Here is a 57671-nt window from a genome sequence, read left to right on the forward strand (position 1 = left end):
AAGGATTTATGTCCTCGATTGGGGAACTGGATTTTTAAATGATTTCCCGGTTCCAAAAGGTAGTCTAGATCTAAAAAGCCCTGTTTCTTTTGGATTCAGGGCTTTTATTTTATTTATTGCCCCTTACCCAGTAGCCTTTTTTTATTTTCTCACCTTAATCATTGATTGATGAACTCGCATATTTATGACTCTGGGCTAATCGGAAACTGTTCCTACATCGCCCATATTCAAAAGGACACGAATGTTTCCTGGCTTTGCTTTCCCCGTTTTGATTCGGATTTTGTGTTTGGCAGTATGCTGGATAAAGACCGGGGTGGGGAATTCACCATTTTGCCAGAGGAGGACTTTGAATCTACTCAGAGCTATCTGGAAAACACCAATATTCTCGAGACCACCATCAAAAGCAAACAAGGAAGCTACAGGGTAACCGATTTTGCTCCCCGATTCAAGAATTTTGACAGATACTTTAAACCCCTGATGCTAATCCGGAAGCTCGAGCCTATCGAAGGTGCTCCCAAAGTGAAAATCACCTGCCAGCCTGTATGGGAAAGAGGAGCGAAGCAACTTACTCCAAGTATGGGCAGCAATCATATCCGCTATATGGGCCAGGATCAGGAAATCCGCCTGACTACGAATGCACCTTTGAGTTATATCTGCGAGGGAAAAGCCTTTGTCTTGCAGCGTCCTGTTTACTTGGTATTTACTTATGGGAGACCTTTAGAAGCGCCAGTGGAATCCACCAGTGAGCGGTTTCTCCAGGCTACGACCGAGTACTGGCAGTCTTGGGTCAAGTCCACCAGTATTTCCACTTTTCACCAAAGATTGGTATTGAGATCTGCCTTAATTCTGAAAATTCATCAATACGAGGATACGGGAGCGATTATCGCAGCTTCTACCACCTCTCTGCCTGAATCTCCGGGTTCGACCCGCAATTGGGATTATCGCTACTGTTGGATTAGGGACAGCTACTATACCCTTACTTCATTTAACAGCGTGGGGCACTTCGAGGAGTTGGAGAAATATTTCGAATACATCCAGAATCTTCCAACCGGGTCTGATGGACGGTATCAGCCCTTGTATTCGATTACTGGAGACAGCTTGCTTACGGAGGAGATTTCTGATCTTCAGGGGTATCTCGGCAATCAGCCGGTGAGATTTGGCAATCAGGCCTATACCCATATCCAAAACGACCTCTATGGTCAGGTCTTGGTTTCCCTCTTGCCTTTGTATTCCGATCAGCGGTTTACGGCCAAGGAAAAGAGCTATTCGGAACCGATGATCATGAACCTTCTGGATAAGATCGACAAGACTATGCATGAGAAAGATGCCGGGCTGTGGGAATTCAGAAATCTTGCCCAAGAGCACTGTTACACTTTCTTGTTTCATTGGGCAGGGGCCTGTGCAGCAGCCAAAATCGGCACCCGATTGAAAAACCAGCGTATGTACGACAAGGCCATTCAGCTGAGAGATGAGGCAGTGAAAAAAATCGAGGCCTGCTATCTGCCTGACCGCAAAGCCTATGCTCAAGCGATCGGTTCACGGCATATGGATGCTTCCACGCTCCAATTGATCACCATGGGATATTTTGGCAGGGACCTTGAGCGCGCCAACGACCATCTGAAAGCTTTGGAAGAGGATCTTCTGGCTAAAGATTATCTTTTCTATCGATACAAGCACATGGATGACTTCGGAGTTCCGGAGACTACTTTCTTGATCTGTGCATTTTGGTATATAGAAGCTTTGGCTTGTGTGAATAGGCTGGATGAGGCCATCGAGGGCTTTGAAACCTTGACCAAATACTGCAACCATCTCCATCTTTTTTCGGAAGATGTGGATCAGGCCACAGGGAGTCAGTGGGGTAATTTTCCTCAAGCTTATTCTCATGTAGGGCTAATGAATGCCGCTTTCCGGATTGGGAAAAAATTGGATCGCCCGAATTTTCTTTAAAGCTTCCAATAATTGGTTTTTAAAGCAAGAAAAGGCCTTTTTAGGCCTTTTCTTGCTTTATCTCACTGAGTCAGCTTGGCCAAAAGGCTCCTTACTTCCCGGAAAGACTTGATGTTATAATTGGCTTGGGTATAGGCATAGCCCACTCGGATGGTAAAGGCATTTTTCGGCATGGCTTTGAACGTGTCCTCATCCGTCCAATCATCACCTATAGCGAGGATGAAGTCGTAGGTTTCTCCTTTCATAAGGGCACTAGCTGCTCTCCCTTTGTTGATGTCCGGGCGCTTGATTTCCAGGACCATGTTGCCTTCCAATACTTGGAGGTTGTGTCCGCGTGCCATGTATTTCAAGTGGGAAAAAAGCTCTCTCATTCTCAAATCCCCGAGTCCACTTTCCACTTTTCGATAGTGCCAAACGAGAGAGTGGTGCTTTTCTTCGATAAATGCCCCCGGGGTCCGCTGCACGTAGTAGTCCATCACTTTTCGGATATCCTCTTTCCAGAAGTCATCCACTTCGGCGTAGAGTTCCCACTGAGCGGGGTCTTCTTTTCTCCTCACCCATACTCCATGCTCGGCAATGAGATCTACGTTTTGACTATCAAACCATTTACCCAAGGTGTCCTTGTCTCTTCCTGAGATGATCACCACCTGAGCCTTTTGGCTGAGTTTTTTGACCAAATTTCGCAGTTCGGTGTCCGGTTTGGCATCTTGGGGATTTCCCACAAATCCAGTCAAGGTACCATCGTAATCCAAGAACAGGACAGGGTTTTTGGCAGCCTTAAACTTTTCCGTTATTTCCCCTTCTACTTTGGAATCTACCTCTTTGGAGGTTAGCTCATTCTGCTTTGCCTTCACATGAGTGAGCCGGTCCATAAACACTTTGACCCACTGAAAAATATCATATCGCTGCAGGACTTCCTGCATGGAAGCCATCCGGGTTTTCTGCTCTGCCTCATCCATGGTCAAGCCCTGATAGATGGCTGAAATGACACCTTCCCGATCGTTGGGATTGACTAGAATGGCATCGCGAAGCTCTTTGGAGGCACCAGCCATTTCTGAAAGGATCAAAACCCCAGTCTGATCGGTGCGGCTAGCCACATATTCCTTGCATACCAGGTTCATACCATCTCTGAGCGGGGTGACCAAAGCAATGTCAGACATGCTGTAAAATGCGCTCAACTCTTCGAAAGGGAAACTCCGATAGAAGTAATGGACTGGAACCCAATTCAAGGTGGAATACTCCGCATTGATCCTTCCCACCAAAAGGTCGATTTCCTCCCGCAGCTCTTTGTAGGATTTGACCTTGTCCCGGCTGGGGACCACGATCATGATCATGGATACTTTGCCGTGGAGTTCCTTATGGTCCTTGAGCAAATCATGAAATGCATGAATGCGCTGGGGGATCCCTTTGGAATAATCCAGCCGGTCAATAGTCAAAATGAGCTTCTGATCGCCGACTTGATTCCGGAAGTTTTTGACGATGTTTTGGGTCTTTTTGCTTTTTGCCTGCTTGACAAATTTTCCATAGTCGATTCCCATAGGAAAAGAATCCACATTGATGATCCGGTTTTCAGCCTGAATGTATCCGCTTTCGCTGGAAAGTCCGGTGATTCTTCCCACAGCGCTCAGAAAGTGGCGCATGTCGTCGTAGGTATGGAACCCGATCAAATCTGCCCCGCATACCCCTTCGAGGAGTTCTTTCCTCCAGGGAATCATTCGCATGATCTCGTAGGATGGGAAGGGGATATGTTGGAAAAAGGCAATGGTAGCATTTGGCAGGGCTTCCCGAAGCATTTGCGGTAGCAAAAGCAGCTGGTAATCATGCACCCAAATGGTGTCATCCGGATCGGCTTTTTTTTGAATGGCATCACAAAACTTGCGATTGACTTCTCGATAAGATTCCCAATGTTCCGGGTTGTATTCAATGTATTGGGTGAAGTAGTGGAAGGCAGGCCAGAGTGTTTCGTTGCTGAAGCCTTCGTAAAACTTGGTTACGTCCTCTTTGGAGAGGAAGACCGGAGCCATTTTTAGCTCGTGAAGCTCAAGAATAATCTCGGCTCGCTGCTCGGGGTCTTCTATGGTGTTGCCCGGCCATCCTATCCAGATATTTTCTCCGGATTTGTAGATGGAGCCAAGGCCGGTTGCCAATCCTCCCGCTGAAGGTTTGAATTCAAATTTTCCATTTCGGTGACGGAGTGAAATAGGAAGTCTGTTGGAGACGATGATGGTTTTTGCCATAAGGGAATAGATAAAAAACAGAAATGCAGCATGCAAGCTGCTTTGTATTAAAAGGTGATCAACTAATATACATCAAAAAGCCTAAAATTGCAGGATTTTAGGCCTTTTTGTAACCCATTCTTTTTCAGATGGAAGGTTGAGCCCTTAGAAGAGCTTTGGTTTTTTCAGAAAAAAATAGCTTTAGTCCGACATAAAAAAGGTCAAAGGGAGGACTTTTAACTGGCACAGACTTACCGGATTTGGATATGAAACGAAAAAATAGGTTGTTGAGGAATTGAATTTTCTTCGAAATAAAGAGATGGACGATTGGGAGTCAAACCAAAATTATAGCTGTCGACTGCCTCTCTTGCCAGATTTCTGGCTTCCCTTCGGAAAAACCCCGAAGTGATGCCCACAGCCAAGCTTCCCACTAAGAAAGGCCAGAATAAGTTGCTCACCTGAGAGGATTGCTGCTGAGGAGCAAAGGCCAAAACAGTAGTGCCTACAAAAAGACCTAAATCCACGAAGGATAAAATATTGTTAATCCTCTGCTTGTTTAAAGATTTTTCATAGAGGTAAAGGGCTTCGGAATTGGTCTGAAGGATGGTTCGGATTTCGGGTTGGGTAAGCATTTTAGGACCATCCAGAATATCAATTTTTTGGGTAAATAGATTCTGTCGCACATCGACCCGCAATAGGGGTGTTTCCTGTGCTTGAATAGTCAGCAAACTGAAGAAAAATGCGAAAATTGAAAAGATGATCCTCATATCCTAGAAGTTTAGCGTGAACCCTATCCCGTTTCCAGTTAAGCTCAATTCAACCGAGCTTGGTGGAGAAGTTTTTTGATAATTGTATCGATAAATGGAAGAATTGATCCGGTTATATCCTTTTTTTCGGAGAGATAATCCGGTAAATCCCAATCCAACAGAAGCAAAGGAAGTAATCAGGGGTATTCTCCAGGCATAGGGATCATCTGCATTGGCAAATAGGACTCCCAATCCTACAGCAAGAGTGGCAAATGAAGCTATCTTCAATCCCGAGCCCGTTTTCATTTGCTTGATTCCTTCATCAAAATCCCGCTTTTCTTGAGCGAATGGAACGAGCATTTCCGAAACCTGTGCTGATGAAAGCTCTTGTCCTCGGCTGAAAAATTTAGGGTTGTTGAAAAAGTTTTCCCTTATCTGAATGGGGTTTTGACCTTGGGCGCTGGCGCAAACAGCTAAGAGGAAAAGGAGAGTAAAAACTGTTTTGCCCATAAACTCTTTTTAATTCAATTTTTACGGGATGAACTTGAGATAAGTTTAAGATGACTAAAGTTTTTCTAAAAAGAAATTCCAAGACCAATGCCCGCAGCGGTGATATTCAAGTATACTTCTGATTTTTTCCTCTTCAAATCAATCTGGGAGTCATTAAATGTAGAGATGGCAAAATCTATTTTGGATCTACCACTTACCCGGAATTGCCTGCCTATCAGGAAGAAGGGCAGTCCGGCAGCTATTCCCATAGGTATAAATAGTCCTTCCAGCCCAAAATCCGGATAGGAATAGATCCAGACTATTGCACTCGTGGCTACTATTCCCCCGGAGATCATAAACCACATGCCCGAATTGAGTTTTTTATTCCCTTTGATGTACTCTTCCTGCAATTTGGGGTAATCCTTCATCACATCGGCAACCTCCGTTTTGGACAGAGGTATTCCTTGGGAATAGTATTTTCTGAAATTGATCCAATTTTCCTTAACCAAAATTGATTGTTGAGCAAAGCCATTAAAAGCCAGAACAAGGAAGAAACTGAAAAGAAAAAGATGTTTCATGTCCAAGAGCTAAATCGTAAGTCCAAAAGGTTAAAGTAAAAAAGCAAAAAACCCGGCAAAAAGCCAGGTTTTTTAAGTCATTTGAGAATCGCTTAGATTCCGAATGCAGCCTTGATTTTGTCTACATAATCCAGCTTTTCCCAAGTGAAAAGTTCAACTTTCTTGGTGACAGCTTCCCGATAGGGTGAGTAGAAGGTTTTTTCCACGATCTCATTTTTTCTACCCATATGCCCATAGGCAGCGGTTTCTTCGTAGATCGGGTTTCTCAACTTCAGTCGCTGCTCGATGGCGTAAGGTCGCATATCGAAAATAGCTTCCACTTTTCTGGCGATTTCTCCGTCACTCATTCCTACTTTGGCAGTGCCGTAGGTGTTGACATAGATACCCATAGGGGCTGCCACTCCGATAGCATAAGATACCTGCACGAGCATTTCATCAGCAATACCTGCCGCAACCATATTTTTTGCGATGTGGCGAGTGGCATAGGCAGCAGAGCGGTCTACTTTGGAAGGATCTTTTCCGGAGAAAGCTCCCCCTCCGTGAGCGCCTTTTCCTCCGTAAGTGTCCACGATGATTTTTCTTCCGGTCAAACCGGTATCCCCATGAGGCCCTCCGATGACAAACTTCCCGGTGGGATTGATATGATATTTGATCTCGGATGTAAACAGCTTCTGCAACTCTGGCTTGAGCTTAGCCTTTACTCTAGGGATGAGAATATTGATGATGTCAGCTTTGATTTTGGCCAGCATGGCTTCTTCGGTGTCGAAGTCGTCGTGCTGGGTAGAAACCACGATCGCGTCGATTCGCTGAGGCTCATTGTCATCGCTGTATTCGATGGTTACCTGAGACTTGGAGTCAGGTCTGAGGTAAGTGATTTCTTTGTTTTCTCTTCGGAGAGCAGCCAGTTCGCGAAGAATCATGTGGGACAGATCCAATGCCAAAGGCATGTAGTTTTCCGTCTCGTTGGTGGCATAGCCAAACATCATTCCCTGATCACCGGCGCCCTGCTCCTCTGGATTTTTGCGTTCTACTCCCTGATTGATGTCAGCGGACTGCTCGTGGATGGCTGAGAGCACCCCGCAGGAGTTACCCTCAAACATGTATTCACTCTTGGTATAGCCAATTCGGTTGATGACATCCCGTGCGATCTTCTGTACGTCCAGATAAATGTCAGATTTCACTTCTCCGGCCAAAAAAACCTGACCTGTGGTCACCAAGGTTTCGCAGGCTACTTTGGAATTGGGATCGAAAGCCAAAAAATTATCGATCAGCGCGTCAGAGATTTGGTCAGCGATTTTGTCAGGATGCCCCTCAGATACTGATTCTGAGGTAAATAAATATGCCATAAACTAGATAATTGAGTCAATTTTTTAGGAAGCCCAAAAATACAGGAACTCAGGGAAATAAAAAACCTGAATTCTACCCTGAAGGGGTTTTATGAGGAAATGGATCTACATGTTTTTTCAAAGTGAATTTGATAGGTTGCATCCTGAAAATTCAGGGTTTATCTTTCCCATTCCCAATTTCCACTAATCTATGCGAACCCTTTCCTTTCTTGCCCTTTTCCTTTTTTCCCTGCTTTTGTTCAGTTGCGAAGAAAAAAACAACACTGTAAGCGCTGATATCAAATCTCCCGCGACCTATACGGACTTAGAAGCTCTTTTTTCAGAATGGCGGGCGTTTGAAAATCCTCCTAAGCTTGAAGGAGCGCCGGATTATCGAAAATCTACCTTTGAGCAACGCATGCCTGAATTTGAAGAACTGCAAACCAGGCTTTTACAAATGGATACTTCCGGCTGGAGGATTCCCGAGCAGGTAGATTGGAGGATCGTTTGGGCTGAAATGAATGGCTTTGATTTCAATTATCGGATCTTGAAACCTTGGGAGCGAGACCCTGCCTTTTATAAATCTATTTGGATGGAGCGAAGCGATGTGCCCGCTCATGAAGGCCCGACCCATCATGGTGTAGTGGAAGTTTGGCAGTATTCTTTTCCTTTGGAAGCAGCGAAAGGGGAAGAGTTTTTGGAAAAAATAAGGGCGGTATCCTCCCTGAATACCCAAGCCAAGGAAAACCTGACTGGAAATGCAAAAGAACTTTGGGCTGCCGGAATTCCCACGATCAGTCAGCAAGTCCAGGACTTAAAGGAGATTTTGGAATTCCCTGGAGTAAAAGATAACCCGGAATTAGTACAGGCTATCCAAGATGCCATGGGATCTACCGAGGACTTGGTCAAATGGCTGGAGGAAGAGGCTCCAAAAAAAGACGGACCATCTGGGATAGGAAAAGAGAATTATACTTGGTATCTCCAAAATGTGCATTTGGTGCCTTTAACTTGGGAAGATGAGATGATGATCTTGAAAAGGGAATTGGCAAGAGCCTGGAGTTCGCTGAAACTCGAAGAACACCAAAACCGAGGCCTCCCTTCACTGGAGGCCGCAAATACTCCGGAGGAATTTGAGCAACTGACCGAAAAGTCCATTCAAAAGATGATGAATTTTCTGGAAAAGGAAGAGATTTTGACCGTGAAGGACTACTTTGAGCCAGCCTTGCGCGAGCATCGAGGGAGCTTTGTGCCAAAAGAAAAGCGGAACTTCTTTTACATCGGAATGCACATCGATCCACTGCCACTTTATTCCCATTTTTATCATTGGTTTGAGTTGGCTATTATGGACAACGAACCTCACAAAAGTCCCATTCGAAGAGGGCCGCTTTTGTATAATATTTTCGATAGCAGAAATGAGGGAACTGCCACAGCTGTGGAAGAGATGTTTATGGATGCAGGATTGTATGCAGATTCACCCAGATCACGGGAGATTGTGTACATCATGATAGCTCAGCGTGCGGCAAGGGGACTGGGATCATTGTATGCTCAAGCCAATGAAATGACCATGGTGGAAGCAGGAGGAATTCACTCGAATTACACACCGAGAGGTTGGATGAAGACAGAGAAAGAACTTCTGCTTTTTGAGCAACATCTCTACATGCGGCAGCCTGGCTACGGATCAAGCTACATTACCGGAAAATATCTTTTGGAAAATGCTTTGGCTGACTTTGCGAGAATCAAAGAAGAAAAAAAAGAGGAGTTTCGGCTTCGGGACTTCTTCGATCAGCTAAACGGGATTGGAAGCATTCCGATTGCCTTGGGGCATTGGCAAATGACTGGATTGGACCCGATGCAAACGAAATAGGATTTCAAAGGGTCAACAGGGTAAAATCACATTTTATCTTCCGAAAAAGTGTAAAGAATCACATAATCGGAACTTAAGATGTGATTTTATACCAATTCGACCAGAAGTGAAGAGGTGACAAAACATCAAACCCACCTATAAATCACCACTTCCAAAGATCTTGATACCAGCTACTTGATACCAAAATCTTGTATCTAATGTCTTGTGTCTAACATCTCTTTCTTCACCAATCCCTCCGTCACCTCATTCATGGCCTTGACCTTGTACTCAAAATCCCCTTTGAGCGTAGCCCGGTATGCATTCAGATTTTCCAATAAATCATCAATTTCCTCAGGGAGTACTTCTTCCAGCAATTGACGAAGCCGTTTGGCTGTGGTAGGGGATTTTCCATTGGTAGAAATAGCAATTTTGAGGTTTCCCTTGGTCACTATGCCACCTAAGTAAAAATCACATAGTTCGGGTGTATCTGCTACATTGACTAAAAGAAAGCGCTCTTTTGCCTCATTCCTGATTTGTCGATTCACTGCCTTATCATCCGTGGCAGCGATGACAATATGCTTTCCGCCCAAGTATTTTTCATGGTAGGCATCTTCGATGAGCGTAACGCTTTCTTTTCCTTCCGCCAATTCCAAAAACTCGGGGCGGTAAAATTTGGAAACCACGGTCACCTGTGCTTCCGGACTGGATTTAAGTAGAAACTCCAGCTTTTCAGTTGCCACAAAACCTCCCCCGATTAAAAGGACATTGAGCTTATGGACTTTGAGGAAAATGGGGTAGAGATGATTCATTTTTTAGAGATTTAAGATAGAAATACGGTTGAAATACATTAGAAATAAGCTCGACTTCGTCGAGCGAAATAATTAAATAACTGGTCTACGTTATATATTGTGACCCCAGGGAGCATATTTCACTGAGCGAAGCGAAGTGTATTTCTACGGTATTTCGCCAAAGGCATATTTCGTGAAGCGAAGCCGAACTCATTTCAACGAACGAAGTGAGTTATATTTCGCAACAGGCCTATTTCGAGACCGAAGGAAGCCTGTTTCACCAAGCACCTCGAGGTATATTTCTATGGTATTTCACAATGTGTGTTTCTACCGTATTTCCATTTTCACAAATTCACGATACACCTCTGCCAATCTCATACTTTCCCGCACTACTTCACCCAAAATGATCACCGCGGGAGCTTCGACTTTGTTTTCCTGGGCTTTTTGTTCGATGTCGTAGATAAATCCTGCGGTTATTTTCTCTTCTTGAGTGGTTCCACTTTGAATGATAGCTACCGGTAAATGGGATTTTCCAGCCTTTTGATAAGTTTCCACGATTTCTCCTAATTTTTTGGTTCCCATCAAGATTACTACCGTGGCTGTGGACTGGGCAGCTAATGCTAAGTCTCTGGAAATCTCTCCCGCTGTAGTCGTGCCTGTCACCACCCAGAAACTCTCAGAAACACCCCGTTTGGTTACGGGAATTCCGGCAGCTGCTGGAACAGCCACAGCGGAAGTGATTCCAGGAATGACAGATGTTGAAATTCCAAAGGCCTCGATGTATTCGATTTCCTCTCCTCCCCGACCAAAGACGAAGGGATCACCACCTTTCAATCGAACTACATGACCATATTTTTTTGCCATGTTCACACAGAGTTGGTTGGTATCTTCCTGAGGCTTCGAATGCTTGCCTACACGCTTACCAACAAAGATTTTAATGGCAGACTTTGGCGCATGCTTCAGCAAAACCGGATCAATCAGTGCATCATACAAAACCACATCAGCGGTATTCAGCGCCAAAATACCCTTCAAAGTCATCAATTCCGGGTCTCCTGGACCTGCACCGACAAGGGTTACCTTTGGATTTATGATGGTTCTCATGCTTCCACCTCCTCTTCCCGATAGGTTTTGAGCAGGCTATAGATCTCCATGGCCTCTTTAGCGTAAGCTTTGGAAAACTCCTCAGTCGGCTCGTTCCGATTGATCTGATAGACTTTCTCTGCGAAAGTGCCATTCAACTGGATTTTGCCGGTTTGGACAAACTTCTCATCAAACAAGCTGATGATATTCGCATAGCTATTTGTGTTCACATCCTCACCGAGCAATAGTGCTTTTGCAGCATTGATCAGCCCGGCATAGTGGTGGTAAATGCTGTCTGACCAGCGACCTTGTTCCAAAGCCTCCTGACCCAAATCGAGCTTTTCCAAAGCCTCCAAAAGTAAGGTCGCCACCAAGTCAATCACCACACCTGCACATTCACCGACTCCAACAGCCACTTCGTAAGCTTCCTGATGTCCCCAATCCACAGAGTCCGACTCTGTAACCGTGGAGGCATCGCTGAGTTCCTTCAGCAAGTCGTAGAAGTACATTTGGCCTTGCTGATCGTAGTAGCTTAGGAAGTCTTTTCCTCCGGCATTTCTCTCAAAATCATCCAGCAAAACCCGCAAAGCCTGAGGGCCTCTACGGCTCGGAACTTTGGTCACCTTGTCTGCAAATCGACCGTTTCCATCCCCGAGATTTCCCCCGCCCAAAAGTACCTGAAGGGCTGGAATCACGGTTTTGCCTGCTTTCATGGACATGCCTTGAAAGCCGATATGAGCCATGTTATGCTGCCCGCAGGCATTCATGCAGCCGGAAATTTTGATCACCAAGTCCTGGTTCTTCAAAAACTGAGGATATTCCTGTTCGATGACCTTTTCCAGCTCTTTGGCAATCCCTGTCGAGCTAGCGATGCCCAAATTACAGGTATCTGTTCCCGGGCAGGCGGTAATGTCGCCAAGGGAATTGTATCCCCTCTGGGCAAGGTTGTTTTTTTTCAACTCCTGATAAAAGAAAGGAACTAAATCCTCCCGTACATCGCGGATCAGGATATTTTGACGAAGGGTAAAGCGGATTTCCCCGGCAGCATACTGCTCAACCAAATCTGCCAAAGGCCTAGCTTGATCCAAGTAAAAATCTCCCAAAGGCACTCGGACCCCAATGGAAACGTAGCCTTCCTGCTTTTGCGGAAGCACATTGGTCAGCTTCCAAAGTTCAAAATCCAAACCCAATTCAGAAGAACTGACTTTGACTTTTTGGGGGTTAGGTAGCGGTTTTTCTTCTTGATTTTCAATGGAAAGCGGATGGGATTGAAAAGGCAGGGCTTTTTTCTCTTTTTCTACCAAATCCAAAAAGGTCTCAATTCCCAAATCCTTAATCAAAAACTTCATCCGGGCCTTATTTCTTCGGGCCCTTTCCCCATGCCTATCAAAAATGCGTAAAACAGCTTCGATAAAGGGAATCAATTGATCTGTCTCCAAAAACTCCGTGATCAGATCTCCGTGCCGTGGCTGGGAACCCAAGCCTCCGCCCAGCAAGACTTTGAATCCTCGAACCTGATGGCCGTCGACTTCTTTGATTTTTGGGATAAATCCCAAGTCGTGCATATAAGCCAAGCCAGTGTCTTCGTCTGAAGAAGAAAACGCCATCTTGAATTTTCGACCCATCTCCTGACAAATCGGATTTCTCAGGAAATACCGGAAGGTGGCATCCGCATAGGGAGTGACATCAAACGGCTCCTTTGGATCGATACCGGCAGTTTCTGAGGCGGTGACATTTCGAACTGTATTTCCGCAAGCCTCCCGAAGCGTGACATCATCCTTCTCCAACTCAGCCCAAAGCTGAGGCGTGCGATCCAAGCTCACATAGTGAATCTGAATATCTTGTCGGGTAGTAATGTGCAATCTTCCTGTCGAATACTCTTCCGAAACCTTGCAAATCCGTCTCAACTGAGCTGAGGTAGCTCTTCCATAGGGAAGCTTAATCCGAACCATCTGCACGCCCTGTTGACGCTGCCCATAGACCCCGCGGGCGAGGCGAAGACTTCGGAATTTTTCCTCATCGATTTTTCCTTCCCGAAAAAGGGCGATTTTTCGCTCCAGTTCGATGATGTCCCGTTCTACTAGCGGGTTTTCCAGTTCGGTTCGAAAACTTTGCATAACTGATAGTGCTTTAACCCTATAGGTAAAATAGGGATTAGGTTATTAGAAAAAGCCAAGACCAAGGTCTGGGCTGGTTTTTTTTAGTTTGATGTTCGAAGTTCAGCGTTCGACATTCTAACCATGAAAACATCGAATGTTGAATATCGAAGTCTTATGTCTAGCGTCTTGTGCCTAGTATCTAATCTCTTTCTGCTACTCAATAAATCCCACCGAAACTGTATCAAAAGTTCCCTCATCGATCAGGATAAAGGCTCCATTTGACTTATTTCTATGGTAGGAATCAAAGTGAACGGGTTTACTCAGTCTCAGCTGAACTTTGCCGATATCATTCAGTTTCAACTGCTCAGTTTCTTCCGTGCCGGAAAAATCCGCATGGATTTTAGCTTTGATTTGCTCCACCTTGGCCAAAACCCGATTCACTCCGTGCTGAAGGATGTACTTTTGGCCTACACGAAGATTTTTGGAATTTACTTGACAAAGGGTAGCGGAGATGGACTTTTCACTGCTCGGTTCTTCTCCGACTTTCACTATCATATCTCCTCTACTGCAGTCAACTTCGTCCGAAAGAGTTAGTACCACAGAAGCTCCCGGAGCTACACTTTCAAGTTCCTGATCAAAAAAGTGGATGCTTTTGATCGTGGATTCATTCCCGGAAGGAAGCACGGCCACTCGGTCACCGACTTGAAGAGAATTTCCGTAGAGTTTTCCGGAAAAGCCTCTGAAGTCATGATAAGCTTCTGTTTTCGGGCGAATCACCAATTGAACAGGAAATCTTGCTGCCGTACTTTCCTGCAAGTCCTCGGGTTCTAATACTTCCAAGTGATCCAAAAGTGTATTGCCTACATACCAAGGCATGTGTTCAGACTTTCGGGTTACATTTTCTCCTTTCAAAGCAGAAAGGGGGATAAAAGTGATTTGCTCTTCTGCGAAATGGCTTTTCTCCACCAAAGCATCAAAATCAGACTTGATTTTCAAAAAGACATCCTCGCTATAATCCACCAAGTCCATTTTATTGATCGACACGACCACATGGCTCATGCGCAGGAGATTAGCGATAAAGAAATGCCGATAGGTCTGCTCGATGACACCTTTGCGAGCATCAATCAGGATGATGGCGACTTGGGAAGTGGAGGCACCGGTCACCATGTTTCGGGTATATTCCACATGCCCAGGAGTATCAGCTACGATGAAATTGGTCTTATCCGTATTGAAATAAATATGTGCCACATCGATAGTGATTCCCTGTTCCCGCTCGGCTACTAGTCCGTCAGTGGCTAGGGAAAAGTCCAAATAATCATATCCACGCTGCTTTGAGCTTCGCTCGATGGCTTCGATCTTATCCGTGGTCAGGGAATGCGTATCGTACAGCAAACGCCCAATCAGCGTGCTTTTGCCATCATCCACAGAGCCTGCGGTAGCGATTTTGATTAATTTTCTGCCTTGTATGTCCATTTTATATTCTTTTTGAAATATGGTGGAAATAGTTTGAAATAAGCCTCACTGCGTTCGGCGAAATAACCTCCTAATAAGTCTTCTATTTCGTCTCGCTTACGGGACCTATTTCTAGGGTATTTCTACTTGTATTTCTTTTTTCTACCTCTTGTTACTGGATACCAGATACTTGATACTAAAAATACCCTACCTTCTTCCTCGTCTCCATCGCTGCCTCTGATCGCTTGTCGTCAATGCGGGCTCCACGTTCGGAGATGGTAGATTCCCGGATTTCAGCGACCACATCATCCAATGTTTTTGCCTCAGATAATACAGCCGCCGTACAAGTCATATCCCCAACGGTTCGAAAGCGAACCCATTTTTCGGTAACCTCTTCATGGGCTTCTCGGTACACGTGCTCGTTGGCTGTCCAAATCAATCCATCCCGGAAGAAAACCTCTCGCTTGTGAGCGAAATAGATGCTTGGAATTTGGATGTTTTCGGTTCGGATATATTCCCAGACATCCAATTCGGTCCAGTTGGAAATCGGGAATACACGAACGTTTTGACCTACATGAATTTTACCATTGAGCATATCAAAGAGCTCGGGGCGTTGATTTTTCTCATCCCACTGCCCGAAGTCGTCTCGGACAGAAAACACCCGCTCTTTGGCTCGGGCTTTTTCTTCGTCTCGTCTAGCACCACCGATACAAGCGTCAAACTTGAATTCCTCGATGGCATCCAAAAGGGTCGTAGTCTGTAGGGTATTCCGGCTGGCGTAACGGCCTTTTTCCTCACGAACTTTCCCCTGATCTATGGAGTCTTGTACCTTTCGAACAATCAGTTCCAAGCCGAGTTCGGCAACCAACTGATCCCGAAACTCGATGGTCTCGGGGAAGTTATGCCCGGTATCCACATGCAAGAGTGGAAAAGGGATTTTTGCCGGGAAAAAGGCCTTTTGAGCCAATCTGACCAAGGTGATCGAGTCTTTTCCCCCTGAAAAAAGCAGAACCGGACGCTCAAACTGCGCCGCCACTTCCCTCAGGATGTGGATGGATTCTGCTTCTTTGGGGTTAGGTATAAATAGGTTCATAGGATTTACGAATTATGAAGTACGATGCTTCGACTACGCTCAGCACAGGTTTACGAGCTTGTGAGGAGCAGCTAAACCTTGTTTCAAATAGTTACTGTATTTTATGATTCTGGTAATATTTCAATTTTTCAATAAAGAATGTTGAACATCAAATATTGAATGCCGAAGGTTCATCGGACATCCGACATCTGGCATCGGTCACTTGCTGTGCAACCCACACTCCTTTTTTGAGTCTTCCCACCACCATCTGCCGGCACGGGCGTCTTCTCCGGGAAGGATTGCTCGTGTGCAGGGAGCACAGCCAATGCTGATAAAACCCTGATCGTGGAGCGTATTGTAGGGGATCTTATGCCCGTCGATGTAGGCGATCATTTCGTCAAAAGACCAATCCAATAAGGGATTGTATTTGATGATCTGATTGGATTCATCCCATTCGATTTTTTTCATCCCGCTTCGGTTGGCGCTTTGCTCGGCTCGAAGTCCGGTGACCCATATTTCATTACCGGCTAAGGCTCTTTTCAGAGGCTCTACTTTTCGGACATAGCAGCAGGATTTCCTGTTTTCTACCGATTCATAGAACCCGTTGATACCGTTTTTGGCAACCCAAGTTTCGACTGAGTCACGTTCGGGGTAATATACTTTGATCCGGGTCTTGTATTTGGCTTCTGTTCGGGCCAAGAGTTCCAAGGTCTCGGGGAATAACCTTCCCGTATCCAGGGAAAAGATCCGGATCGGTAGGTTTTGCGAAGCGATCAACTGAGTGATCACCTGATCTTCCTGACCTAAAGAGGTAGAAAAGACTACCTTTCCCGGAAAAAGATCAGCCAAAAAGGCCAGCCCTTCAGAGGGGCTGAGGTCTCTTACCCGAATTTCAAGATCGGACCAATTCTGCTTCAGGCTCATCTTTCTTTGTTTTGGTGACATTTTCCCATACACGCTCGTGCACGTAGTAGAGCAAAATCTTGGTGACTACCTCAACAGAGCCAATCGAAACGGCCATCACGAGCTGCCCAGTGATGATGTAAGAAATAACCATGGTGTCAAGCGTCCCTACTATTCTCCAGGAAATGGACTTGGCTATGCTTTTCAGATTGGAGTCGGTCCCTTTTTTGGAAGCGAACCATTTTTTGAGAGGCTGGTCTAGAATCATGCAACTACAACGGTATAGGAAAGCAAAAGTATATAAACCCTATAAAAATTATAGACTTTATGAGGAAAAAATTTTATTCTCCTTCCAAAATATCCTGTAAAGTTTTGTTTTCCAGTATTTTAAGCGTTTCATCCCGGACCTGAGCCATGACCTTATTGATCCCGCAGATGGCCTCATTCTTGCATTCGGCGCAGGGTTCGTAGTAGTTGAGGCTGACGCAGGGGAGCAAAGCGATGGGTCCATCGAGCAGACGAATCACTCGGGAAAGGGGGATGTCTTTGGGTTCTTTGATGAGGTAGTAGCCCCCGCCTTTGCCTTTTTTGCTGCCGAGGTAGCCGGCTTTGCGCAGCTCAAGGAGGATGTTTTCCAAAAACTTATGGGAAATGCCGTGCTCCTCGGCGATGTCGTGAATCAGGACTGTTCCTTCGGCTTTGTGCTTGCCCAGGTAGGTGAGGGCGTGGAGGGCGTACTTGGTCTTTTTGGAAAGCATAGACAAAAATAACCCAATTCCCGAAATAGCCTAGTTGGGTACTGGGGAAATAAACCCTCCAAGAGTTTGAAGCCATTATGGGGGTTGAAAGTACTCAAATTAATTTGGTGCCGTATCGAATTGGATCAAATCTCCTTTGATCCAATTCTCGTCATCTTGGTTTTTTGAGTTGTAGCTGATCCAAAGGCCCTCTGAGGTCACAAAGGAGAATCCCACGTTATACACATTTTCTTTAGGGAGAAAATGATGATCCAGTACCTGGAAATCTTGGTCTAATACCGTCAAGCAGATTGTGTTGTAATTGACATAATGAAAGTCCAGCTCTGAAGCATTTGGCCTCGGGGGGCTACTCAGTCGGTAGTACAGATTTCGATACGGATCAAAATAGATTTTATAGTAAAATGGATTCTTCTTCATAAAGTCCTGTTTTTGTTCTGAGCTCATCGGGCCAAAAGGAATGTCATCTGCCTTTACTTTTTCCCAAGGAGGATTAACTTCAGCTGAAGTTATTTTTTGGGTTTGGAAATCGTATCGGAAAACAAGCGGACTACCAGAGAAGAGGTAAGCAAATCCCGATTTATCTACCGTGCCGGAGGTCAAAAACAGCTTACTCAGATCCAATTTTTTACCCAAATACTGCTCAGGTAGGTGAATAGGTAAGGATTTGGATTCTCGGCTCTCCAAAGAATAGGCAGCAAAGATCCGCTTCTTTTCCGGCTAATCGAAGGGCATAAAGTAGAGCAAAATTTCCTTGTGACCAGGATCATACAGCATTTGGGAAGCAAACCGCAAGGAAGGGCTATTGGAATAAACCTTTTCTTTTTCATCCGGAGGAAATCCTGACAGTAAGTCACTATATCTGTTTTTCAATTCACCTTTGGAGTTAACCAGAGCAACAGAAAAATTTTCCTCTGATAGAAAAATGGAGTCCCGATTATGAAAATAAAAGGAGCTGATGTCATTCACCGCATTGGGGCCATTCAATTCAAACTTTATCCGGTTTACTACCGAATCTGATTTTAAATCAACGAGATCAAGGGAGTGAATAAATGAATTGTACAGAAGCAATGAATCATTTCGGACTTGATTGAAAAAGTAAAACTGAGCAAGGGAATTGCCAGTAGATATGAATTTGGGTTGAGTGGAAATTTCCAGTTTTCTGCCGGAATAATCATTTATCCGGGAAGTGCAGGAAGAAAGGATCAAATAAAGCCAAAATATTGAGCGCAAATAGTTCCTTTTCTTTTTGTATTTCATTCGATCAAGATCTGAAATATAATCACCCTATAAGGGAATGCCATCTATAGGGAAAGACTAATAGTTGTGATATATGGAATTCTTTAAAATCTTCCAAAAGGACAAAATTCCTAAAATTTTAATGATAGGTCCATAAGAAGTTATTTTTCAAGAAACAGATAAGCCTAAAAATCCCTATAAGTCTTATTCCAAATCAAATTTATAGAGGTTGGCTTTACCGTCATCATAGTAACCAATCAAATATTCGTCATTTTCATGTACGGCAATATGACTTAGCTCTTGATCTAGTTCATATATTTTTATTGAAGATCCTGCCCAATCATAAACTAGTATCTTTTTGCTTTTTTGAGGGAATTGATAATTCCATGGTTCATCGTTATATAGTACATATATAAACCTTTTTGAAACAGTGGTACTCAGGTTCCCGAACCTATTCTCTGAAGTAATAGGAGCAGCGAACTCTCCTGCAGTTTCTTCATACAAGAATTCGGTTGGCCAAAAATGCAAACTCTTATAAATTTCCAAATTCCCAGAATTGTCCCAACTCAAAAAATCCATATTGAAAGAAAAACGCGAAGTGGAAATTAGTTTAGATTCTGTTGGATGCTTGATCAATCTATTCTGATAAGCCATTGCTAGTACTTCCCTAGGGACTTTCGGAAATTCGTCTTGGAAGGGGAAGCTACCTAATTTATTGACCGATTTCCCATCAGTAATCAAAGAATAAGGTTGATCATCCAAAGCATAGCCAATTGCAAGCTTTGATCGGATCTTTGCGATAGATAAATGATATTTTTCTAAGTTAAACTTAGTTTCAATGCAATCTAGGTCTCCATTCAAATCGATTATATCTTGGAATAAAAATTCTAAATAAGTTCGGGAAGAACCATTATATATACCTAAAAATTGGCCTTCGGGCCCAAAACGGTTAATGAAAGAAAGTGGGCCCAACTCGCATGGTCCCTCGCCCCGCCTTCCAAAAGAAAAAAGAAATTCATCCTTTGAAACGTCAATGATTTTAAAAATATATTGGAGATCTGGATCATGCACAATCAAATACTTACCTGTCATCAACAAGTCGTTGGTTTTGAAAATAGAATCGGAAGCAACCATTCTTTTTGACCTGAGTAGTTCTTGCCTTTCAAAGTCTTTTAATGGGTCAAATTGGGAATTTTCAGTGTTTACAGCACATGAAAAAAACGAAAACAAAACTGCAATTTGTAAATACCTCATTTTACTAAAGGGATAATTCTTTTGGGATGTGACCGAAGTATTTAATACTTCGGTCATTAAAAATCATTTCTAGGGGATTCTAGGACAGTCAACTCTTATTCCTCCAAAAGGAAAACTTTCTCCTGTACCGGGACCAGTTGGACCTGGATAAATCACTACAACACAATACTCCATTGGAGCTTCAATACAGCATACCCTATCAGGTTATGCAATCGCAGGATTATAACCCAATGTACCCAAGCTAAGTGCTATCAGTGTAATTTTTAACTTTTTCATTTTTTTATGTTTTTGAGGTTTAGAAATTGATTAAAAAGCTCGCCGCGCATTGAACTTGAACTAAATTTAATCCCCCCCCCCCCTTGATTTTGTCAAGAAAAAACGAATAATTCTTTTTCAAAAAATCATAACTAGTTGAAAATCAATCCAATTATTTTTAGTTTACGGAAAAGTTCAATTTTTAACTCGTTGAAATACAATTTGTTGATATGTAATCAGTCCTTAGGTATCAATTCCGATTTATTGTAAATCAACCGTAATAAAAGAAAATCCCCGGCTACTTTCCGGGGATTTAAAAAACCTTTGGGGTTTTCGAAACCTCGAAGGTTTAAGTATATATCAAAGAGGTTGTCTCATAAATCGTTTCGTTGTCAGCCTAAGCACCTGAGAGACGAGAGTCTCGAAGTTGAAGGCCATTTCTAGCTTCCCTGACGACATTTCGACTTCGCTCAATGTGACAAACTTCACTTTTGAGACAGCCTACTCTCACATCAGATCATCTCCACACTTCGCTTCACAAAGGCAGTCAGATCCTTGCCGGTCAGCAAGCCTTGAGACAGCATCGCCAAGTCAAATGCCTGCTTGGCTAGCTTCAGTTGGGATTCTTCGCCATCGGCTTTTAGGATTTTGTCCACTACGGGATGGTTACCGTTGATGGCGACTTTGTAGCTGTCAGGCAGGCTACCGTAGAAGCTCATTGGTCCGCCTCCGGTCTGGGCCATATCTTTCATACGACGCATCCACTCTTCCATGGTAATGGTCACGGGCATCTCCTCAGGGCTTAAGCCCTCGATCTCCACACTGTAGTTTTTGTTGTTGATCGCCTTTTCGAAGAGTTCCTTGACGGATTTGCTCTGATCTTCGGTCAGAAGGTTGGCATAGGTGGAGTCTTTTTGGATGAGCTTTTCCACCACGTCGGCATCCACCCGCTTGAGTTGGGTTTTCTCTAACTTGGTTTCGATATGCTGGATAAAGTGGCTGTCGATCGGAGAGTCCAGCACCAAGACATCGTAGTCTTTTTTATTCGCAGAATCGATAAATCCGTCCTGTTTGTTGAGATCAGTAGCATAGAGGTAGACTACCTGATCGTTTTTATCGGTCTGCACCGCTTTCACTTTCTCACGGTATTCATCTAGGGTAAAATACTCGTTTTTGGTGTTTTTTAGCAGGGTAAATTCCTTGCCTTTCTCGTAGAATTTCTCCTCGGAGATCATACCGTACTTCACAAACAGGCCAATGTCATTCCACTTTTCTTCATAGGCTTTGCGGTCTTTTTTGAAAAGTTCGGATAGCTTGTCAGCTACTTTTTTGGTGATGTAGTTGTTGATTTTCTTCACGTTGCCATCAGCTTGCAAGAAGCTTCGGGACACATTGAGCGGAATATCCGGAGAGTCGATCACCCCGTGAAGCAGCATCAGGAATTCAGGCACGATGTCCTTCACCTCGTCTGTGATGAATACCTGACGGCTAAAAAGTTTGATTTTATTGCGCTGCAGCTCGAATTCGTTTTTGACTTTTGGGAAATACAATACACCGGTCAAGTTGAATGGATAGTCCACATTGAGGTGAATCCAGAAAAGCGGATCCTCGCTCATCGGATAGAGACTCTTGTAGAATGCGAGGTAGTCTTCGTCCTTTAGATCGCTTGGAGATTTGGTCCAGATCGGGGAAGTGGTGTTGATGATATTATCCACTTCTACGGACTTCCATTTCTTTTCCCCTTTGTCATCGACTCCGTCTTCTACTGATTCGCTTTTGGTGCCAAACTTGATCGGCACAGGCAGGAACTTGCAGTATTTATCGAGGATGCCCTGCAACTTCCATTTGTCTAGGAACTCTTCAGAATCCTCGTTGATGTGAAGAATCACGTCGGTTCCTCGGGTCTTTTTCTTGCCTTTTTTGATTTCAAATTCAGTGCTTCCGTCGCAAGTCCAAATCGCTGGTTCGGCGCCGTCCTGATAGGAAAGTGTGTGAATTTCCACGTTTTTGGCGACCATAAATGCGGAATAGAAACCCAAGCCAAACTTGCCGATGATCTCGTTGGCGTCTTTGGCATCTTTGAATTTCTCCACGAATTCTGTAGCTCCGGAGAAAGCAATCTGATTGATGTACTTTTTGATCTCCTCGGCGGTCATCCCGAGGCCTTTGTCGGAGATGGTGATGGTTTTCTTTTTCTCATCAAAAGAAACTTCTACCGTAATGTCTCCCAATTCGCCTTTGTATTGGCCTAGGGTAGCCAGTCGTTTGATTTTTTGCGTGGCATCGACGGCGTTGGATACGAGTTCGCGGAGGAAAATCTCGTGATCAGAGTATAAGAATTTTTTGATGATGGGGAAAATGTTCTCGGTATGAATCGAGATCGTACCTTTTTCCTGCATGGTATAAATCGGTTTAGTAGTTACAAAATGTTGACGGAGTGAGCATATCAATGCCCGTTCCAAGTGGGAAAAAGTGACAAGATGGCATTTTTGAATTGCCACAAAGACACGATGGCGGAAGGCAGAAGTGATCAGAAAGCAGTCGCAGTTGGCAGAATTTGAAAAAAGATATGTTGCACGAGATACAATAGAAATAGGCTCCCTGCGGTCGCGAGATATGATGGAGATATTATTTTTGAGAGATGATTTGCGAATTAAAGAGCAGATAAGCTCCATTAAATATCGTGGAAATAAGCCCTCCTTCGTCGGGGGAAAAAAGAGAAATAAATACCTAGAAAATTCAAGTCCAAAGGAGCTGGTGACAAAAATATTTTGCTGCCGCAGGAAGCTTTATTTCAAATGTATTTCAATAGTGTTTCAACTGTATCTAAACTCCATCGGATCCGGAAACTCAAACTCAAACCCCGTCTCCAGAATCTTACTGGAATCAATCAAACGATCATTTCCTTCGGGTTCATTTTGGTAACTAGCCGGAGGTGCAAAGCCCAATTCAGCCGCATTTTTTTGATAGATATCCCTTCGCAGTGGGTGAATTGGCGCTACTCCATTGAAGGTTTCATTCCAAAGTTCTTTTTCCATCACCCAAGCAAGCAGGGCGACTGCATCCCTGCGATGGATAAAATTGACCCGGGTATGGCCTGCCACATTTTCCTTTCCCGAAAAGTACTTCCCCGGAATCCGGTCATCTCCCAAAAGACCTCCAAATCGCACAATCGTCAAGTCATATTTTCTGGCTTGGGACATCATTTGCTCAGCTCGGAAAAGGGTGTCATTACCGGTATTTTCCAGAGATAGGGGAAAGTCCTCCCCGTACTTTTCGGGAGAATTTGCTTCGGGGTAAACTCCTGTGCTGGAAACAAAAATCACCTTTTTAATGGGTGAGTTATCAATCAAACTTTTCAGATATTTAATCTGCTCGAGGTGGAAAAGTCCATCTCCGGATCGGGTTCGGGGAGGAATGTTAACGACGAGGATTTCGGACTGAAACAAGGCATTAAAACCCACTCCCTCCGGATGGGGATTGAGTGAAAAGCGGATGGCTTGAAGGCCTTTTTGGGAAAGTTTTGCCTTTTTTTCTTCAGAGGTAGTGGAGCCTAGGATTTTATATCCTTTTTCCCTCAGGTGAAAGCCCAAAGGCTCTCCGATCCATCCCAGGCCGATAATTGATATAGTTGTCATTATGGTTTTTGTCAATAAGGCTCAAAGGCGCAAGGCTAGTTATTGGTTAATGAGTTATCGGGTTTTATTTGTTCAGGGTTCAGTGTTCATAGTTTTTAGTATCAAATAATGAACATCTGAGTAAAAGGTCCGGTGAACATGAAGTTTTTCTTCAGAAATTCTAACTTTCTTTCCGTCTTTGTAGCAAACCCATCAAACAAAAAACCTCCCAAAAGGGAGGCTTGTTTTAGTCTTTTTTAGGCATGGTCCCCAGGATGTAGTCCCAAAGAGGAGAGCTTACTCCAAAGGAAGTGTCTGGATCTTTGTAGTGGTGAATTGCGTGATTGACCCACAGAGCCTTGAAGAAGTTTTTGGGAGGACTGTAGGCATGTACGATATAGTGCACACCCAGGTAAGCTGTATACCCCAAAAGAAATCCGGGAAGGAAGTACAAGGCATAATCTCCCATAATCAGATTGAAGACCAAATAGAAAATCGCAGCATAGGCGGCACTCACGAAAGGAGGCATTGCCAAGCGATCTTTGTCTTTCGGGTAATCATGGTGTACACCGTGCACGGTGTATTGTAGCTTGTCCTTAATCGGAGTATTAGGCTCCATGTGGAAGAAATGCTTATGCATCATATATTCCACAAAAGTGAAAGCCAGCAAGCCTGCCAGCAAAACCAACATCCCAACCCACAATCCAATCTCTGTCGAAGTCACTGCATAGTAAAAAGACACCGAGGAGATCGCAACAAACAGCGTGATCGGCACCAAAATGTGGGTTCTGGAGATTTTCTCCAGAAGGGGATTAGAAAACATCTTGGCTGAACCGAAGTTGTCCGGCTTATCCAATCTTCCAATCTTTTTCATAGTATTCAGTTCAATGATCTGTTTTTCGTAGGAATAACAACGGCACAAAGGTAAGGTTTTTCAACTTTTAAAAATTAAGCGCTGATTGATTTAAATCATATTATTAAACCGTACTCAGGGTTTTTGCGATGGTTTCCTCATAATAGGCCACATATCGGGGAAGAATCTGATGGATATCAAATTCTTTAGCACGATTCAAAGCCCGCTCTTTGAAACCGGGAAGATTTTCATCCGCAAGAATGATTTTTGCCTTGGCAGTCATGTCTTCCACGTCACCCACCGCACAGGCAAATCCGGTCTTTCCGTCCAGATTGAGTTCTGGGATACCTCCCGCATTGGATGAAAGGACAGGCACCTCACAGGCCATGGCTTCAAGGGCTGCCAGTCCGAAACTTTCCTTTTCCGAAGGCATCAAAAACAAATCCGACACAGACAAAACCTCCTCGACCGCTTCCAATTTTCCCAAAAAGCGGATGTCATCGCAGGTGCCCAAGGTACGGCAAAGACGCTCCATCCGGTCTCGCTCAGGTCCATCTCCGACCAAAAGTAACTTGGCGGGGATTTCTTTTCGGATATTGTAAAATACTTGGATCACATCCTCGACCCGCTTAACCTTCCGGAAATTGGAGGTGTGTACCAGGAGTTTTTCTCCGTTGGGGCAAATGGCGAGCTTGAAATGTTCCTTTCGTTGCTTTTTGAATCGCTCTAAGTCAATGAAGTTGGGGATGACTGCAATATCCCGCTTGATGTCAAAATACTCATAGGTTTCCTTTTTCAGGTCTTCGGATACCGCTGTGACTCCATCCGATTGGTTGATCGAAAATGTGACTACGGGTTCATAGCTTGGGTCTTTGCCTACAAGGGTAATATCCGTACCATGCAAGGTGGTGACCACTGGTATTTGTATCCCTTCTGTCTTCAGAATCTGCTTGGCCATGTAAGCTGCCGAAGCGTGCGGAATAGCATAATGGACGTGAAGGAGGTCGAGATTCTCGTATTTGACTACGCTGACCATTTTACTTGCAAGTGCCAGTTCGTAAGGGGCAAATTCAAAAAGCGGGTAGCTTTTGATGTCTACCTCATGATAAAAGAGGTTTTCACTGAAAAAATCCAGCCTCATGGGCTGCTTGTAGGTGATGAAGTGGACCTCATGACCGATTTTGGCGAGGCCTTTCCCCAACTCTGTGGCTACTACACCACTTCCTCCAAAGGTAGGATAGCAAACAATTCCTATTTTCATAATGGCGCCGATCAGGCTTTTTTTTACCAGCTTTTAAACACGCGTAAGCCTAATTTTTGTTCAAAATAAAAGAATTTTATACACCTCGCTTTGAATGCCAGTTTGTTGCAGGTAGTGGAAGGGGATTTTGGGGATTGGTTTTTCCTTCCTGTTTTTCCAAAAAAACTCCAAACTCAATCCAAAGATTTTTTTTTTTCTCTGGCCTTTAGGGTCCCAACCTTGGCGGGGAAAGACTGGAAATACCAAGATTCAAAAGAGGCAGTCTTTCCAATGCTTCCTCTTTTTTTATCCTGATTTTAGGGCAAGAAGTGATATGCTTTATCTTTGAGCTTTGATCCAAATTCTCAGCCGTGTACAAGTCCATCCTGAAGCCTTTGCTTTTTTTGAAAAAACCAGAGGATGCTCACCATTTCACTTTCGATCTCACCAAACTCACTTTCAATATTCCCATAATCAGTTCGATTTTGGAGTCAGGATTTGAGCTGGATGATCCCAGATTGGAGAGGGAGGTGTTTGGTCTAAAGTTCAAAAATCCTGTGGGACTGGCTGCTGGCTTTGACAAAGACGCCAAGCTGATTGATGAAATGGCCATGCTGGGATTTGGATTTATCGAAATCGGAACCCTTACGCCAAAGCCTCAGGAAGGCAATCCTCAACCCCGGCTTTTTCGCCTTCCTCAGGATGAAGCCCTGATCAACCGCATGGGATTTAATAACGGAGGAGTTCTTGAGGCAGTAGAAAGGCTGAAGAAGAGAAAGTCTAAAGTCATTGTGGGTGGAAATATTGGTAAAAACAAGGTCACTCCAAATGAAAAGGCAGTCGACGATTACCTTTTCTGTCTGGAAGCTTTACATTCTTATGTTGACTATTTTGTGGTCAATGTCAGCTCTCCCAATACCCCCAATCTCAGGGATTTGCAGGAAAAAGAACCGCTGAAAGCCTTACTTTCTGCTGTGAAAGCAGCCAATGATTTAAAAAAGCAGCCCAAACCCATCTTGTTGAAAATCGCTCCGGATTTGACTGAGGGGCAGTTAGATGATATCATTGAGATTGTCGGAGAAACAAGGATTGATGGAGTGATTGCGACCAATACCACGATTGACCGGTCGCTTTTGAGCACTGACCCTGCTCAGGTGGAAGCTATCGGAGCCGGTGGAGTAAGCGGGAAAGTCCTAGGAAAGCGGAGCACTGAAGTAATCCGATACCTACATACTCATTCCAAAGGGGCTTTTCCGATTGTTGGGGTAGGTGGAATCTTTTCCCCTGAAGATGCAATAGAGAAGCTGGAAGCCGGGGCAAGTCTGGTTCAGATCTACTCGGGCATGATTTATGAGGGGCCAAGCATAGTAAAAAAGATCAAAAAAGGACTTCTGGCATTTTTTTCCCGGTAAGTTGTCTTAGTGTAGCCTTTTGGCTTAAATTAAACTCGTACTTTCACCTCAATGGCGTCCCCAAGCTCCCGTACCAACACCTTTCGTAAAAAATCAGAAAATGTCAAGAAAAGCCCCAAAAAGCCTTCTGGACCTGGATTTTCATTGGGAAAGTTTCAATTCAAGCAGTTGGCATTGGTCTCCGGGCTCAGCTTGATTTCGATCAGTATTTTTTTGGTAATCGCTTTCATCTCTTATCTGCTCAATGGACCTGAAGATCAAAGCTTGGTCTTCAATAATCCCGATCAGGCAGTGAGAGAAGCCGCCCGTGCCTCACAAAATTGGTTGGGATACTTTGGCGCTCAGGTTTCGAATTGGTTGATTTATCGTTGGTTTGGAATAGCCGCCTTTCTTATCCCTCCATTCATTTTTCTGTTGGGTTTCCGCTGGACATTCAAGTTTTCACTAGTTTCCCTCACACGCTACACCGTTTTTTCCCTTTTTTTCATTGTGTGGTTGGGATTGCTGATTGGGTATTTGGTCATTTTGGTGGAGGGGTATTCCTATTGGAGTTTCATTTCCGGAGGATTGGGATATGAATTGGCCAAGCTCTCGGCGGATTTTCTGGGAATGGGAACCTTTATCCTGATCATAGTCTCCCTTTTGATATTTGTTGTGCTGTTTTTCGGGATAGATCAATTGAACATGTTTTCTCCAAAAACCGAATCAGACATCGATGATTTGCAAGAAAACATATCCGCCAAACCCGCTCAAAATCCCTTTTCTTCAGATGAAGAATTAGAAGAGGAAGAAGATATTCTGGATGACGGAAGTTCTTGGGAGGTGAAAAATCTCGAGGTTGAAAAAGCCTTGGACTTGGAGGATGAGCTGGAAGATATGGAAGATGAGGAGTCTGAGTTGGAGGAAGACCTTTTCGATGTACCTCAGGTCAATCTTTTGGATGAAAAAGTGGCACAAGTATCTCCGGAACCGGCGGTAGGAAAATTCACCGTCCACAAGGCTGTTCAAGAGGAAAAGACCGCAGAAGAAGTCGAAAATTTGGATCCTTATGATCCTACCCTGGATCTTCCCCGATATCAATATCCCACGCTGGACTTGCTGAATGAATACGATGTCAAGAAGGTCACGGTGACCCGGCAGGAGTTGGAGGAGAACAAGGACAAGATTGTCACCACGCTGGAGAATTTCCAGATCGGTATTCAGGGGATTCAAGCGACCATTGGTCCAACAGTGACCTTGTATGAAATCGTGCCTAATCCGGGAGTGAAGATTTCCAAAATCAAAAATCTGGAAGACGATATCGCCTTAAGTTTGGCAGCCTTGGGAATCCGGATCATTGCTCCAATCCCTGGTAAGGGAACAATCGGGATAGAGGTTCCAAACAAAAACAGGGAGTTAGTCCCCGCCCGCGCAGTCATTGGCACGGAGAAATTCATGAAGTCAGACAAAGACCTTCCTGTAGCTTTGGGTAAAACCATCGCCAACGAGGTGTTTGTAGTGGATTTGGCCAAAATGCCCCACTTGCTGATGGCCGGTGCTACCGGTCAGGGTAAGTCTGTGGGATTGAACATGATTTTGGCTTCCCTGATTTATAAAAAGCATCCTTCCCAGTTGAAGTTTGTCCTGGTCGATCCTAAAAAGGTAGAGTTGACACTTTTCAACAAAATCGAAAGACACTTTTTGGCCAAGCTTCCCGGCTCGGAGGAAGCGATTATCACCGATACCAAGAAAGTAATTTACACCCTGAATTCCCTCTGTATTGAGATGGATAATCGGTACAATCTGCTCAAAGATGCCGGTTGCCGAAACCTCAAGGAGTACAATGCCAAGTTTATCGCCAGAAAGCTGAATCCGGAGAAGGGTCATTACTTCATGCCTTACATCGTCTTGGTCATCGACGAATTGGCGGACTTGATGATGACTGCAGGGAAGGAGATCGAGGGTCCAATCGCACGTTTGGCCCAATTGGCCCGAGCGATAGGGATTCACCTGGTAGTGGCTACCCAGCGACCATCTGTCAATGTGATCACGGGTATCATCAAGGCCAACTTTCCCGCCCGTCTTTCCTTCCGTGTGACTTCCAAAATCGACTCCCGAACCATCCTTGATGCAGGTGGAGCGGACCAGCTGATCGGTATGGGTGATATGTTGCTTTCCCAGGGTTCGGAGATGATCCGCCTTCAGTGTGCCTTCTTGGATACTCCGGAGGTGGATGCCATCTGTGACTGGATTGGTAATCAAAAGGGCTACTCGGATGCTTATCTTTTGCCGGAATTTGAAGGAGAGGAAGGAGATGGTTCGGCAGCGGATGTAGATCTTTCGGATCGGGATCCTTTGTTTGATGATGCGGCTAGGCTGATCGTCCTCCATCAGCAGGGAAGTACCTCTTTGATCCAGAGAAAGCTCAAGTTGGGCTACAATCGTGCGGGCAGAATCGTGGACCAGCTGGAAGCAGCGGGCATTGTGGGACCTTTTGAGGGCTCTAAAGCGAGGGAGGTTCTGGTCCAGGATGAGGCCAGTTTGGAACGGTTATTGAATAGCTTGTAAAAGCCTAACAATCCGTTTCTACCCATCAATTCATGAAACAAGTTTTCCCCTCTTTGATCCTGATTTTTCTGGTTTTTGTGTCTTCTTTTGCCTTCGGGCAAAAGGATCCAAAAGCCAAAGCTGTCCTCGACGGGATGAGCAAAAAATACCAAAGCTTAAATGGCTTTACTGCCAACTTTGACTTCACCTATTCAGATGCTGGGGTGGTACAAGACCGACAGCAGGGAGAGCTTGCCGTAAAGGGAGAAAAGTACAGGCTCAAGCTTCCAGATCAGGAAATTTTCAATGACGGGAAGACCGTATGGACCTTTATTCAAAGTGATGGGTACAAGGAAGTCACCATCAATGATGTCAGCCAAATGGAAGGAGAACTGACTCCCTCAAACATCTACAAAATGTATGAGACAGGCTACAATTACCGACTCTTGGCAGACAATACCTACAAAGGAAAGCCGGTACAAGTAGTCCTTCTAGTGGCTCAAAAAGCAGATTCTCCTTTTAAGGAGGTGAAGTTGATGGTTGATAAAAACACCCAAGATCTTCTTGCTTGGGAGATGTCTGACGGTCAAGGCGGAACGCTTTCTTATTCTTTCAGGGAATTGAAACAAGCTCCTTCACTTTCAGCAGATTATTTTGTCTTTGATCCCAAAAAATATCCCGGGATTGAAGTGATTGATTTGAGGTAGGTTTTCGAAGGGGGCAAGCATCAAAAGTATCGACGTTTTTTCGTTTGATTTCAATCAAAATTCTTTCCTCAATACCTCTTCATTCCAAGGACTCAGGTTGACAAAACGAAACGGTAATGATGGGTAGCTTTCCGTGAATAGCTTGTATTTGGATTGTTTATTTGATTTTTGATCCAGCTTGACTTCCAGGGCCATCGGGTCCTCTATTTCCGGCAGGACAAAATCTACTTCTTTACCATCCGCTGTCCTCCAAAACCTGATTTCCTCTGGCCCAAAACGGTCTGCCAAACTTCTAAAAATCGCATTTTCCCAAAGTTCACCACGATCCATACGAATTTGAATAGACTGGAAATTCATTAGCAGGCAGTTTCTTAGACCCAAATCCAGGAAATAGATTTTTGGCATTTTGACAAGTTCCTTGCGAACATTAGAGTAGAAGGGTCTGACAGTTTCCACATGAAAACAGATTTGCATGATCCTCAAGTAATTGTGAATAGTCTCTGACCTAGTTTTCAAGGTATTGCTAAGTTCATTTACATTGATCAATTGCCCGGTTTGCTCAGCAAGAATTCGGAAAAGTTGATAAAAGAGTAGCTCATTCTTAATTCCGGATTCCAGAATATCCCGCTTTACAAAGGAGTCTCTTATGTCCTTCAAAAGCTCTTTTTTCTCTCTTTCATCCTGCTCGATGACCACAGCCGGATAACCACCATAAATCAGGTGTTTTTCAAATTCAAGTTTTAAAAAATCCGATTTAACCGATTTGTATTTAGGTGAGGATTTGATTTTTTGATACTCGAGGTGTAATTCTTCTTTGCCCTGAAGAAGAAGTGTTTCCTCAAAATCGCAGGTGTTTAACCTGAAAATCCGCTTTCGCCCAACCAATGAGTCTTTGAATTTTTCATCTAAATAAAAGGCACTACTTCCACTGACCACCAGTTTGACTTGTGCTCGATGCTCATCGTAAAGCAATTTGATAAAATTGGTAGGATCGCTCAGGTATTGAATTTCATCCAGAAAAAAAACTGTTTTTACCAGAGGATTGTATGAATAGGCCAATAAATGAAGTGGATTGGAATCCAGTTCGGCCAAAAAGCTTTTGTTTTCCAGATTAATATAAACTGTTGGGATATTTTCAGATTTACACTCAGCCTCGAGCTGCTTCATTAAGGTAGACTTACCGCTTTGTCTTGGCCCAATCAATAGGGTCGCTTCCTCTCTTTTGAGATGTTCCTTGAGTCGGATGAAAATTTTCCTTCGCATTGGGCTAAACTCATTGAAATTCAGACGTAAATGTATGTATTGTCCGGGTATTATATCTATTACGATAGAAATAATATCCGATATTTTTACTAGTCAAATAGTAAAAAAATCAGATTTATCACCAGATAATATAGAGTTTAACCAAGTGGTTCTAAAAAATACAGGTTGAAGGAAAGACTAAAAAGGCCCTGATTTTTTTTCAAATCCCTCAGAGATTTCCTTCATCGTTTCCACCATTTCCTTCACTTTGGGAAAAAGGGGCTCCAGTACACTGACTATTCCAGGTGCCAAAGGTTCGATGTAGATGAGGGCTTCACTGTCTTTTTTCCATTCCTTGGGCATCTTCAATCCAAACTGCAGCGAAAGCCAAAGAAAAAGGCTGATAAAAAATGCCGTTTGAACGATCCCCAAAATCCCCCCTGCCAGACTATCAAATCCTCCAAGCAGGATGAGATCCATCATTTTTTTCAGGACCCAGCCGGCTAGATTTACCAAGACCAAAGTGATCCCAAAAACAATCAAAAAAGCTAAAATGGGGAAGGCAAAGGTCATTTCATCCAGCCGTGTGGCTAGCCATTTGCTGACCGGGTCCATGAAGTATACTCCCAAAATGATAGCCAATACAAATCCGATCAGGCCTACGATACTCATCAGAAGGCCTTTTTTGTAGCCCTGATAAGCACCCAGGCCGATCAGAATCAGTATGACAATATCCAGTGGAGCCAAGACTATCCGTTTAAAAGCATTTTAACCTTCTCCGCAATAGCCTTGCCGTCTGCTTTTCCGGCGAGTTGCTTGCTTGCCACACCCATGACTTTGCCCATGTCTTTTGGACCTACAGCACCGGTGACATTGATGATTTCCTGGACTGCCAAGCCCAATTCTTCATCGGTAAGTGCTTTGGGCAAAAACTCCTGAATGACCTCCAACTCAGCCAATTCAGTTTCCAAAAGATCATTTCGGCCTTGTTTTTCATAGATCTCGGCGGAGTCCTTTCGTTGCTTGGCGGCTTTGGTCAAAAGTTTCAATTCGTCATCCTCACTCAGACTGCCGGAAAATCCTTCTTTGGTTTCTTCCAGCAAAATCAAAGATTTGATAGCTCGAAGGGCCGTCAATCGGACCTTGTTTTTGGCGATCATAGCCGATTTTATTTCAGTTTCTACTTTCTGCTTTAAACTCATTCGTCCTAAGTTTGTGTTACATCTAGATTACCGGGTAAAAATACCCTTTTATCAACCGATATGACAAAACTGAGTGTAAATATCAACAAGATCGCCACGCTGAGAAATGCCAGGGGTGCCAACAATCCCAATGTGGTAAAAGTAGCGTTGGATTGTGAGCGATTTGGAGCGGAGGGAATTACAGTTCACCCAAGACCGGACGAAAGGCATATTCGCTATCAAGATTGCCTGGACTTGGCCAAGGTGGTGACTACAGAATTCAATATAGAAGGCTATCCTGATCAGCGGTTTATGCAGCTAATCCGTGAAGTGAAGCCGGCGCAAGCGACCTTGGTACCTGATCCGCCGGATGCAATTACTTCCAACACAGGCTGGGACACGATTGCCCATCAAAGCCTGCTGAAGGATATTGTAGCTGAATTAAAAGAAATCGGTACCCGGGTTTCGATTTTCATCAATCCAGAACCCAAGTATTTCGAACCTGCAAAGCTAACGGGAACCGATCGGGTAGAACTCTACACCGAACCCTATGCTTCTCACTACCATCAGGATCGGGAAAAAGCAATCAAAGACTATGTTGAAGTGTCCAAACTTGCCCGGGAATTGGGCTTGGGGCTCAATGCAGGCCATGATTTGGATTTGCATAATTTGGCTTTCCTAAAAAAGAATATCACTTGGCTCGAAGAAGTATCCATCGGTCATGCGCTGATTTGCGACGCGCTCTATTATGGTTTGGAAAACACCATTCAGATGTATAGAAGGCAGTTAGAAGAGTAGGATTTGAAGATTGAAATATTTTAAAAAACTGCCGCCGTAGTGGATTGTAAGAATAATTGTGGCAAGGTAGTAAAGTCGGAAAGAGGTAAGGTTCCTTACCGGGGACAAATAGAATTCTAAAATTAGGCTCGTAAATCGTAATTCGTACTTCGTAAATAAAGATGACCTTAAACTTCAAAAATTTAGGCTCCGGTAAGCCATTAGTCATTTTGCATGGACTTTTTGGTTCTTTGGATAATTGGTTTTCCATAGCCCGAGAGCTGGAAAAGCATTACACCCTTTACCTCGTAGATCAAAGAAATCATGGAGATTCTCCCCATGCAGATGAATGGAATTATCGGGTCATGGTGGAGGATTTGAAGGAATTGCTGGAGGCCGAAGGGTTGGATAAAATCTACCTGATGGGCCACTCCATGGGTGGAAAGACAGCTATGTTTTTTGCCACTGCCTATCCTGAGCGGGTAGAAAAGCTGATCGTAGCCGATATCGCACCGAGATATTACCCCATCCATCATCAGACGATTTTGGAAGGGCTTAATTCCATTGATTTGAAGGGAACCAAAAGTCGAAAAGAGGCCGATGATCAATTGGGGGAATACATTCATGAATTGGGCATCCGGCAGTTTTTGCTGAAAAGCCTTGGTCGAAATACTGAAGGCTTTATCTGGAAAATTAACCTTCCTGTCATTACTAAAAATATTGAGGAAGTGGGAAAGGCACTGCCTGAAGAGGCAAAATACGAAGGGCCAACATTGTTCTTGGGAGGATCAAATTCCAACTACATCAAGCAATCCGATCTTCCGGATTTGGAAAAACATTTCCCGAATTACGAATTGGAGTTTGTCGCCAATGCCGGACATTGGCTACATGCCGAGCGACCGGAGGCGGTGATTGAAACGGTGAGGAGGTTTTTAGAATAAGAAAGGAGCTCAATCGAGCTCCTTTTGCTTAGGCTTCTACTGCGTAGAGTTCTTTTAATTTTTCGACGGTATAATCTACTTCCTCCACTGTGTTAAATCGACTGAAAGAGAATCGCACCGAATCACGCTCAGGATTGTGGTTCAAAGCTCTAAGGACGTGAGAACCCACCGTCGCTCCCGAACTACAGGCTGATCCTCCGGAAGCAGAAATTCCTTCCAGATCCAGATTGAATAGCAGCATACCCCGATTGGCTTCTGAAGGCGGAAGGCTGACATTCAATACGGTGTATAGACTTTTTCCTAAGTCTGCTGAAAGACCATTGAATTCCACTCCAGGGATTTCCTGGGAGAGCTTTTCGATAAAGTGAGCTTTGATTTTCTCAATATGGGCTTGGTGACTAGCCATATCTTCGTAGGCAAGTTCCAATGCCTTTGCGATGCCAATTATACCTATCACATTTTCGGTACCTCCCCGCATGTTTCTTTCCTGAGCTCCACCATGGATAAACGGATGGATTTTCTTGTCTTTTCTTACAAATAAAAATCCAGAACCCTTGGGTCCGTGAAATTTATGTCCACCTGCTACGATAGCATCCACAGAGAGATTTTTCAAATCATGAGAATAATGCCCCATAGTCTGTACGGTGTCCGAATGGAAAAAAGCGCCGTATTCTTTGACTAGGCCTCCGATTTTCTCCAAATCATTCAGATTGCCGATCTCATTATTCGCCTGCATAAGTGACACCAAGCTGTTGGGATTGGCTTTGAGCAATTTTTCCAACTGACCATGGTCAATTTCTCCTTTGGAATTGACATCCAGAAGGCTCAGTTTAATTTTCCCTTTTTTCTCCAACACCTCCAAGGTATGGAGAACGGCATGGTGCTCAATCGGAGAACTGATCGCATGGGTGATGCCGTGGGTTTCCACTCCGCAAACCAAAGCTGTGTTATCTGCCTCGGTGCCTCCAGAGGTGAAGAAAATCTCAGAAGGCGTGGCATTGAGCAATTCCGCTACCTTTTTTCTGGATTTCTCGATGGCATTGCGAACTTCGCGTCCATGGCTATGAACTGAAGATGGATTGCCAAAATGGGACCTCATAAAAGGCAGCATGGCTTCGATCACCCGATCGTCCATGGCTGTGGTGGCGGCATTGTCAAAGTAAACTTTCATTCTTTCTGGCTTGGTGTAGGCTGGATAAATCAGATCAGGGAAGAGCTGACCACTTCTTTGATGTCCAAAATAATCTTTTTGGCCAAATGCTCTGCTGTCGCCCCAGAATCTGACTCAGAATAGATTCGGATAATGGGCTCAGTATTGGACTTTCTGAGATGAACCCACTCTTTTTCAAACTCTATTTTCACTCCGTCAATATCATTGATCGGGTGCTTTTTGTACTTGTTTTTGATCTCCAAAAGGATCTTGTCCACATCTATTTCAGGAGTGAGTTCGATCTTGTTCTTGGAGATATAGTAGTTAGGATAAGAAGCCCGAAGCATGGAAATGGACTTGCCGAATTTGGCCAAGTGAGTCAAAAATAAACCGATTCCCACCAAAGCGTCCCGGCCATAGTGGGAAGTAGGATAGATAATTCCCCCATTGCCTTCTCCTCCGATGACCGCATTGACTGCTTTCATTTGATTGACCACATTGACTTCTCCCACGGCTGCAGCTGTATAAGCACCTCCTCTTTTGAGGGTTACATCTTTCAGCGCCCGGGTGGAGGAAAGATTCGAAACGGTGTTACCTGGAGTCTTGGACAATACATAGTCTGCCACTGCCACCAAGGTATATTCCTCTCCAAACATGGATCCGTCCTCATTGACGAAAGCCAATCGATCCACATCCGGGTCGACTACAATACCCAGATCAAATTTTCCTTTTTCCAGTTTTTTGGAGATTTCTCTCAGGTTTTCAGGAAGTGGCTCAGGATTGTGTGGGAAATGACCATCGGGTGTGCAGTACATCTTTTCGATGGTTTCTACTCCCAAAGCTTCTAAAAGCTTGGGGACAGCGATACCTCCAGTGGAGTTGACTGCGTCCACGACAATGCGGAAATTCCTCTTTTTGATCGCTTCTACGTCTACCAGATCCAATTCCAACACATGCTGGATATGCCGGTCGATGTAGTCACTGATCTGAGTATATTTCCCAAGTTTTTTGACCTCAGCAAAGCTAAAATCTTCTTTATCAGCCTTTTCCAATATAGCTTTTCCCTCTTCATCGGAAATAAATTCCCCAATTGAATTCAAGAGTTTGAGAGCGTTCCATTGAATGGGATTATGACTGGCTGTGAGGATGATCCCTCCGCCTGCATTTTCTCTGGGTACGGCAAATTCCACGGTGGGAGTGGTACTCAGACCCAGATCGATCACATCGATTCCCATTCCCTGAAGGGTGGCGGACACCAGTCTGGAGATCATGTCTCCCGACAGTCTGGCATCTCTTCCGATGACCACTTTGGGATTGCCGGTTTTCTCAATGACCCAAGCTCCATAAGCGGAAGCAAACTTGACGACGTCAATGGGGGTAAGTCCTTCTCCGGATTTCCCACCAATTGTTCCCCTGATTCCGGAAATAGATTTAATAAGCGACACGTACAGTAGATTTAAGTAAAAGTGGATTTAAAAAATCCTGCCAAAGGACAGGATTGGATTTATTTGAATTTGGCTAGAACCTTGTCGACTTCATTGTCGGGATTGCCGCAGGTGCTGTCTGCACTGACTGTCTTGCCACAGTAGCCACAGGTAGCTCCTTCCTTGTTTAGAAATGGACTTTGAGAGGCACAGGTGCCTTTGAATTCCCCGTTTTTGAGGAAAATAAGTCTCACAGACATCAGAACAAAGAATAAGGCCACGAAGCCGAGGGTAATCAGTACAGTTGCCATAACGGATAAATTTGCGCAAATTTAAAGCTTTACTTCGAAAACGTTCACAACTTCCCCATAGTTTCCCAATTCATGTCAAATTTGAGTACCCGTGCTGAGCAATTGGCTGCCTTTGATCGATTGTTGACCATCATGGATGAGCTACGTGCTCAGTGTCCCTGGGATAAAAAGCAAACTACCGAGAGTCTCAGACACTTAACTATTGAGGAAACCTTTGAGCTTTCTGATGCTATTTTGGAAGGAAATCCGGAGGAAATAAAAAAAGAATTGGGAGATATTCTTCTTCATATCGTCTTCTATGCCAAAATCGGTTCTGAAGAAGGGAATTTCGATATCGCTACCCTGACGAATGCATTGTGTGAGAAATTAATCCGCCGTCATCCTCATATCTATGGGGATACCCAAGCCAATGATGCAGACACAGTCAGTCAGAACTGGGAAAAAATCAAGCTAAAGGAAAAGGGCAATGTGTCTGTATTAGGAGGAGTGCCAAAGTCCCTTCCTGCTTTGATCAAGGCGATGCGAATACAGGAAAAAGCCCTCGGTGTGGGGTTTGACTGGGAAGAAAAGCATCAAGTTTGGGAAAAAGTGGAGGAGGAAATGCAGGAATTCAAAGCTGAATTCAATGCTGCGGCTAATGCGGAGATTGACAAGGAAAAGGCCACTGGAGAATTCGGTGATTTACTTTTTTCTCTGATCAACTACGCCCGGTTTATCGATATCAACCCTGAGGAGGCCTTAGAGCGAACCAATCTCAAGTTTATCAAGCGATTTCAGTATTTGGAAAATTCAGCTAAATCCGCCGGGAAAAATCTTAGTGAAATGACCTTGGCTGAAATGGATGTGTACTGGAATGAAGCGAAAAAGCAGTGAGCAGTAGTCAGGATTCAGTGCCCAGTGATTAGTTCCTCGACAGGATCCCTAGTCAGAAGGCAGAGTACTTAAAAATTCAATATTGAAAAATTGGAAGATTTCCAGAATCAAAAAAGAAAGCAACAATTGAAACAAGGTTTGATGCTTGAAAAAAGCTCGTAAATCGTAATTCGCAAATCGTAAATTTTATGTCCAATCAAATCATTTTCACCTCAGAAGCTCCTGCACCAATCGGGCCGTATTCGCAAGCTGTTCTTGCCGGCAACACCTTATATGTCTCCGGGCAAATCGCCTTGGATCCGGATACCGGAGAGCTGATCAATGAAAATATTACAGAGGAGACGCATGCGGTGATGAAAAACATGGAAGCCATTCTTCGTGCCGCAGATTTTGGATTCGGGGATGTGGTCAAGTGTACCATTTTTATCCGGGATATGGGACAGTTTGGAACCATCAACGAAGCTTATGGTCAGTATTTTAAGCAAAACCCTCCGGCCCGAGAAACAGTTGAGGTAAGTAAGCTCCCCAAAAACGTGAATGTGGAAATCTCCTGTATGGCTGTCAAAAATTAACCTTGAACCTTATTCCATACCATAGCGAAGCCCTAGTCAGTATTCTTTCCAAGGAGGAAGTGCTGGGACACCTGATGCGGACTACCCGTCAGGTGAATTTCCTGGGTATGGAAAATTCCACAGATGAAAAGATAAAATTCAACGGAATTGTAGGTCAGGAGGGCTTTCGTATTTCCCGGGTGATCAAGAAAGGAGATTCATTCTTGCCCCTTCTTTCGGGAAAGGTAGAGTCCACGTCCCGGGGAAGTTTGATACTGGTGGAGTATCGGCCATTTCCTGCCACCGTATTCTTTTTGGCTTTTTGGAGTGTGATTTTATTGGCTTTTTCAGCCTATTTCTTCTATCAGCTCAACCCAGGCTATGCCTTTATCTGCCTCAGTCTGGCTTTGGGGAATTATGGGTTGGGGTTGCTGTTTTTTCACAGGCAGGTTCGGATTTCCCGAGCTTTATTCCACGAACAGATCAATTTTGAGATGAAGGACAAGGATTAGTTTTTGTCCGGTTGGGCAAAAAGTCCGATTGATCTTATCTTGCGGCTCAAATCACAAAAGACCAAAATACCATGTCCATTCGAATAGAAAAAGATACCATGGGGCCTGTAGAGGTGCCCGCAGATAAATACTGGGGTGCACAGACCCAGCGCTCCATCAACAACTTTAAAATCGGTGGAGAAAAGAACCGAATGCCGATTGAGATCATCCGTGCTTTTGCCATTCTGAAAAAAGCAGCTGCACAAACCAATGCCGAATTGGGAGTCATGGAGCAGTCTAAGGCGGATATTATTGGCCAAGTCTGCGATGAGATTTTAGCGGGAAAGCTGGATGATCAATTTCCATTGGTGATTTGGCAGACTGGGTCAGGCACGCAATCCAATATGAATACCAACGAGGTGATTGCTTACAGGGCTCACGTCTTATTGGGAGGATCTTTGGAAGATGTCAAGAAGAAAATTCATCCGAATGACGATGTGAATAAGTCTCAGTCTTCCAATGATACCTATCCGACTGCGATGCATATCGCGGCATATCAGATGGTGGTAGAGACGACGATTCCTGGTGTGCAAAAGTTGAGAGATACTTTGGCTGCCAAAGCCGAGGCTTTCAAAAATGTGGTGAAAATCGGGCGAACCCATTTTATGGATGCCACTCCATTGACCTTGGGACAGGAGTTCAGTGGCTATGTGGCCCAATTGGATCATGGTTTGAGAGCCTTGAAAAATACTTTGGCTCACCTTTCTGAGCTTGCTTTGGGAGGAACAGCAGTGGGCACGGGATTGAATACCCCAAAAGGCTATTCTGAATTGGTGGCCAAGAAAATTGCTGATCTTTCCGGTCATCCTTTCGTCACTGCTCCCAACAAGTTTGAAGCTTTGGCGGCTCACGACGGCATGGTAGAAGCCCACGGAGCGTTGAAGCAATTGGCAGTATCTCTGATGAAAATCGCCAATGACATCAGGATGCTTTCTTCGGGACCTCGCTCGGGAATCGGTGAGATTTTGATTCCAGAAAATGAACCGGGGTCATCCATCATGCCCGGCAAAGTCAATCCAACCCAAGTGGAAGCCATGACTATGGTAGCTGCTCAGGTCATGGGAAATGATGTAGCCATCACCATCGGGGGTTCCAATGGTCATTTTGAACTGAACGTGTTCAAGCCATTGATTGCGGCCAATTTCCTTCAGTCTGCAAGGCTGATTGGGGATGCCTGCGTATCCTTCAATGACAACTGTGCCATCGGCATAGAACCCAATACACCGATGATTCAGCGGCATCTGGAAAACTCCCTCATGCTGGTGACTGCTTTGAATACTCATATCGGCTATGAAAATGCGGCTGCCATCGCCAAGAAGGCACATAAGGAAGGAACTAGCTTGAGAGAAGCTGCTATTGGGTTGGGCCTATTGACTTCTGAGCAGTTTGACGAATGGGTCAAGCCAGAAGACATGATCGGAAGCTTGAAATAACCATTATTGAAAAAGTAGAAAGCCCTCGGAGAACTCATCTTCGAGGGCTTTTTTGTGCAAATGAAGTTTGCCTATTTGAGTATTTCTCTGTTGTCAAGCATAAATCCGACCGAGAGATACATCATATTACTCTGAGTAGGCCGATAGTTTACTCCCGCCACATTGACGGCCTGATTTTCTTCGATCAGGTAATCGGTCAAGTAATATTTAAAGCGAATGTAGTTTCCTGTTTTTGCTTTAAACTCGATGAAGGCAGAAGGGAGATAAATTTTGGTTCGATCGCTAAACCAAATATTGGTTTTCGACTTTTCGTCATTCACGTAGGTTTTTTGCTTGTAATTGATAGCAAATTCATTGTTGATACCTATTCCCACAAGGTTTCCTTTCATGTCTCCAAATTTGAGAGCAATAGGAATTCCAAGGTTGTAAGTTCTCTGCTTGACCCGAACCGAATCATTGAGATCCGTGATTATCCCCACATTTCGGATATCCACGCCGAAATAAAATCCTGCTTTGTCGCTAAAGTCCTTGTGAAGCGTGACCGCGTAGTTGAAAAAGGGAGTGAACCTGACCACATTGTTGGTTTCCAATCCTGTGGCCTTAACTGAGCCTAGTGAAAGGATTGTTTCGGTGGAGGATACGCTGTACCAGCCATTTGAGGCGGACTCTTGTGCCCAAAGGCTAAACGAGGAAAAGAAAAGAAGGAGAGAAAGTAGAGCTTTTTTCATAAGAATTGATTTTTAAAAACTGAGAAATAAGGTACGATTTTACAAATAGAAAAATATTCGATCACCCAATTTTTTGCCTTTTTTATCCTCCAGAGAACATGATTAGGTCTTTTTCTCCCAGAATCTCTCCTCCTCAGGAAGTTGCTCCAGGTATTCTATGGTTTGATCGTAGCCTTTTTTGAGGATTTGTTTCCATTTCCTTTCATCAAGTAGGCCTACACCTTTTAGGCTCAGTTCAAAATAGTGAGACACCTTGGACTTGGTTATTTCCTGTCGCTGTTGGCTGTTGAGCATGAGGGAATTGATGATCAGGGAACCCAGATTGGGTAGTTTATACTGCTTTTTCCCCAAGATTTTGTCCCAAAACAAGCTCCAATTGCTCGGAGTATTCTCAAATTCGACTTTTCTGTCGATCAATCCGGATAGAGATACTGCTATTATTTTGGAGATGGGATAGCGATACATGGGTTCGATGGGGAGATTTTCCATGACTGCGCCATCGACATGGAGGTATTGGTCTATTACCACAGGAGGAAAAACACCCGGAATCGCCATACTTGCCAGCACCTGCCTCCAAATAGGACCTCTGTCGTGGATTTTGGCGGTGGCTCGGGAGTAATTGGTGGAGACACAGTAGGAATTCACCCAGATGTCCTCCAGATCATATTTGTTATACAGGTTTTGGACAAAGCGCCTGACTTTTTTCCCGGAAAGGATAGAAATCAAAGGGAGGGAAAGATCATTTGAGGTGAGCTTGGATTTGACGGCATGCTGTATGATGTCCTCGATCTTTTCAAAATCAAAATCCGAAAAGCTCATCGATATCCCATAGATTGCTCCTGCGCTTGTTCCCCCGAGAAAATCGATCTCTATTCCCTTTTCTTGGAGTGCCTTGACCACTCCCAAGTGTGCATAGCCTTTGGCACCTCCCCCTCCCAAAACCAAGCCTGTTGCATCGTTGGTGATGATCCGACAGAATCTTCGGATGTCCTTGAGATTGTCCTGCCGCACATGAATGTGGAGATTGATGGTTCTTTTTTCCAGCCAAGAAGAGGTGCCAATTGGCATACTGGCCTCTTTTCCGTGAAGAAATAGCAGGTAAATCTTTTTATTGAGGATGCTTTGTGAGTAGAGATCCAATTCCTGTTCGATGGGATAAAGCTCTGAACTTGCCCCAAAATCCGTAGCCAAAATCACCAAATCAGCATAGACCAGACACTGATGGGACCAATTTGGATTGGCTTCGCTACAAAGAAGAATATTCACCCCGGCATAGCGCTCGAGCGAGTCAAAAAATTCCTGATCCGAAATGTTTTTCTGGGATTCGTGATCAAATACCTGTACCGGAATCTGGTTTTCCAAGAAATAAGACTCCATATCCGATGTCCATGGGCTTAAATCGTGATCCGCCTGCAGATTGATCAATGCAATATTTTTTGGCGGGGAGGATTGATTCTGCTGAAAGGTGTTTCTCCTCAAGCGATTGATCACAAATTGGGTCATGGAGTTGGCAAGGCTCGGGTTTTTCCCGACCAGCTCTAAATATTCGTGTTGGTCCAACTCCAATACCACAGACTTACGGATCGCCAATACTGAAGCCATTCGTGGTTCTCCTGTAAAGAGCGCAAATTCCCCCACAGGCTCTCCTTCACCGATATCCCCGAGGATTCGAGTGCCCCGGACATCTTCCTTAATGGCTCTCAATCTTCCAGAAATGACTATAAACAGGACATTTTGTCGGTCACCCTGGTGAAACAAGTATTCTCCTGTATTGAGATGTTTTTTGGTACCAGAGTTTAAGATTTGGTTAATAAAGTCATCACTGAGCTCTCCAAAAAGCTTGTGGAAAAGCTGATTTGAAGTGTTTGGACTACTATTCATCTTGGTGGGTTGTCTGGGTTTATTATTAAAAATGGAAACCCATAAAAATTCAATTGCCATCTGAATTTTATGGATTTCTTACTAAATGTAATCTTTAATGATTAAATGGAATAATCAGGCTTTGTTAAAACGCCCTCTGCTATAGGAGAAAAAGAAAAAAGCCGGCGAACCGACTTCAGGGAGAGGGAGTAGCCCCGACGGGAATCCCTGCCGGCCGTCAGGCGGGGAACCCATATCTAAAGTTTAGGAAACTTCTAGTATATCCCCGTCCGACCGCGTCAGCCGGGAGGACATTGAACTACTTAGTCAATTTTTCTTTCAAAAACCGTCTTCCTGCAGAAGATTTAAAGAATTTCTCTCGTTGAATTGCTTCCGACAAACTTTCAAATTCTTCAAAATAGACAATTTTAAAAGGGATGTAGGGACGAATAGATTTAGTTTGTCCGCTATTATGTTGCTTGAGCCTCTGCTCCAAGTTTTTACAATGTCCTTTATAGAAATAATCGTAGGACAAGCTATTGAGGATATAAGCATAAAAAATCTCCTTCATACCATAAAAGGTGAAAGTAGCCCCGACGGGAATCCCTGCCGGCCGTCAGGCGGGGAACCCATATCTAAAGTTTAGGAAACTTCTATTCTATCCCCGTCCGACCGCGTCAGCCGGGCGGACATTGAACTACTTAGTCAATTTTTCTTTCAAAAACCGTCTTCCTGTAGAAGATTTAAAGAATTTCTCTCGTTGAATTGCTTCCGACAAACTTTCAAATTCTTCAAAATAGACAATTTTAAAAGGGATGTAGGGACGAATAGATTTAGTTTGTCCGCTATTATGTTGCTTGAGCCTCTGCTCCAAGTTTTTACAATGTCCTTTATAGAAATAATCGTAGGACAAGCTTTTGAGGATATAAGCATAAAAAATCTCCTTCATACCATAAAAGGTGAAAGTAGCCCCGACGGGAATCGAACCCATATCTAAAGTTTAGGAAACTTCTATTCTATCCATTGAACTACAGGGCCTGGAAAGGACTCGCAAGATAAGCGAATTGGTAAAAAACCTGCAAATATTCTGAACCCAACTTGTGGCTTTCCAATCATTTACCCTATCTTTGCACTCCAAATTTAGGATGGACGGGTTCCATCCACTCACTTAATCTAAACAATTATGTCCGTAAAAATCAGATTAGCACGTCGGGGCAGAAAAAAACAAGCCATTTATGACGTCGTTGTAGCTGATGCAAGAGCTCCACGAGATGGACGCTTCATCGAAAAACTCGGAACTTACAATCCGAACACAAACCCCGCTTCTATTACAATCAACAATGAGCGCGCTCTTACCTGGTTGTTGAATGGAGCTCAGCCAACTGATACCGTGAAGGCGATGCTTTCTTACAGAGGTGTCATGCTGAAAAAACACCTTCAGATCGGTGTATTGAAAGGTGCAATCACTCAGGAGCAAGCCGATGCAAAATTCAATGCTTGGATCTCTGAGAAGGATGCCAAAATCGAAGGTAAAAAAGACAAGTTGGCTACTGCAAAAGCAGACGCTCGTGCGAAGGCACTTGCTGCTGAAGCTGCCAAGAACCAGGCTCGTTTGGATGCCATCAAAGCAAGAGAAGATGAGCAAAAGGCTTTGCTAGCTGCTGCTGAAGCTGCTAACAATCCTGCTGCTGCTGAGACTGCTGCCGAAGAGGCTGCACCTGAAGCTACCGAAGCTCCTGCAGAAGGCGGAGAAGCTGAAGCTTAATAGAATCAATTTCCATGAACAAGGAACAGTGCTTTCAAGTAGGCCGAATTGCCAAAGTTCATGGACTTCGTGGTGAAGTAAATGTGGTGCTGGATGTAGACTATCCTGAAGATTACGAAGGATTGGAGCACCTCTTCCTCGAGCAAAAAGGCCGTTTGGTCCCCTTCTTTCTGGAGCACTTTGTGATCCAGCCCGGAGGAAGGGCCTTGGCTAAGTTTGAGGATTTGAATTCCCTCGATCAGGTGGAGCCTTTGGTAGGTTCGGAAGTTTTTCTTCCGCTGGCAGAGCTTCCCGAATTGGAGGAGGATCAATACTACTACCACGAGCTGATCGGATTTGAGGTTTTTGACCAAACCAAAGGATTGATTGGCCCTGTACAGATCATCTACGATCTGGAAACACAGGATCTCCTCGGAGTGACCCACCAAGGAAAAGAAGTGCTCATCCCGATTCAGGATGGCATCATTACCAAAGTGGACAAGGCAGCTAAAAAAGTTTACTGCCAGTTGCCCGAAGGCTTACTTGACATTTATCTGGAAGACTGATGCATATTGACATCATCACCGTAGTGCCGGGATTATTGGAAGGGCCTTTTTCCCATTCGATTCTGAAAAGAGCCGAGGACAAAGGACTTGCAAAGGTCCGGTTGCATAACCTTAGGGACTATGCGACAGGCAAGCAAAAGCAGGTGGATGATTATGCATTCGGTGGTGGTGCCGGGATGGTAATGATGATCGAGCCGATTGCCCGATGCATCGAAGCCCTTCAAAAGGAACGTCAATACGATCAAATCATCTATATGACACCGGATGGGGAGACCTTTGACCAACCCATGGCCAATGACCTCTCGCTCAAGAAAAACCTCCTGATCCTCTGCGGTCATTACAAAGGGGTCGATCAGCGGGTGAGAGATAAGTTTATCACCAAGGAAATCAGCATCGGAGATTTCGTCCTTTCCGGAGGAGAATTAGCGGCAGCTGTAGTGGCTGATGCGGTGATTCGCCTGATTCCGGGAGTGTTGAATGACGAGACTTCGGCTTTGACAGATTCCTTCCAAGATAATTTGCTGGCTCCACCGGTATATACCCGGCCTGCCGAGTACGAAGGAATGAACGTTCCGGAGGTATTACTCTCAGGACATGAAGCCAAGATAAGCGAATGGAGATTTGAAGCGTCGGTTCGCCGAACCAAAGAAAAACGGCCTGATTTGCTGAAGGGCACAGGCTGGGAATAGGCGAGACAGGATTTTAAAAGAAGTAATTCATTTCAGCCGCTGCGGCGGTAACTGCGAAAGCATAAAAACATAAAGCTATGAGCGATCTAATGAAAATTGTAGAAGCGGAATACAGCGAGGCGAGAGCCAAATTCCCTTCTTTCAAAGCCGGTGATACCATCAACGTACACGTACGTATCAAAGAAGGTAACAAGGAGCGTATCCAGCAGTTTCAGGGAACTGTGATCCAACGTAAAAACCCTAACACCAACGGAGAGACTTTCACCGTGCGTAAAGTTTCCAACGGAGTAGGAGTAGAGCGTATCTTCCCGATCATTTCCCCAGCTATCGAGCAAATCGACCTGGTAAGACAAGGTAAAGTAAGAAGAGCTCGTCTGTTCTACTTGAGAGGTCGTCAGGGTAAAGCTGCGAGAATCAAGGAAAAAATCGTTAACAGACATTAATCTGTTTGTTAATAAAGACAAAAAAGGAACCCAATTTTGGGTTCCTTTTTTGGTTTTGGGTAAATTGACCCAAACCTTCCCGCAATGAACTCCTCCATTTCCTTCACCGATCCCGGGGCTATTCTCGGCAAAACCTTCCTCCGCATCGCACAGGTAATCTTGGTGATTTTAGCGGTTGGTGCCGGATATATGGCCTATTTGGGAAGTGAGGGACTTTTTTCGGATTGGAATATCGAGATGGATTCAGACTTGGTGGAGTTCTTTCCTGGTGTAGATCCAGAATCCTGGATTATTTATCTGTTTCTGGGCCTAGCCCTTAAGTTTTTATTTTGGTTCGGGATTTTGGCTTGGTTGGAGAGGAAGATTTGAAATAGTTCATTAATAATACCTGATTGAATTAGGCTTCTCTCCGTTTAATCTCGCCTTTCCTCCACAATTTCCTATCTTTGCCCCCTGATTTTCAGAAACCCCAACCCGGTTTTTCGGGTTGTTAATCAAGAAATTTGTCCTCATGTCCAGAGAAGTTCGCGTACGTTTCGCTCCATCTCCCACAGGACCACTCCATATCGGAGGTGTCCGAACCGCCTTGTATAACTACCTTTTTGCCAAAAAAATGGGAGGTAAATTCCTCCTACGGATCGAAGATACCGATCAGGGTCGATTCGTTCCCGGTGCGGAAGGCTACATTCAGGAATCCCTGGAATGGTTGGGAATTGCTCCCGAAGAAAGCCCATGGAATCCCGGAAGTGTAGGCCCCTACAGACAATCCGAAAGAAAGGAAATGTACATGCAGTATGCGCTGGACCTGATCGAGAAAGGGCATGCTTATTATGCGTTTGATACGGCGGAGGAACTAGAAGCCATGCGGGAGCGACTGACTGCTGCCCGGGTGGTACAGCCTCAGTACAATGGCATCACCCGCACGCAGATGAAGAACTCCCTCACTCTTCCTGCAGAAGAAGTGAAGGCTAGGTTGGAGTCAGGTGAACCCTATGTAATCCGGGTAAAAATCCCTCTCAAAGAGGACGTTAGACTGAATGACCTTATCCGCGGCTGGGTGATGGTGCATAGCTCTACCTTGGATGACAAGGTCCTGATGAAATCCGACGGCATGCCAACTTACCACTTGGCTAACATTGTGGACGACCACCTAATGGGCATCACCCACGTGATCCGCGGTGAAGAGTGGTTGCCATCAGCGCCTTTGCATGTTTTGTTGTACCAGTTTTTCGGATGGGAGGATACCATGCCTCAGTTTGCACATTTGCCGCTTTTGCTGAAGCCCGATGGAAACGGCAAGCTCAGCAAGCGGGATGGAGATAAGCTCGGCTTCCCGGTTTTTCCTTTGAATTGGACGGATCCCTTTTCGGGCGAAAAATCACCGGGTTTCCGGGAGCAGGGCTATTTGCCGGATGCATTTTTGAACTTCCTGGCCTTCTTGGGCTGGAATCCGGGAGATGATCGGGAAATCTTTTCTCTGGATGAATTGGTGGATGCCTTTTCTATTGATCGGATCGGTAAGTCAGGAACCAAGTTTGACATTGCCAAAGCCAAATGGTACAACGAGCAGTACCTGAGAACCAAACCCGATTCCGTATTGGTTGAGTTTTTGACAACTTCGGCTCAAATGGAAGATATCGAAATTCCATTGGAAAAGGCCTTTGCCATAATTTCTCTGGTAAGAGATCGGGTGACTTTCCCAGCCGAACTTTGGAAAGAAAGCCGATTTGTGATGGTAGCTCCTACCGAATTTGACCAAGATGTGGTTGCCAAAAGGTGGAATGAGGATGCAATGAAGGTACTTGGAGGCTATGCCGAGGCTTTGGATGGATTTACAGGCACATTTGATGCTGTAAACGCGAAAAGTCTGTTGGAATCTACTGCAGAAGCAGAGGGGATTAAGCTAGGCAAAGTGATGCAAGCCGTACGCTTGGCAGTCACCGGGATGGGTGGCGGACCGGATTTGATGGAGGTTTTTGCTATCTTGGGACCTGCTGAAGTGGCCAAAAGAATCCGCTTTGCGTTAGAGACATTGACTAAAGTAGATTGAGATGACTAAGAAGAAAAAAAAGGAAGAGGATCCTAAGGTTCATGAAGAACTGAAAGGATTCAAGATGGAAATCAACTCTTTCGGAGAGATATCAAGCAGTTTTCCTATAGATAAAATCAACGAATTCCTCAACAAGAACGTAGAGGATAAGAAGCTGAAGGATCGGGATGATTTGAAAGAGTCATGATTCAGAAAAAGATCTAAACTAAAAGCTCCATATTGGAGCTTTTTTTATATACTTGTTTGAAATAGCTCATAATTATGGCAAGATATTTAGTTGTTTTATTTTTCTTTTTTGTTTCTTTTTCTTTCGGTCAGACGGGCCGGATAATCGGGAAAGTTACTGATTCTAGTTCTGGTTTGCCGATGGTGGATATTCATGTATTCATCCCAAATACGACCTATCAAGCCTTTTCTGACTCTACAGGGAGATTCATTTTGTCAGATATCCCCGAGGGGAGGTGGGAAATCCAGGTTAGGGGATTTGGATGGCAAACTTTTGAGAAAGAGTTAATAGTCAAGGCAGGGATTGTTAATGATTTGGATTTAAAACTTACTCCGGAAAACTCCCTTGGAATGGCCTCAGACCAATTATCGAAATCCAAACTCTCGAGATTAGAGGAGGAGGTTCGGGAGGTTTTTGTAGGGAAAAACATAAAAAAGGAAAGTGTCCATTTCTTAAATCCGGACAAGCTGATTTTTGAATCCCAATCTGACAAACTATTCAAAATTTCTTCTGTTGGGCCTCTGTTTTTCACAAATAATGAAACTGGGTATCTGGTATCGATTTATTTCAAACCTTTTCTTTTGGGATCGGAGGAAAAGATCGAGCAGACGGTCACGTACTTCGAATTGCCTCGGGAAGAAAGCCTGGAAGCAGAAAGGCGAAAGGCTAGATTGGCAGCATTCCAAAGTACTCCTCAGCATTTCCTTTCCATGCTGATGGAAGGCAAAGCTGATGGTTTTTCATCTAATCCAAATCCCGAAGTGGCCTTCGGAACAATTAATGGGGAGTATTTACTGAGCTTTTCCAAACCACTTCAGGTGGATTTAGGGTCCGGATCGAAAGGAGTTTTGGATTATCCAGGAGAAAACCTAGAAGTGAAAATCAATGGTGCTCCTACATCATCCACTGACCTGAAGCTAGGAGGTGCCTTTTTGGATCTTAACCCCATCTTTGGCGTCCCCTCAAATTTTAATGCAGATCGCCTGACCAAACTGGCCAATCTTGAAAAAAATGCTGAGGTCATGCAAGAGCGCTTGTATGTCCAAACGGATCGAAGGCATTATTGGCCTGCTGAAAACATCTATTTCAAAGCCTATTTAAATTATGGAAATCCCCTGATGGCAGAGGATTTAAGTAAAGTCCTTCATGTTGAATTAGCGGATTCCACAGGATATGTTTGGATTCATCAGGTTTTTGAGATTAAAGATGGCTATAGTGAGGGACATTTGACGCTGCCTGATTTATCAGAGACGGGAATCTTTCTCTTTAGGTCCTATACAGCTTGGGGACTTAATTATGAGCAAGGCGAACACCTTATTCCGATTCAGATTTTAAATCACCAAAGTCAACCTGAGGCTACTCAAATTCCCGGAGAAGCTTTAAAGGTTGGAGTATTTTCTGATAAGGAAAGCTATAAGGGTGGAGAAAAAGTCAAATTGAATATCATGGCAGTGGATGAGAATGGCTTACCTATTCAAGCTAATCTATCGGTCTCCGTCTTAGATTTAAATCAGGCAGTTTATGTGCCCGAGTTCCAGCCCATCGAGCATAGTTTTCTTTCCAAAACTACAATTGGAAATCTTGAAAGCTTCAAATATCCTATTGAAAAGGGATTTGAATTGGAAGGCCAATTGCTGGACGATAGTGGGAAACCTATCGAGGGTTCTGTCAAAGCATTCGTCAATGGGTACGACGATATAAGAAATGTAAAATCAGGAAGAGATGGCGATTTTTCTTTTCCTGCATCTAATTTTCAGGGAGATTTTGAGATATCTCTCCAAGCATCTACGATCCAATCTGGACGGCCTATTCGAACCATCAAGTTGGATTTGAAATCCTATCCCAAACAAGAGATTTTTGAAAATCTAAAATTTCCTGCTGCTGTCAAGCGGGGAATTCAGCCTGATCCGACTATTCAACCAGTAAAACCCTTGCAAGAAGGGGAGGTTTTGCTGGAAGAGGCGGTAGTGGAAGAGAAAAAAGAGAACTCCATCGGACCAATGATATATGGCAGACCTGATAAGGTGGTCATGACTGAAAATATGAATGTTGTAGGCACTACCATTCAGTTCCTTTATGCTCTTTCGGCGCAGGTTTCCGGATTGAGAATCACAGGAAGCCCTCCAAACGTTTCTGTAAGTTTAAGAGGTGGAGAGCCTTTAGTGCTGATCAACGGAGCTCCAGCCAATGGAAGTTCTGGATCACTTTTGGGCGGTGGAGGTGGACGAAGTGTTTACGATGTTTTTGAAAGTGTCAATGTATTTAACATCGAACGAGTGGAAGTAATAAGGCGCTTGGTGCCTCAGTATGGAGATTTGGGAAGAAATGGGGTGATCTCAATCATTTTGAAAACTGGAGAGCAGCAGCGGGCTAATTTGAATAACTTCACACTCTTTAAACTTACCGGATTTCCCAAATCTGTGCCCTTCTCCGAAGCAGAAGAAAGCAGAAAATCATTCCCTTTCTTAGCCCCTTTCCGGCCTACTTTATATTGGAATCCCTTGCTGATAAGTGATGGATCAAGGCTTTCTATCCCGGTAGAATTCTTCTTAAATGATCTTCCTGGACCAATTTTGATAGAAATCCGAGGTATTACGGATCTTGGACAGCCAATTTTTGGAACCTTTGTCCTCAATAAGCCGAATTAATCTTAATGCATTACTTAATTTGACACAAGAAACTGAACCAAATCAACTGCCACTTTGAAAAAACATTTTACTCTAATTGTAATTTTGTTCCTTTTCGGCTTGAAGGGGATTGCGCAAACCGGGACCATTACCGGTACAGTCAAAGATGCCGAGACGGGGGAAACCTTGCCTTTTTGCAATGTCTTTATCAATAACACCACCATCTCTACGGTCACGGATATGGATGGAAGCTATACACTCAGCAATTTGGAGCCCGGTCCTGTGGAATTGGGCTTTTCTTTTTTGGGATACGAATCCCAAAGCAAGACGGTAACTCTGAGTCCCGGGGGAAAGCTTACGGTCAATTTGAACATGAAGCCCTTTGCCCAAGAATTGACCGATGTGGAAATCAAAGCCAAGCGGGATAAAGCCTGGGAAAGAGACCTAAGAAAATTCCAGAATCTCTTCATCGGGATTGACGAAGCAGCATCCAGAACAGAAATATTGAATCCTTGGGTAGTGGATTTTCCCGCTCCTGAAGAGAGAAATTCCTTTGTGGCCAAAGCCGAATTGCCCCTGGAAATCCAAAACAACTACCTAGGCTATAAGATTACTTTTGACCTTAGGGAATTTTTTGATTCACCTACCCAATCCAGAATTTCAGGATCGGCCAGATTTGAAGAGCTGACTCCAGAATCCGACCTTCAAAGGTCTACTTGGGAGAAAAACCGGGCGGATGTCTACCGCAAATCCCCGATGAATATGTTTCGGGCCCTGCTGAATGGGACTGCTGAAAGGGAAGGATTCTATCTCTATGGAGACAAGCCAGGAGGATCGGAAAGCATGAATATGCGAACAGATATCTTTGCCAACGAACTCGGAAAGTCTGTAGTGCCTTATAAAGCAGACCCCTTGGTGATTCCCACCAGTCCCCCCGGAACCTTTCTTATCAATCTCAAAGGAAGAATTGAAGTACACTACCAAAAAGGCTATGCCCAAGCTAATACATACAGAGATGCCCCCTACCCTGTCTCTTGGCTCGAAGTAAGAGGTGGGCAGGTGAAAGTTCGGGAAAATGGCATGGTGCTCAACGCGCAGGATTTGGTCTTCTCAGGAGATATGGACCGGAAGCGAATTTCCAATCTCCTGCCTTTGGACTACAATGCCGAAAAGGCAATTCAGCTGCAAGACTTGGCCAAAACTGCCAAAAACTATCAGGAAAAAGTCTATCTGCATACCGACAAAGCCTATTACTATGCAGGCGATCAGGTGTATTTTCAGGGATATTTTGCTTATGGGAATCCTTACCTGAGAGATGAACTCAGCAAAGTCCTTCATGTGGAATTGATCTCCATGGACAGGGATATGGTCATAGAGAAGAAATTCCCAATCCGTGACGGAGTCGTGACCGGGGATTTTTACCTTCCGGATACCCTGAGCCAAAAGAAATATTTTCTCCGGGCCTATACCAACTGGAACAGAAACTATGGTCCGGGCCATTATTTTCAGCAGCCATTGGCCGTGTTGTCTCCTTACGAAAGGGTTGCCCCAGCCTCTGCGCAGCAGGAGTTTAAAAATCAGGGAATCACCCTTCAAACCAGCAAAAAGGAAGATTTGGGGGCAAGGGAAAAAGTCAGTTTGACCATTTCGACCCAAGGTCCGAAAGGCCAAACCATTCCCGCCCGAATCTCAGTAGCCGTCACCGATGCGAAGACGATAGTGCCTATTTCCCGACCATTAGAAATGAACCAAACCCTGGATTTGGGTGGGGTTCCTGAGGAGATGGGGTTGGATCGCTTTTCTTATCCGGTAGAAAAGAGTCTAATTCAGGAGGGTATCGTCCGGGATGCCAAAGGAAAAGGAAGCAGCGCACAAGTGACTGCTTTTGTCAATGATTTCCAGGGAATGATAGACTTGGAAGCCAACAAGGATGGCATATTTAGGCTGGAAGAAATGGAATTTTATGGTCCGATGAAATTGGCTTTCTCAGCCACAGACAACAAAGGAAAACCACTCAAGGATATTGAACTTCAGGAGCAGCTGAAAGCTCCTGTAGCCCTGCCGGCCGATCCATTTTTCCCAAAAACCACTCAAACGGATCAGCCTATTCGTCCCATAGCCGACGAGGAAGAAAATGTAGAAGAGCTAGAGGAAATCTTGGTAGAAGATAAAGCTGTGGAAGAAAAGCAGGCGATTTATGGCAAGCCTGATTATGTAGTCACCGGCGATCAGCTGACCAAAACAGGGAATAGCTCGGATTTGGTTGCAAGCTTGGCTGGGAATGTCCCCGGAATGCGGGTGACTTTGGTTGGGGCTACCGGGCAGCAGCAGATTCGTCTTCGGGGCGGTTCGGCTACAGTCACAGGGTCATCAGAACCTGTGGTCATGCTCAATGGCTCCATTATGGTGTCCACAGGGACCAGTACTGCCTCGGATAATCTCAGAAGTATCAATCCATTTGACATCGATCGGGTAGAAGTCGTGACCAGAATATCATCCATGCTGGGAGATCAGGGTAGAAACGGTGTGATTGCTGTGTATTTGAAAGAAAACGGAAATTCCGCATTGCCTTTTGCCGGAGAAGGAATCAAAGAATTTGTGATTGAGGGATACCAGCCACCCAGCAATTTTTTCTCGGTGGATTATTCTACAGAAAATGACACCGCCATTCCTGATTTCAGACAGACTTTGTATTGGAATCCGTTTTTGGTTACCGACGAATCCGGAAAGGTGGACATCAGCTTCTTTACCAACGATCGTCCTGGTCCGGTTTTGATTGAGGTAAGAGGAATGGGAGCGGATGGGGAAATTCTTTTCGGCACTTTTCTGATTAATCAGCAATAGGTAAGCTTTGAAAAATACCTAGTTTTGGGCATGAAGAGGCGTCTGTTGATTTTCCTGATTTATTGTCTTCCCCTTACGGCTTGGGCTCAACTCAGTGTAGGAATCCGTGGAGGTTATTCGACCTCCTCCTACAGCTACCAGCCCACAGCTGGTTTTAGAAGCAGGTCCGTTGAGGGGATCGGCGCACCCACATTTGCCTTGGTAGTCGAGTATTTCAACTCCAAAAATGCCGGAGTGGAATTCAATGCTCAGCAGCTGACCATTGGTTTTCGGCAAATAGAAGACGAGCTGATCAATCAGACCGAATTTACTTATTTCAAGTTTCCGCTTTTGGCCAGTTTTTTTGCAGGGAGATCGGGAAGATTCCAGATCAAAATCGGTCCCCATCTCGGGTTCCTTTCAGAAGTAGTGGATATCTCGCGGGAGTTTTCCGGGTCCAATCCCGCAGAGCTTCCCACTTATGGTCAGCCGGGGGACAATCCCAAAGGCTTGATGTACGGGATCACGGCTGGGGCTGGTATTTCCAAACTTTTTGGGAAAAGCACGATTTCTGGAGAGGTGAGATTTGCTTATGATTTCACCAATCCTGAGTCTCAGGACCGCATTTATGACATGAATTCCACCAATCTGGAGTTTACCCTGGCCTATCTTTTCCGGATAAAGGAAAGGAAGTAATCGCTGGAAAGCCAAAAAGTACTCCTTAACTTTGGTAACACCAATCAACCTATCCAAACCTTGAAAATCCAAATCATCAACGGTCCCAACCTCAACCTTTTGGGGAAACGAGAACCGGAAATTTACGGAAGTGAAACCTTCGAGGATTATTTCGAAGGACTCAAAAGACGCTTCCCCCAAATCGAGCTCCACTACTTCCAAAGCAATGTAGAAGGCGAGCTTATCAATAAAATTCAGGAAGTGGGATTTGACTTTGATGCAATTCTGCTCAATGCAGGAGGCTATACGCATACTTCTGTTGCTATCTCGGATGCTATTGCGGGAGTGACTACGCCTGTCTTGGAGGTCCATATCTCCAACATTTACAAGCGGGAGGAATTCCGTCACAAGAGCATCATCTCCAAGTCCTGTGTTGGGATGATTGCCGGTTTGGGGTTGAAAGGGTATGAGTTGGGAGTTCAGTATTTTCTTCATTCGCCACAGTTATGATCACATTTGCTCCGGGACCTTCCAAGGTCTACGATGCCTTGCCTCGATACATGCAGGATGCTTTCGAGCAGGGAATTCTCAGTGCCAATCACCGAAGCTCGGCCTTCATGAGGCTCTATCAGGAGACCGAACAGTTGATGCGGGAAAAGCTGCACATGCCAGATGATTACCGCCTGCTCTTTACTTCTTCGGCTACCGAAAACTGGGAAATCATTTCCCAATCTGTGGTAGAAAATGCCAGTTTCCATATTTACTCCGGGTCTTTTGGGAAAAAGTGGATAGAATTTGCCAAGCATATAATTCCTGAGACCTCCGGGATCAAAATCGGGGCAGATGAAGAAATTGAAGTTCCTTCGCTGGAGATCGGGGAGGAATTTGATCTGATTGCCATCACCCAAAACGAAACATCCAATGCCTCTCAGGTTCCCATGGAAGTCATCGCTGAGATTGGGCGTAAATATCCTGAGAAAATGATCTCGGTGGATACCACTTCTTCCATGGGAGGGATTGAGTTAGATTTTTCTCTGGCAGACATTTGGTATGCTTCTGTCCAAAAATGCTTTGGGCTGCCTGCCGGATTGGGGATTTTGATTTTATCTCCCAAAGCCGTGGAAAAGACGCTGAGAAAAGGAGAAAGAGGGCGTTACAACAGTCTGACTTTTATGTTGGAGAATGCGGATGGATATCAGACCCATTATACTCCCAATGTTTTTGGAATTTACTTACTCAATAGGGTGCTGAAGGACATGGAAGAGATTCAGCATGTCGATGCCCGACTTCGGGACCGAATGAGACAGCTGGAAAATACCATTGCCCAATCTTCAAGTCTTAGAATGCTCGTGCCCAATGAAAAAACCCGCAGCACGACTGTAATGGGTGTAGCGGGGACTGAAGATTTGATCACCAATGTGAAGAAAGCCGCCGAAAAAGTAGGAATGCAAATGGGAAGTGGATATGGCCCACTGAAACCGACGAGCTTCCGGATTGCCAATTTTCCTGCGATCACGGATGAGGAATTTGATCGCTTGATTCACTTTCTAAAATCCTATTAAAACTGAAGCCCTGATTTTTTTGTCAGGGCTTCAGTTTTTTATGTGTTTTCCTCTTCCAGCACACTTTCATTGGCGGTAAAAGGATTGGATTTGCGAAGCAGCCCATCCGGAAGTTCACCTTCTGTACTAGCCACGACTGTAGTGACTACCACGTCTCCAGTCACATTTACCACCGTACGGAACATATCCAAGATTCGGTCAGGGGCCATAATCAAGGCAATTCCAGCTGCAGGAACTCCAATCGATTCCAATACCACGATAAGCATAATCAATCCTGCTCCCGGAACCCCGGCAGAACCTATTGCTGCCAAGGTCGAGGTCAGTACGATCATCAATTGCTGAGAAAGAGAAAGGTCCATCCCCAAAGCCTGAGCGATAAATACGGCTGCCACACTTTGGTAAAGACTGGTTCCGTTCATATTGATCGTAGCACCCAAAGGAAGGACGAAAGAGGTGATGTTTTCAGAAACTCCCAATTCCTCCTCAGTCAGCTTCATGGTCACAGGTAGAGTAGCAGAGCTGGAGCTGGTGGAAAAAGCCAAAAGCTGAGCTGGCCGAATAGCTTTAAAGAAGTCCGCATATTTGACCTTGGTGAAGCTTTTGAGCAAGAGTGGATAGATTACCAGCATCATGAAGAAGAGTCCTCCAAGTACAATCAGACTGTACTTCAAAAGCGCCAACAAGAGATCCACTGCCGCATCCGGATTGTCTCCGGCAATCTCCACGATTAGCGAAGCCATTAGGGCAAATACACCATATGGGGCGATCAGCATGACATAATTCACCACTTGGATAATCAAGTCATTGAATCCGTCAAAAAAGGCAATAACCGGCTCCGCTTTTTTCTT

Annotated in this window: 52 protein-coding genes, 1 tRNA gene and 1 pseudogene (1 of these 54 only partly in view); 23 read left to right on the forward strand and 31 right to left on the reverse strand. The window is 44.5% G+C overall.

Annotation, left to right across the window (positions count from 1 at the left end; genetic code table 11):
• Positions 1 to 168 precede the first annotated feature (168 nt).
• Positions 169 to 1947 (forward strand): glycoside hydrolase family 15 protein, encoded by a 1779-nt coding sequence (locus AAA942_RS13135; protein WP_338220734.1) that lies wholly within the window; start codon positions 169 to 171, stop codon positions 1945 to 1947.
• Positions 1948 to 2009: 62 nt separating this feature from the next.
• On the opposite strand, the gene AAA942_RS13140 is transcribed toward AAA942_RS13135, so the two are convergent.
• From AAA942_RS13140 to metK, 5 genes are all read right to left on the reverse strand, one after another.
• Positions 2010 to 4184, reverse strand: a complete 2175-nt coding sequence (locus AAA942_RS13140; protein ID WP_338220735.1) for a bifunctional alpha,alpha-trehalose-phosphate synthase (UDP-forming)/trehalose-phosphatase — start codon at positions 4182 to 4184, stop codon at positions 2010 to 2012.
• 230 nt (positions 4185 to 4414) lie between these two features.
• On the reverse strand, positions 4415 to 4930 hold the full coding sequence (locus AAA942_RS13145) for a hypothetical protein (protein ID WP_338220736.1): 516 nt from the start codon (positions 4928 to 4930) through the stop codon (positions 4415 to 4417).
• A gap of 3 nt (positions 4931 to 4933) precedes the next feature.
• Positions 4934 to 5419, reverse strand: a complete 486-nt coding sequence (locus tag AAA942_RS13150) for a hypothetical protein (protein ID WP_338220737.1) — start codon at positions 5417 to 5419, stop codon at positions 4934 to 4936.
• A 65-nt stretch (positions 5420 to 5484) separates the two neighbouring features.
• Positions 5485 to 5976 (reverse strand): hypothetical protein, encoded by a 492-nt coding sequence (locus tag AAA942_RS13155; RefSeq protein ID WP_338220738.1) that lies wholly within the window; start codon positions 5974 to 5976, stop codon positions 5485 to 5487.
• A gap of 92 nt (positions 5977 to 6068) precedes the next feature.
• The gene (gene metK, locus AAA942_RS13160) at positions 6069 to 7322 is read right to left on the reverse strand and encodes a methionine adenosyltransferase (protein ID WP_338220739.1); all 1254 of its coding nucleotides are present in this window, start codon (positions 7320 to 7322) and stop codon (positions 6069 to 6071) included.
• 190 nt (positions 7323 to 7512) lie between these two features.
• Here metK and AAA942_RS13165 point away from each other — a divergent pair, with 190 nt between their 5' ends.
• Complete coding sequence (locus AAA942_RS13165) at positions 7513 to 9165, forward strand: hypothetical protein (RefSeq protein ID WP_338220740.1); 1653 nt, start codon at positions 7513 to 7515, stop codon at positions 9163 to 9165.
• A gap of 194 nt (positions 9166 to 9359) precedes the next feature.
• Here the strand turns inward: AAA942_RS13165 and AAA942_RS13170 are convergent, their stop codons facing one another.
• From AAA942_RS13170 to bshA, 14 genes and pseudogenes are all read right to left on the reverse strand, one after another.
• Positions 9360 to 9953: a precorrin-2 dehydrogenase/sirohydrochlorin ferrochelatase family protein gene (locus AAA942_RS13170; RefSeq protein ID WP_338220741.1), complete on the reverse strand. Its 594-nt coding sequence runs from the start codon at positions 9951 to 9953 to the stop codon at positions 9360 to 9362.
• Positions 9954 to 10259: 306 nt separating this feature from the next.
• Positions 10260 to 11033 (reverse strand): uroporphyrinogen-III C-methyltransferase, encoded by a 774-nt coding sequence (gene cobA / locus AAA942_RS13175; RefSeq protein ID WP_338220742.1) that lies wholly within the window; start codon positions 11031 to 11033, stop codon positions 10260 to 10262.
• Entirely contained in the window at positions 11030 to 13129 is a 2100-nt protein-coding gene (locus AAA942_RS13180) for a HEPN domain-containing protein (RefSeq protein ID WP_338220743.1), read from the reverse strand. Before AAA942_RS13180 ends, cobA begins: the two co-directional genes overlap by 4 nt.
• A gap of 195 nt (positions 13130 to 13324) precedes the next feature.
• A complete protein-coding gene (locus tag AAA942_RS13185) occupies positions 13325 to 14584 on the reverse strand; it encodes a sulfate adenylyltransferase subunit 1 (protein WP_338220744.1) in 1260 nt (419 codons plus the stop codon).
• A gap of 175 nt (positions 14585 to 14759) precedes the next feature.
• Positions 14760 to 15656 (reverse strand): sulfate adenylyltransferase subunit CysD, encoded by an 897-nt coding sequence (gene cysD, locus AAA942_RS13190; protein WP_338220745.1) that lies wholly within the window; start codon positions 15654 to 15656, stop codon positions 14760 to 14762.
• A gap of 198 nt (positions 15657 to 15854) precedes the next feature.
• On the reverse strand, positions 15855 to 16559 hold the full coding sequence (locus AAA942_RS13195; RefSeq protein WP_338220746.1) for a phosphoadenylyl-sulfate reductase: 705 nt from the start codon (positions 16557 to 16559) through the stop codon (positions 15855 to 15857).
• Positions 16528 to 16806, reverse strand: a complete 279-nt coding sequence (locus AAA942_RS13200) for a DUF2061 domain-containing protein (protein ID WP_338220747.1) — start codon at positions 16804 to 16806, stop codon at positions 16528 to 16530. Before AAA942_RS13200 ends, AAA942_RS13195 begins: the two co-directional genes overlap by 32 nt.
• Before the next feature lie 73 nt (positions 16807 to 16879).
• A complete protein-coding gene (locus AAA942_RS13205; RefSeq protein WP_338220748.1) occupies positions 16880 to 17296 on the reverse strand; it encodes an RrF2 family transcriptional regulator in 417 nt (138 codons plus the stop codon).
• A gap of 99 nt (positions 17297 to 17395) precedes the next feature.
• A pseudogene (locus AAA942_RS13210) lies at positions 17396 to 18553 on the reverse strand (DUF4221 family protein).
• 183 nt (positions 18554 to 18736) lie between these two features.
• Positions 18737 to 19843: a BF3164 family lipoprotein gene (locus AAA942_RS13215; RefSeq protein WP_338220749.1), complete on the reverse strand. Its 1107-nt coding sequence runs from the start codon at positions 19841 to 19843 to the stop codon at positions 18737 to 18739.
• A gap of 710 nt (positions 19844 to 20553) precedes the next feature.
• On the reverse strand, positions 20554 to 22440 hold the full coding sequence (gene htpG, locus AAA942_RS13220) for a molecular chaperone HtpG (RefSeq protein WP_338220750.1): 1887 nt from the start codon (positions 22438 to 22440) through the stop codon (positions 20554 to 20556).
• A 417-nt stretch (positions 22441 to 22857) separates the two neighbouring features.
• A complete protein-coding gene (locus tag AAA942_RS13225) occupies positions 22858 to 23679 on the reverse strand; it encodes an epimerase (RefSeq protein WP_338220751.1) in 822 nt (273 codons plus the stop codon).
• 226 nt (positions 23680 to 23905) lie between these two features.
• Positions 23906 to 24532: a sterol desaturase family protein gene (locus AAA942_RS13230; protein WP_338220752.1), complete on the reverse strand. Its 627-nt coding sequence runs from the start codon at positions 24530 to 24532 to the stop codon at positions 23906 to 23908.
• 103 nt (positions 24533 to 24635) lie between these two features.
• Positions 24636 to 25772 (reverse strand): N-acetyl-alpha-D-glucosaminyl L-malate synthase BshA, encoded by a 1137-nt coding sequence (bshA, locus tag AAA942_RS13235; protein WP_338220753.1) that lies wholly within the window; start codon positions 25770 to 25772, stop codon positions 24636 to 24638.
• Positions 25773 to 26122: 350 nt separating this feature from the next.
• Between bshA and AAA942_RS13240 the strand changes: the two genes are divergently transcribed.
• The 3 genes from AAA942_RS13240 to AAA942_RS13250 are packed head-to-tail and all read left to right on the forward strand — an operon-like array spanning position 26123 to position 30396.
• Complete coding sequence (locus tag AAA942_RS13240) at positions 26123 to 27163, forward strand: quinone-dependent dihydroorotate dehydrogenase (protein WP_338220754.1); 1041 nt, start codon at positions 26123 to 26125, stop codon at positions 27161 to 27163.
• A gap of 51 nt (positions 27164 to 27214) precedes the next feature.
• Entirely contained in the window at positions 27215 to 29710 is a 2496-nt protein-coding gene (locus AAA942_RS13245; protein WP_338220755.1) for a DNA translocase FtsK, read from the forward strand.
• A gap of 32 nt (positions 29711 to 29742) precedes the next feature.
• On the forward strand, positions 29743 to 30396 hold the full coding sequence (locus tag AAA942_RS13250; protein WP_338220756.1) for a LolA family protein: 654 nt from the start codon (positions 29743 to 29745) through the stop codon (positions 30394 to 30396).
• A gap of 54 nt (positions 30397 to 30450) precedes the next feature.
• Here the strand turns inward: AAA942_RS13250 and AAA942_RS13255 are convergent, their stop codons facing one another.
• From AAA942_RS13255 to AAA942_RS13265, 3 genes are all read right to left on the reverse strand, one after another.
• Positions 30451 to 31659: an ATP-binding protein gene (locus tag AAA942_RS13255; protein WP_338220757.1), complete on the reverse strand. Its 1209-nt coding sequence runs from the start codon at positions 31657 to 31659 to the stop codon at positions 30451 to 30453.
• Positions 31660 to 31836: 177 nt separating this feature from the next.
• Positions 31837 to 32385, reverse strand: a complete 549-nt coding sequence (locus tag AAA942_RS13260; protein ID WP_338220758.1) for a CvpA family protein — start codon at positions 32383 to 32385, stop codon at positions 31837 to 31839.
• Between the two features lie 2 nt (positions 32386 to 32387).
• On the reverse strand, positions 32388 to 32840 hold the full coding sequence (locus tag AAA942_RS13265; RefSeq protein WP_338220759.1) for a GatB/YqeY domain-containing protein: 453 nt from the start codon (positions 32838 to 32840) through the stop codon (positions 32388 to 32390).
• Positions 32841 to 32900: 60 nt separating this feature from the next.
• Between AAA942_RS13265 and AAA942_RS13270 the strand changes: the two genes are divergently transcribed.
• A complete protein-coding gene (locus AAA942_RS13270) occupies positions 32901 to 33617 on the forward strand; it encodes a pyridoxine 5'-phosphate synthase (protein ID WP_338220760.1) in 717 nt (238 codons plus the stop codon).
• Between the two features lie 161 nt (positions 33618 to 33778).
• A complete protein-coding gene (locus AAA942_RS13275; RefSeq protein ID WP_338220761.1) occupies positions 33779 to 34537 on the forward strand; it encodes an alpha/beta fold hydrolase in 759 nt (252 codons plus the stop codon).
• Between the two features lie 28 nt (positions 34538 to 34565).
• Here the strand turns inward: AAA942_RS13275 and AAA942_RS13280 are convergent, their stop codons facing one another.
• From AAA942_RS13280 to AAA942_RS13290, 3 genes are read right to left on the reverse strand one after another with little or no spacing between them, the layout of a single operon-like run.
• Positions 34566 to 35708, reverse strand: coding sequence for a cysteine desulfurase family protein (locus AAA942_RS13280; protein WP_338220762.1), 1143 nt, complete (start codon positions 35706 to 35708; stop codon positions 34566 to 34568).
• 29 nt (positions 35709 to 35737) lie between these two features.
• Positions 35738 to 37132, reverse strand: coding sequence for a phosphoglucosamine mutase (glmM, locus tag AAA942_RS13285; RefSeq protein ID WP_338220763.1), 1395 nt, complete (start codon positions 37130 to 37132; stop codon positions 35738 to 35740).
• 59 nt (positions 37133 to 37191) lie between these two features.
• Positions 37192 to 37422, reverse strand: coding sequence for a hypothetical protein (locus AAA942_RS13290; RefSeq protein WP_338220764.1), 231 nt, complete (start codon positions 37420 to 37422; stop codon positions 37192 to 37194).
• 72 nt (positions 37423 to 37494) lie between these two features.
• Here AAA942_RS13290 and mazG point away from each other — a divergent pair, with 72 nt between their 5' ends.
• The 4 genes from mazG (at position 37495) to fumC (ending at position 40830) form a co-directional block, all read left to right on the forward strand.
• Positions 37495 to 38295: a nucleoside triphosphate pyrophosphohydrolase gene (gene mazG / locus AAA942_RS13295; protein WP_338220765.1), complete on the forward strand. Its 801-nt coding sequence runs from the start codon at positions 37495 to 37497 to the stop codon at positions 38293 to 38295.
• A 188-nt stretch (positions 38296 to 38483) separates the two neighbouring features.
• Positions 38484 to 38867, forward strand: coding sequence for a RidA family protein (locus AAA942_RS13300; protein ID WP_338220767.1), 384 nt, complete (start codon positions 38484 to 38486; stop codon positions 38865 to 38867).
• Positions 38868 to 38869: 2 nt separating this feature from the next.
• The gene (locus AAA942_RS13305; protein ID WP_338220768.1) at positions 38870 to 39358 is read left to right on the forward strand and encodes a hypothetical protein; all 489 of its coding nucleotides are present in this window, start codon (positions 38870 to 38872) and stop codon (positions 39356 to 39358) included.
• Positions 39359 to 39429: 71 nt separating this feature from the next.
• Positions 39430 to 40830, forward strand: coding sequence for a class II fumarate hydratase (gene fumC, locus AAA942_RS13310; RefSeq protein WP_338220769.1), 1401 nt, complete (start codon positions 39430 to 39432; stop codon positions 40828 to 40830).
• Between the two features lie 71 nt (positions 40831 to 40901).
• Here the strand turns inward: fumC and AAA942_RS13315 are convergent, their stop codons facing one another.
• The 5 genes from AAA942_RS13315 to AAA942_RS13335 form a co-directional block, all read right to left on the reverse strand.
• Positions 40902 to 41558 (reverse strand): hypothetical protein, encoded by a 657-nt coding sequence (locus AAA942_RS13315; protein WP_338220770.1) that lies wholly within the window; start codon positions 41556 to 41558, stop codon positions 40902 to 40904.
• Positions 41559 to 41660: 102 nt separating this feature from the next.
• The gene (locus AAA942_RS13320) at positions 41661 to 43439 is read right to left on the reverse strand and encodes a patatin-like phospholipase family protein (protein WP_338220772.1); all 1779 of its coding nucleotides are present in this window, start codon (positions 43437 to 43439) and stop codon (positions 41661 to 41663) included.
• Positions 43440 to 43737: 298 nt separating this feature from the next.
• Positions 43738 to 43989, reverse strand: a complete 252-nt coding sequence (locus tag AAA942_RS13325; RefSeq protein ID WP_338220773.1) for a GIY-YIG nuclease family protein — start codon at positions 43987 to 43989, stop codon at positions 43738 to 43740.
• Positions 43990 to 44115: 126 nt separating this feature from the next.
• Complete coding sequence (locus AAA942_RS13330; RefSeq protein ID WP_338220774.1) at positions 44116 to 44409, reverse strand: GIY-YIG nuclease family protein; 294 nt, start codon at positions 44407 to 44409, stop codon at positions 44116 to 44118.
• Positions 44385 to 44456: transfer RNA gene (locus tag AAA942_RS13335), tRNA-Arg, on the reverse strand. Before AAA942_RS13335 ends, AAA942_RS13330 begins: the two co-directional genes overlap by 25 nt.
• A 145-nt stretch (positions 44457 to 44601) precedes the next feature.
• Here AAA942_RS13335 and AAA942_RS13340 point away from each other — a divergent pair.
• The 12 genes from AAA942_RS13340 to AAA942_RS13395 all read left to right on the forward strand — a co-directional run bounded on the left by AAA942_RS13340 (position 44602) and on the right by AAA942_RS13395 (position 56823).
• A complete protein-coding gene (locus AAA942_RS13340; protein ID WP_338220775.1) occupies positions 44602 to 45183 on the forward strand; it encodes a 30S ribosomal protein S16 in 582 nt (193 codons plus the stop codon).
• 14 nt (positions 45184 to 45197) lie between these two features.
• A complete protein-coding gene (rimM, locus tag AAA942_RS13345; RefSeq protein WP_338220776.1) occupies positions 45198 to 45728 on the forward strand; it encodes a ribosome maturation factor RimM in 531 nt (176 codons plus the stop codon).
• Complete coding sequence (gene trmD / locus AAA942_RS13350) at positions 45728 to 46417, forward strand: tRNA (guanosine(37)-N1)-methyltransferase TrmD (RefSeq protein WP_338220777.1); 690 nt, start codon at positions 45728 to 45730, stop codon at positions 46415 to 46417. Before rimM ends, trmD begins: the two co-directional genes overlap by 1 nt.
• A gap of 77 nt (positions 46418 to 46494) precedes the next feature.
• Positions 46495 to 46860 (forward strand): 50S ribosomal protein L19, encoded by a 366-nt coding sequence (gene rplS, locus AAA942_RS13355; RefSeq protein ID WP_338220778.1) that lies wholly within the window; start codon positions 46495 to 46497, stop codon positions 46858 to 46860.
• A gap of 84 nt (positions 46861 to 46944) precedes the next feature.
• On the forward strand, positions 46945 to 47229 hold the full coding sequence (locus AAA942_RS13360; RefSeq protein ID WP_338220779.1) for a hypothetical protein: 285 nt from the start codon (positions 46945 to 46947) through the stop codon (positions 47227 to 47229).
• A gap of 142 nt (positions 47230 to 47371) precedes the next feature.
• Positions 47372 to 48910 carry a glutamate--tRNA ligase gene (gene gltX / locus AAA942_RS13365; protein WP_338220780.1) on the forward strand — a complete coding sequence of 513 codons (1539 nt, stop codon included), beginning with the start codon at positions 47372 to 47374 and terminating at the stop codon, positions 48908 to 48910.
• Between the two features lies 1 nt (position 48911).
• Positions 48912 to 49097 carry a hypothetical protein gene (locus tag AAA942_RS13370; RefSeq protein WP_338220781.1) on the forward strand — a complete coding sequence of 62 codons (186 nt, stop codon included), beginning with the start codon at positions 48912 to 48914 and terminating at the stop codon, positions 49095 to 49097.
• A 74-nt stretch (positions 49098 to 49171) separates the two neighbouring features.
• A complete protein-coding gene (locus tag AAA942_RS13375; RefSeq protein ID WP_338220782.1) occupies positions 49172 to 51784 on the forward strand; it encodes a carboxypeptidase regulatory-like domain-containing protein in 2613 nt (870 codons plus the stop codon).
• Between the two features lie 54 nt (positions 51785 to 51838).
• Positions 51839 to 54607, forward strand: coding sequence for a TonB-dependent receptor (locus AAA942_RS13380; RefSeq protein ID WP_338220783.1), 2769 nt, complete (start codon positions 51839 to 51841; stop codon positions 54605 to 54607).
• 30 nt (positions 54608 to 54637) lie between these two features.
• A complete protein-coding gene (locus AAA942_RS13385; RefSeq protein ID WP_338220784.1) occupies positions 54638 to 55282 on the forward strand; it encodes an outer membrane beta-barrel protein in 645 nt (214 codons plus the stop codon).
• A 60-nt stretch (positions 55283 to 55342) separates the two neighbouring features.
• Positions 55343 to 55771 (forward strand): type II 3-dehydroquinate dehydratase, encoded by a 429-nt coding sequence (aroQ, locus tag AAA942_RS13390; protein WP_338220785.1) that lies wholly within the window; start codon positions 55343 to 55345, stop codon positions 55769 to 55771.
• Positions 55768 to 56823, forward strand: coding sequence for an aminotransferase class V-fold PLP-dependent enzyme (locus tag AAA942_RS13395; RefSeq protein ID WP_338220786.1), 1056 nt, complete (start codon positions 55768 to 55770; stop codon positions 56821 to 56823). The genes aroQ and AAA942_RS13395 overlap by 4 nt, the downstream gene beginning before the upstream one ends.
• Positions 56824 to 56861: 38 nt before the next feature.
• Here the strand turns inward: AAA942_RS13395 and AAA942_RS13400 are convergent, their stop codons facing one another.
• On the reverse strand, positions 56862 to 57671 hold the 3' portion of the coding sequence (locus AAA942_RS13400) for a dicarboxylate/amino acid:cation symporter (protein ID WP_338220787.1). Its footprint extends 543 nt past the window's final position; 810 of the gene's 1353 nt are visible here — the last part of the coding sequence; the start codon falls outside the window, past its right edge; its stop codon occupies positions 56862 to 56864.

It is taken from the genome of Algoriphagus sp. oki45 (genome assembly GCF_036245605.1).
Lineage (GTDB): Bacteria > Bacteroidota > Bacteroidia > Cytophagales > Cyclobacteriaceae > Algoriphagus.

Coding starts and splice junctions, on each gene's coding strand:
- AAA942_RS13370 (WP_338220781.1), top strand. CDS start 48,912: ATGACTAAGAAGAAAAAAAAGGAAGAGGATCCTAAGGTTCATGAAGAA.
- AAA942_RS13185 (WP_338220744.1), bottom strand. CDS start 14,584: ATGGACATACAAGGCAGAAAATTAATCAAAATCGCTACCGCAGGCTCT.
- AAA942_RS13315 (WP_338220770.1), bottom strand. CDS start 41,558: ATGAAAAAAGCTCTACTTTCTCTCCTTCTTTTCTTTTCCTCGTTTAGC.
- AAA942_RS13320 (WP_338220772.1), bottom strand. CDS start 43,439: ATGAATAGTAGTCCAAACACTTCAAATCAGCTTTTCCACAAGCTTTTT.
- AAA942_RS13325 (WP_338220773.1), bottom strand. CDS start 43,989: ATGAAGGAGATTTTTTATGCTTATATCCTCAATAGCTTGTCCTACGAT.
- htpG (WP_338220750.1), bottom strand. CDS start 22,440: ATGCAGGAAAAAGGTACGATCTCGATTCATACCGAGAACATTTTCCCC.
- gltX (WP_338220780.1), top strand. CDS start 47,372: ATGTCCAGAGAAGTTCGCGTACGTTTCGCTCCATCTCCCACAGGACCA.
- AAA942_RS13180 (WP_338220743.1), bottom strand. CDS start 13,129: ATGCAAAGTTTTCGAACCGAACTGGAAAACCCGCTAGTAGAACGGGAC.
- cysD (WP_338220745.1), bottom strand. CDS start 15,656: ATGAACCTATTTATACCTAACCCCAAAGAAGCAGAATCCATCCACATC.
- AAA942_RS13215 (WP_338220749.1), bottom strand. CDS start 19,843: ATGACCGAAGTATTAAATACTTCGGTCACATCCCAAAAGAATTATCCC.
- rimM (WP_338220776.1), top strand. CDS start 45,198: ATGAACAAGGAACAGTGCTTTCAAGTAGGCCGAATTGCCAAAGTTCAT.
- AAA942_RS13265 (WP_338220759.1), bottom strand. CDS start 32,840: ATGAGTTTAAAGCAGAAAGTAGAAACTGAAATAAAATCGGCTATGATC.
- AAA942_RS13275 (WP_338220761.1), top strand. CDS start 33,779: ATGACCTTAAACTTCAAAAATTTAGGCTCCGGTAAGCCATTAGTCATT.
- AAA942_RS13330 (WP_338220774.1), bottom strand. CDS start 44,409: ATGGGTTCGATTCCCGTCGGGGCTACTTTCACCTTTTATGGTATGAAG.
- rplS (WP_338220778.1), top strand. CDS start 46,495: ATGAGCGATCTAATGAAAATTGTAGAAGCGGAATACAGCGAGGCGAGA.
- bshA (WP_338220753.1), bottom strand. CDS start 25,772: ATGAAAATAGGAATTGTTTGCTATCCTACCTTTGGAGGAAGTGGTGTA.
- AAA942_RS13135 (WP_338220734.1), top strand. CDS start 169: ATGAACTCGCATATTTATGACTCTGGGCTAATCGGAAACTGTTCCTAC.
- trmD (WP_338220777.1), top strand. CDS start 45,728: ATGCATATTGACATCATCACCGTAGTGCCGGGATTATTGGAAGGGCCT.
- AAA942_RS13150 (WP_338220737.1), bottom strand. CDS start 5,419: ATGGGCAAAACAGTTTTTACTCTCCTTTTCCTCTTAGCTGTTTGCGCC.
- fumC (WP_338220769.1), top strand. CDS start 39,430: ATGTCCATTCGAATAGAAAAAGATACCATGGGGCCTGTAGAGGTGCCC.
- AAA942_RS13205 (WP_338220748.1), bottom strand. CDS start 17,296: ATGCTTTCCAAAAAGACCAAGTACGCCCTCCACGCCCTCACCTACCTG.
- AAA942_RS13385 (WP_338220784.1), top strand. CDS start 54,638: ATGAAGAGGCGTCTGTTGATTTTCCTGATTTATTGTCTTCCCCTTACG.
- AAA942_RS13360 (WP_338220779.1), top strand. CDS start 46,945: ATGAACTCCTCCATTTCCTTCACCGATCCCGGGGCTATTCTCGGCAAA.
- AAA942_RS13155 (WP_338220738.1), bottom strand. CDS start 5,976: ATGAAACATCTTTTTCTTTTCAGTTTCTTCCTTGTTCTGGCTTTTAAT.
- AAA942_RS13255 (WP_338220757.1), bottom strand. CDS start 31,659: ATGCGAAGGAAAATTTTCATCCGACTCAAGGAACATCTCAAAAGAGAG.
- AAA942_RS13340 (WP_338220775.1), top strand. CDS start 44,602: ATGTCCGTAAAAATCAGATTAGCACGTCGGGGCAGAAAAAAACAAGCC.
- AAA942_RS13200 (WP_338220747.1), bottom strand. CDS start 16,806: ATGATTCTAGACCAGCCTCTCAAAAAATGGTTCGCTTCCAAAAAAGGG.
- mazG (WP_338220765.1), top strand. CDS start 37,495: ATGTCAAATTTGAGTACCCGTGCTGAGCAATTGGCTGCCTTTGATCGA.
- AAA942_RS13270 (WP_338220760.1), top strand. CDS start 32,901: ATGACAAAACTGAGTGTAAATATCAACAAGATCGCCACGCTGAGAAAT.
- AAA942_RS13195 (WP_338220746.1), bottom strand. CDS start 16,559: ATGAGCCTGAAGCAGAATTGGTCCGATCTTGAAATTCGGGTAAGAGAC.
- cobA (WP_338220742.1), bottom strand. CDS start 11,033: ATGAGAACCATCATAAATCCAAAGGTAACCCTTGTCGGTGCAGGTCCA.
- AAA942_RS13140 (WP_338220735.1), bottom strand. CDS start 4,184: ATGGCAAAAACCATCATCGTCTCCAACAGACTTCCTATTTCACTCCGT.
- AAA942_RS13170 (WP_338220741.1), bottom strand. CDS start 9,953: ATGAATCATCTCTACCCCATTTTCCTCAAAGTCCATAAGCTCAATGTC.
- AAA942_RS13245 (WP_338220755.1), top strand. CDS start 27,215: ATGGCGTCCCCAAGCTCCCGTACCAACACCTTTCGTAAAAAATCAGAA.
- AAA942_RS13225 (WP_338220751.1), bottom strand. CDS start 23,679: ATGACAACTATATCAATTATCGGCCTGGGATGGATCGGAGAGCCTTTG.
- AAA942_RS13300 (WP_338220767.1), top strand. CDS start 38,484: ATGTCCAATCAAATCATTTTCACCTCAGAAGCTCCTGCACCAATCGGG.
- metK (WP_338220739.1), bottom strand. CDS start 7,322: ATGGCATATTTATTTACCTCAGAATCAGTATCTGAGGGGCATCCTGAC.
- AAA942_RS13250 (WP_338220756.1), top strand. CDS start 29,743: ATGAAACAAGTTTTCCCCTCTTTGATCCTGATTTTTCTGGTTTTTGTG.
- AAA942_RS13290 (WP_338220764.1), bottom strand. CDS start 37,422: ATGGCAACTGTACTGATTACCCTCGGCTTCGTGGCCTTATTCTTTGTT.
- AAA942_RS13395 (WP_338220786.1), top strand. CDS start 55,768: ATGATCACATTTGCTCCGGGACCTTCCAAGGTCTACGATGCCTTGCCT.
- AAA942_RS13230 (WP_338220752.1), bottom strand. CDS start 24,532: ATGAAAAAGATTGGAAGATTGGATAAGCCGGACAACTTCGGTTCAGCC.
- AAA942_RS13165 (WP_338220740.1), top strand. CDS start 7,513: ATGCGAACCCTTTCCTTTCTTGCCCTTTTCCTTTTTTCCCTGCTTTTG.
- AAA942_RS13145 (WP_338220736.1), bottom strand. CDS start 4,930: ATGAGGATCATCTTTTCAATTTTCGCATTTTTCTTCAGTTTGCTGACT.
- AAA942_RS13375 (WP_338220782.1), top strand. CDS start 49,172: ATGGCAAGATATTTAGTTGTTTTATTTTTCTTTTTTGTTTCTTTTTCT.
- AAA942_RS13280 (WP_338220762.1), bottom strand. CDS start 35,708: ATGAAAGTTTACTTTGACAATGCCGCCACCACAGCCATGGACGATCGG.